This window comes from Kitasatospora sp. NPDC059722 (assembly GCF_042733235.1).
Taxonomy (GTDB): Bacteria; Actinomycetota; Actinomycetes; order Streptomycetales; family Streptomycetaceae; genus Kitasatospora.
Genome location: NZ_JBHWGD010000014.1, coordinates 1 through 53,656, shown reverse-complemented (window position 1 = coordinate 53,656; position 53,656 = coordinate 1). Strand labels below are relative to the sequence as shown.

The following is a 53,656-nucleotide window of genomic DNA, read 5'->3' as shown; positions in this document are numbered from 1 at the left end:
TCGAAAACGGACACCACGACGTCATCGAGATCGCCTACGACAACCCCGACCCTGCACACCCGGGGGTCGAGGTCCTGACCTTCGAGGCGCTGAAGCAGCGCCTGAAGAGCTCCGTCGCCCGCCGGCCGAGCCGGCTCGACTTCCACCAGCTGGTGCTCGTGCGCGGCGGCGAGGGCACCGCGATGGTCGATTTCGTCCCGCACCCGTGCACGCGCGGCACGCTCCTGCACCTGCGCCCCGGCCAGGTGCAGCGCCTGCCGTCCGGCGCCGACGGCCGCCCGGCGGCACTCGACGCCGTCCTGCTCCTCTTCACCGCCGACTTCCCACCGCCGCTGCCCGCGACGCACGCCGCGCTCGACGGCTTCGGCCCGGTCGCGTGGCAGCTGCCGCCCGGTGAGTTCGGCGCCTTCGACCGGGCGGCGGCGGAGCTGGAAGCCGAGTACGCGGCACTCCGAACCGGCGCGGCCCCCGCCGGCCTTTCGAGCGCGCTGCTGCGCCAGCTCCTCGGCGCGTTCCTCATCCGCATCGCCCGCCTCCCAGGCCCCACCGGCGAACCCTCCCCCGACCTCTACCTCGCCTTCCGGCGCGAACTGGAACGGTCCTTCGCCACCACCCGCTCCGTCGAGGAGTACGCCGCCCGCCTCGGCTACTCCCCCCGCACCCTCACCCGCGCCTGCCTGGCCGCCACCGGCCGCACCGCCAAACAACTCGCCGACGCCCGCGTCGCGTTGCAGGCCCAGCGCCTCCTCGCCCACACCGACCTCCCCGTCGCGACCATCGGCCGCACCCTCGGCTTCGGCGAGCCCACCAACTTCGGCAAGTTCTTCACCCGCGAGACCGGCCGCACCCCGCGCGCCTTCCGGCGCGCCCAGCGCTGATCCGGCGACAGGTCAGGCTGCTTCGCATCCGCTCCAACGGCCCCATCCCCGCACCCGTTCGAGCGGCCGGCCGCGCCGACACCTCTCCGGGCGCGACCAACCGACGAACCGTCGGGCGAACCTGGCCCCCCAGAGATGCTCTCCGAGTCGGCGCCCCGCGCCGACCGCTCGCCACGGGAGGCGCCCCCTTGAAGAACACCCTCCGGACCAACAGACCCCTGGCCGCCATCGCCGTCTCGGCCGCCGCGATGGCGGTCGTCGTCTCCCCGGCCGGGGCCGGCCAGGCCCTCGCGGCCCGCGCCTGCTTCGACCGCGCCAAGCAGCCCTACACCTCGGTGGTGGACAGCCACCTCCACTTCCGCCCCTTCGGCGGGCGGGCGATCCCCTTCGAGGAGATGACCGACTACCTGCGCAAGAGTGGCGTCCGCTACGCCAACATGTTCGGCATCGGACAGGTCCTGCCCGCCGACTCCGACTGCGTGTACTACCTCGACTGCCCCGGCACGCCGGTGCGGCCCAGCATCCGCAACGACATCGCCAACGCCGAGAACTTCCGCGAGCAGCACCCGGACGACCCGCACCTCACGCTGTCGATGACCTTCATGGACCTGCACCACCCGGAGACCGTCCCCGCCGGAATCGCGCTCTACGACCGCGAGTACCCGAAGATGTTCACCTGGGCCGGCGAGGTCAACGTCGTCAAGCAGGCGCTGTTCGCCAACCAGGCCGAGTCGGCCGACAGCGACGACATCGCCGACTGGGGCCCGTTCATGCAGGTGTACCGGGAGCGCGGCATCCCCGTCACGTTCCACTCCGACCTCGGCAACGACGCGGAGCCGACCAAGTACCTGCACCTGATGGAGGAGATCCTCGACCGGTACCCGGTCAACAAGATCGTGTGGGCCCACATGGGACTCTCGAAGGAGCTCGCCACCCTCGACCCCGACGAGCACATCCGCATCCTCGACCGCCTCCTCGACGCCCACCCGAACCTGACGCTCGACCTCAGCTGGCGCGTCCTGGAGGACCTCTACTTCAGCCGCCCGGGCGTCCGCGAGAAGTACGCGGCCTTCCTCGACCGCCACCCCACCCGGGCGATCACCGGGACGGACTTCGTGGCCGCCCGGAACAAGGACTACGCGGTCTACGAGCAGGAACTGGAGGTCACGAGCCGGATCAACCGCGCGCTCGGCAACGAGGCCTTCCGGGACATCGCCCTCGGCCAGAACTACTTCGCCCTCCTGGGACTCAAGGACGAGGCCCCGCGCATCTGCCGCACCCGTCCGCGTTCCGACGCCTGACGGTCGGAGCCCCCACAGGCCCTTGTGCATCAGGTCCGTGGGGGCCCACCGGGCTCAGCGCGCCGCGAGCAGGTACCCGAGGGCGGCGGCGGTCCCGGACGTGATCAGGCCGGACGCCAGGAGGTGGAGGCGGGCCGGCACCTCCAGCGTCAGGCGGATCCCTCCGACGCGGACGTCCAGGACCGGGCCGACGGGGTCGGGCCGGGTGAGGGACTCCGACGAGGCCTGAGCTGGGATCTGGTCGTGCGACATGGTCGCGTCTCCTGGCGGTGCGGTCGGGTCCGGCGGACCCGGTTCGTTTCGGGCATAGGTCGGGCGCACCGTCCGGACCCACGCGAGCGGCCCAAAAATCTTTTCCCGAAAGAATTGTGACGATGCGTGGGATCGCGCTCATCCGCGGGCCTACAACGCCGACAGGAGCAGCGTGGTGCTGGGCCGCAACGCGGGAGGGTCGATGGTGCAGGTCGAGAGGAGCGGCGCTTCGCCGTACCCGGCACCGGCCAGAGAGCCCGCCCGCGCCCCGGCCGACTCGCTCGCGCGCCGGAAGGCGGACCAGGACCTCGTCGACCGGCTCGCCGCCGGGGGCTGGACCGGGCCCGACTACGTGCTGTTCGAAACCGCGATGATAGCCACGGGCACGAAGGTGCTGCGGCACTGGATCGTCACGGAGCAGATCCACCACCGCTGTTTCACCGCCGGCCGGCCCCTGGACACGGATGCCGGGACGCGGCGGGTCCTCCGCGAGCGGGTGGACGAGCGGGAGTCGCTGATCGGCGAGACGGTCGCCCTCGCCTGGACGCGGTTCCGGGAGAAGGCCTTGATCGAGGGCGGCTGGAGCTGCGCCGGCGGTGCCACGCTCGCCTCCTACTTCGTGGGCGCGGTCCTGCTGGCCTTCCCCGGCGCCCACCGACGCTGGTGCCGGGAGTTCGGGGCGGGTGCCGCCGTCGAAGTCCCGCTCGGCGACGCGCTGCCCGACATCGTGGACGGCGGGGAAATGCAGCAGGACCGCGCCCACGACGACATCGTGCCCGACCTGGCGGCGTCCGAGACGGTGATCGCCGACCTCGGGCCGGACCTCACCCCCGAACAGTGCCGGATCCTCGCGGAGATCTTCCGCTGGCGCGCCCTGGGACTCACGGACAAGGAGATCGGGGCCCGCCTCGGACTCTCCGAGGGCGCGGTCTCCATGCGGGTCAAACGGCTTCGCGACCACCTCGGCCGCGGCCGGCAGCGCGGGCCCCGACAACCCGGCGAGCAGCAGGACCCCACCAACGAGGAACGGAGGAGGACGCACCCATGACCAATCCCATGCCCGAGGCCGTCACCGGCGACCTGATCCGTTGGGCCCTCACGACTCTCCGCACCGCGGGCACGAGCGACGCGGGCGTCTGGACGCGGGAGTTGGAGCGTGTCCGCCTGCCGTCGCGCGGAGGCGCGGAAGTGGACGTCGGCAGACTGAGCCCATCGCTGCGGGGCTTCCTGAGGACCCTGCGGGGATCCTCGATCGCACCCGAACTCGATCCGGAGTCCATCGAGCCGGTGCTGGACCGGAACGTCTACGACTGGGATGACGCCGAGGAGGAGAGCCCGGTGGAGGAGCCCGTCCGCCGCGTCGTCGTGGTCGTGGACTGCGAGCGGTCCGGCATCCGCAACCACCGTGACCAGGAGTTCCGGGACGCGTGGTTCCGCGCGGTGACGGAGGCCTGCTCGCGGGTCGTCGGCTGGCAGGACTGCAGGCTCGACCGGGATGACCGGGGTGACGGGGTGATGGCCCTGCTGCCGAGCGACGCGGACGGGGAGTCGATCGCCCGCTGGTTCCGCCTCGTGGCGGCCGGGCTGTCCCGGGAACACCGGCCGCGCTACCTGGCCGGCGTCCTGGGGACCCGGTCATCGGATCGACGCGTGCTCTGGGATCTGGGCCGGAAACTCGCCCTCCTCAGGTCGGTCCGGGACGAATTCCTGCACCGGAACGATCCCGGGCCGATCCTGGTGCTGCCCGAGTCCGTGTGGGAAGACCTGGCCGGACCGGACGGACGGGTGATGGGCATCCGTCGGTGGCAGCAGGTCACGCCGTCCGGTTCCACCGACCGGGCATGGGCCGCGCCCTGGTGGCCGACACCGGCCGGCAGGCCACCGGACGACGCCCTTCGGCGCGCAGCCCGTACCGCGCGGCAACTGGCCGGCGAGCTGACCCGGGCGCGGATCGGACACAAGACGAGGGCCGACCCGGCGTGGGAGCTGGACGAACTCGGGATGGCTGCCAAGCAGTTGTCGGCGGACCTGGCCAATCTGGCGCGCGCCGTGAGCGAGCCGGGCCAGAGGCCGCTCATGCAGGAGATCTTCCGCCAGGCCTCCCATGCCGCGACGAAGTTGACCATGATGGCCGCGTTCGGCCGACGCAGCCACGTGGGGAGCGCCGAGCGTCAGTTGTACATCGTGATGGTGCGCCTCTACGAGATCGTCGGGGACGACGACGAAGCGGAGCCGGTGCACGAACGCCCGCCCGGCCGGCCCGATCAGTGGCGGGTGCATCACCGGCGGCCGGACCTCCGGCTGTCGGCGGCCGTCCGGAGTGTCCACGAGGGCCACTGACCCACACGCCGTGTGGTCCCGCGCACCATCTCGATCGGGATCGAGCAACTCCCGATCCTGGGATCCACGAGAAGTGCCACGCATGATCGAAGTTGATCATTCCACCTTTGCTGCGCCGCCCCTCCCCCTAACGTCTCCCCCGGTACGACACACGAGGGAGCTTGCCATGCGGGACGTTGTGCGGGAGTCGGCGTCGGCCGGGCGGATGGTGGTGTGGGAGGAGTCCGCCCGGGACGGGGCGCAGGCGAAGACGTTGATGCCCGGTTCGTTCCGCGTGCGGCTGGCGTGTGCGCAGGGGGCGGTGTTCGGGGCGGACGGGCCCCGGCACGTCGTGTTCGCCGCGGGGTTCCCAGCCGTGTGCGCCGAGGAGTTCGAGGCGGTGCGGCAGGTGGCGGTGGAGGCGGAGGGGCGGGTGAGCGTCGCCGCCGTGTGCCGGGCGACGCCCGCCGACGTCCGGCAGGCCGTCGCCTCGGCGCGCGGGACCGTGCACGCCAGGGTGATGGCGGTCGTGCCCGCGTCCGAGGCGATGGCCCGGGTGATGGTCCACCAGGGCGCGCGGGAGGCGCTCGCACAGGGCGCGGACCTGGTCAAGGCCGCCCGCGACCTGGACGACGCGGTCGCGATCGACGTGTGCCTGGCCGACGCCTCCCGGGCGGAGCACGGGCTGATGGGCGACGCCGCAGGGGAGTTCACCGCCCTCGGCGCCGGCACGGTGATCCTCGCGGACACCGTCGGGCGGCAACTGCCCGTCGAGGCGGCCGAGATGTTCGCGGGAGTCCGCGCGGCGGCCGGGCCGGAGGCCGTCCTCGGCTCGCACCTCCACAACGACCTGGGCCTCGGGCTGGCGAACACCCTGGAGGCGCTCCGGGCGGGTGTGCGGGTGGTCTCGGCCTCGTGGCTCGGGCTCGCGGAGCGCTCCGGCATGGTGGCCACCGAGCAGGTGCTGTTCCTGCTCGCCCACGCGCCCGAGCGCGCCGCGCGGCTGCTCGGCCTGCCCGGCGACGGCTCCGGGCTGTGGTGGCGGGCGCCCGACCTGACCCGGCTGCCCGCCCTCGCCGCCATGGTCTCCGAGCAGACCGGCGTGCCGCTCACCGTGACCACCCCGGTGGTCGGTTCCGGGGTCGGCACCATCTCGACCGGCACGCCGTTCGTCGATCCCGAGCTGTTCCAGCCGTACGACCCGAGAGCCCTCCTCGGCATCGAACCGAGCATCGTGCTCACCCAGTTGGCCAGCGCCCGCGTCGTCACCGCGGTCGCCGCACGGCTGGGCCACCGGCTCGACGCCGCCGGGGCCAGGGCCGCCACGGCGTGGGTCAAGCGCCAGGCGTTCCGGGCCGGTCGCGCGGTCGTCGACGAGCACGCCTTCGCCGCGTACCTGGACGGCGCCGCCCACGTGGAGGTCCACCCGTGATGCTGTCCGACGCCACCGCCGTCCGCCGTGCCCTAGCCGAGGGCCGGGCGGTCGTCCTGCCCAATCCGGCGCCGCTCACCTGCGTGGTCACCGCGACCCGGCCGGAGGCCGTCAACCTCGCCAAGCGGCGGCCGGCCGGCCAGGCCGTCGCCCTGTGGGCCCACCACCCGGACACGCTCGGCCGGTTGGCCGGGCTCCTCGACCTCGGCCCGGACGCGCTCCGGCTCGCCCGCCGGCTGCTCGACGAGGAGCTCGTCACCCTCCTCGTCCCCGTCCGGGAGCCGGGGAGCGCGCCGCCGTGGCTCGCCCCGGCCACCCAGGACGGGTGGGCACTCCTCTTCGGTGCGCTGTGGAAGCCGCTGGCCGACCTCCTGGAGCCGTTCCCCGTGCTCTACGTGAGCAGTGCCAACCGCACCGGGCAGCTCCCCTCCCCCACGCCCGCCGACGCGGCCGTCGCCTTCGGCCCGGACGTCCCGGTGCTCGCCGATCCGGTTCCGGCCGACACCGCGGCCACCCGTCGCGCGACCACCACCGTCCGGCTAGATTCCGACGGACGCATGGACGTTCACCGCCACGGCGCCCAGGACGGCGGGCACGGCGGCGCCGAGGAGTACCTGGCCCATCTCGGCCGCACCTATGGGGCTGACAGCACGCCGCGAATCGTAACAGTACTTATATAAGTGCTGTTACGATCTGCGCCATGACCGAAGACCCCACCCTCCAGAGCCTCTGGCGCCCCCTCCGACTCCTCCAGGCGTCGATGGACGCGGACATCGGCCGGGTCTACGCCGACGCGCGGATCGACGGGCTCAAGCCGACCTTCGTCATGGAGCTCCTGCGGCTGCACACCCACGGGCCGATGACCATCACCGAGCTGGCCGAGTCGGTCGGGCGGACGCACTCGGCGCTCAGTCAGAAGGTCGCCGCGATGCGCGCGGCGGGCTGGGTGCGGACCGTCCCGGGCGATGACGCGCGCAGCAAGAAGGTGACGCTCACCGACGAGGCCCGCGCGATCACCGGTCGGCTGGCGGCGGAGTGGCGGGCCACCGAGGCGGCGCTGGCCGAGATCGAGGCCGAGATCCCGTACCCGCTGAGCCGGGTGGTCGCCGACGTCGAGCGGGCGCTGGAGCGCCGGAGCTTCCACGACCGGATCGCCGAGAAGCTCGCGGAGGACCCGGCATGGGACTGAGCGGCGCCCTGGTGGACATCGGCCCCTGACGGTCCTCGCCCGTCTTCCGGCGGATGTGGACGGGCAGTCGCCGTCCTCGGTCGACAGCCAGATGACGGTCGTCGGCGTGATGTTCCAGGTCTGGGAGTCGACGAGGGGCACCGGCCGGTTGCTCCCGCGGTGCCGAGGACGACCACCGCAGGCCGAGCGAGCCGGCGCACGGTTACCGGGTTTCGAGGATGCCCTTCAGGACGTCGAGGTTCTTCGCGACCGCGCGCTTGACCCGGGGGCCGGCGATCACGGCGACGGCCTTGAGGGCTCCCGGGGCGGCGAGGTGGGCGGTGTTTGGACTCACTGCGTGGTCACTCAGGCGCGCGACGGCGAAGCGTTCGACGCTCCGCGCCGGCGGATCGCCTCGCTCGGCGCGTCCGCACCCATGATCTCGTCCAGCAGGGCGCGGGCAGCGGCGAGCTCGTCCATCTGCCGGGTGATCCGGGCGCGTTCGCGGGCCAGGCCCTCCAGCAGTTCCGGGCAGGTCGGGCCGGGGCGGCGGCGGCCCGGGAGCGGCAGGCCCGGCAGGATCTCGGCGATCGCGGCGCTGTTGAGTCCGGCGGCGAGGAGGGTTCGGATGCCGTGGACGGCGTCCACGTCCCGTTCGCCGTACTCGCGGTAGCCGCTGGGGCGGCGCTCGGGGGTGAGCAGCCCCTGCTCCTCGTAGTAGCGCAGGGCGCGCGGCGTGACGCCGGTCCGCCGGGCGAGCTCTCCGATCCGCATCGCGGGCACCTCCTGAGGACGGGACGGGCGCCGCGTCCCGGCTTGACTCTGACGTCGGCGTGAAGGTCTAGCGTAACCGGCATGCCGAACGAACGATCTTCCTCAACCACCCCTGCCCGCACCGCCGTTGCCGTACTGGGCCTGGGCCCGATGGGCCGGGCCCTCGCCGGGGCGCTGCTGGCCGCCGGGCATCCGACCACCGTGTGGAACCGCACGCCGGGCCGGGACGCCGACCTGCTCGCCCGCGGTGCGCGGTCGGCCGCGAGCGCCGCCGAGGCGGTGGCCGGCTCACCGCTCGTCCTGCTCTGCGTCCGCGACCAGCCGGCCGCCCGGGCCGTCCTGGACACCACCGCGGCGGCGCTGCGCGGCCGGACCCTCGTCAACGCCACCTCGATCGCGCCCGACGACGCCCGCGCCAACGCCACCGACGCCCGTGACTACCGCCTGCTCGACGCCGCGATCCTCACGCCCACCCCGACGATCGGCAGCCCCCTGGGCACGATCCTGCTCAGTGGTGACCCCGAGGCCTTCACCGAACACCGGGAGACGCTCCGGGCCCTCGGCACCGTGCGCCACGTCGGCACGGACCCAGGACGGGCGGCGGCCTTCGACGCGGCCCTGCTGGACCTGTTCTGGACCACCGTGCACGGGTACGTCCACGCCCTCGCGCTCGCCCGCGCCGAGGGCATCAGCGGCGCCGAACTCGCGCCGTACGCCCAGGGGTTGCCACTCCTGCTGCCCCCGCTGATCGACGACTTCGCCCGGCGCGCCGACGACCGCCGGCACCCGGGCGACCGCAGCAGCGTGGCCTCCGCCGCGGCCGGTCTGGCGCACGTCGCCCACACGGCCCGCGCCCGGGGCCTGGACACTGCCGTCCTGGACGCCGCGCTCGCCCTCACCCGCCGGGCGGCGGAAGCGGGCCACGGGCCGGACGGGGTGTCCGCGCTGGTCGACCTGCTCGCCGCCTGAGGACCGGACGGAACGTCAGACGCGGCGGCCCCAGGCCGAGATCAGCGGGGCGGTGGCCAGGTCGAGCTTCCCGCTCTCGACGGCCGCGAGGTGCCGGTCGATCTCCTCGTCCGTCGCGAGGCCCTTCTCGACCAGGAGGCCCCGGACGTGCCGCACCGTCGAGGCCTCCAGCACGGCGCACGCGGGCGAGGTGATCGGGAAGTACGCGTCGGCCTGCACGTCGGCGAGCCCGGCCTCACGCAGCACGCGCGGCAGGGTGCGCCCGTAGGCGAGGTCGGCGCCGCGCGAGGCCATCAGCTCGCGGAAGCCGTTGCGCAGCCGGTTGGCGAGCCGCTGCTCGGGGCCGGACTCGTCGGGGCAGATCAGCGGCATGAGCGCGGGGTCGGCGTCCTCCAGGAGGAGCCGGCCGCCGGGGCGCAGCGCCCCGACCATGCGGCGCAGCGCCTCGGCACGGTCGGGGACGTGGACGAGGACGAGCCGAGCGTGCACGAGGTCGAACTCGCCGGGCGGCGGCGGGTCGGCGACGACGTCGTGGGTGAGCACCTCGATCGTGCCGTCGGCGATGCCGCTCGTCCACGAGGCGTCGATGTCGGTGGCGACCACCGTCCCGGTCGGGCCGACGCGCTCCGCCAGCCCGAGCGGGACGGACGGGCCGCCGGCGCCGACCTCCCAGACCCGCATGCCCGGGCCGAGGCCGATCCGGTCGACGTGCCCGAACGTCACCGGGTTGAAGATCTCGGCGAGGGCGTCGAAGCGGACGCCGGCCTCCGCCCGCCGGTTGTCGAGGAGGTAGCCGCGGTCTTCGTCGTGATCAGCCATGCGCCGATTCTCGCAGAGGACCGTCACAGGCCGCGGATGGCCTCCCCCAGGTCGGGGCCGTAGGAGGACCAGCAGGAGATCGAGCCGTCGGAGTCCAGGTCCCCCATGTACCAGTCGTCGCCGGCCTTCACGAGGCAGAGGCCGTGGAAGGAGATGATGATGCTCGGCCGGAGGGTCTCGTGGTCGGCGCGGCCGTGCACCTCGACGACGACGAGCCGGGCGAGGGAGAGCAGTTCGGCTTCGGAGTCCCCCGAGGCGGTGCGGATGCGCTCGATCGTCCAGCCCTCGGGCAGTCCTTCGTCGGAGCCGTCGTTCCCCACCGCGCGGTCGTACCGGGGTCTGCTCACGGCCGGCCGCCCGCGATGACGCCGAAGTGGCCGTCGAAGCGGCGGTAGAGGACGCGGCCGCGGCCGGTGACCGGGTCGGCGTAGAAGAGGAACGGCAGTTCGGCGGCCTCCGCACTCGCGACGGCCTCGTCGTCGGTGAGGCGGCGGGCGCCGCGCGGGTGGAGCGTCAGCGGCACGGCGCAGCGGTGCGGCGGGGCGGCGGCCGTCGTGCGGGCGAGGCGGTAGCCGGTCGGGCCGGTGCGGTAGACGACGGCGTCGGTCTCGGTGGCCGGGTCGGTGAACAGGTGGATGTCGTAGTCCATCGCGTCCAGGGTGCGCACCGCGGCGTCCGGCGAACACCACACCAGAGACGGGGACTTGACCCGGACGATCCGCCGGGAGCCGTCCGGGACGGACACCTCCTCGGACCCTCCCGGCGTCCACGCCCGCGGCTTCCACACCCCGCCGACCGCCGCGATCCGCCGCCGCAGCCGCTCGCCGATCCCGTCCACCGCCTCCGCGAAACCGGGCGCCGCCGTCTGCACCCGCACCCGGCGGCCGTCCACCTCGGCGTTCACCTGCGCCAGAACGCCCGCGCCGGTGGCCGACAGCCTGACCTTCAGCGCCTCGACGAGCGCGTTGGCCCCCTGCACCGCCGCCGCGACCCGGGCCCGGCCCTCGGCCAGCACCTCGCGCGACACCCCTCCGAAGGCCACCACCGCGATGTCCGTGCTCATCTCCGCCATCCTCCTGCCACTCGGTGGACCCCGCCCAACAGCACCCCCTACGCTGCGCGCCCGCCACTCCCACCACAAGAGGCCAACGGCCCCATCGCGGCGGAAAGGACCGATTTCCGTTGCACGACGGCGCCATCCGTCCCCATACTCGGGCGCGATGAAGGGGACGACGGACATCGAAGGGCTGCGGGCCGCGGCCGCGCGCCTCGTCGGCGGCGTGGTGGAGCAGGTGCGGGTGCCGCTCGACGGGGGCGGCCGGTTCGGGCTGCAGGTCCGGCTGACGCGGCTGCTGGACGACGGGAGGAGGCAGGTCCGGCGCCGGTGGCTGGCGGTCCACGCGCCGGCCGGACCGGTCCGGCCGGGTCCTCGGCTCTGACGGTGAATCCGTCGATCAGCCGCACGCCTCCAGCAGGATGACGCCGGTGACCAGCACCCAGAAGACCAGCAGCCCCCACACCGCCGGGCTCGGGCGGGTGGAGCGCAGGAGGGAGAGGGCGACGCCCACGGCGATCGTGAGCAGGCCGGCGGCCCCGATCGTCCAGGCCACCGGCACGAGTTCGGGGCGCTGGGCGTCCCGGGCGGCGAGGCGGACGGCCAGCGCGGGGACGGCCAGTATGGCGCCGACGTGGGCAACGAGGTCGGGGAGGGTGAGGAGGGGGTGCTCGGGTTCGGTCACGGCGGGTCCGTTCGGGGCGGGGCGCTGTCGCGCAGCAGGACGAGTCCGGCCGGGCCTGGCGCGTCGGGCAGGTGGACGGCACCGCGCAGCACGTGGGCGGTGCCCTCGTCGGTGAAGGGCTGGTCGAGCAGGCCGGCGTCGCCCGTGGCCCGGTCCAGCCAGTGCGGCCGGCCGAGCCGGCAGACGTCGCGGGTGGGAGAGGCCGGCCGCCGTCCGCAAGAGGGTGAGGGGTGTGCCATGGGGTGGTCGCAGCCTTGGATTTCAGGGCGGATGCCGGGTGGGGACCCTTGGAATCGGCACCGAATCCTAGAAAACGCACTCGGCGTTCTCCAGGCGACGAAGCACCCCGGGAGGCACGCTCCGGGCTCTTGACCGGGGCCGCCGGAGGCCCACGCGCAGCCGGGCGATCGCTACCCGGGGTCCGCACCGCGCCGGGTTCCGCCCGCGACTACCCCGTTTCGCCGCGCTCGGGCAAAGGGGAGCTCCAGTCCCCCGCTACCCCGCTACGTCGCGGCACGCGTCGAGGAGCGGTGTGACCGTGCGGGCGGGCGCGTCGGGCCGGACGGCGAGGTAGGTCGGCATGGCCGGGGCGTCCGGGCCGGCGAGGGGGCGGAAGACGGTGCGGATCGTCGGGAGCACCTCGGCCTGGGTCGCGTAGAAGACCGTCCAGTGGCCGCCGCCCGCGCCGATCGCGGCCAGGGTGTCCTGGTCGGTGGTGAACGCCGGGCCGAGCACCGGCTCGAACCCGGCGGCGCGGCACGCGTCGAGGACCAGGTCGACGAGGTGCGGGTTGGCCTCGCGCGGGGCGATCCGCAGCGGCATCCCGGCCAGGTCGGCGAGGCGGACGGTCTCGCGCGCGGCGAGCGCGTGCCCGGCCGGCAGCGCCACGACGAACCGTTCCCGCCAGACCGGCACCAGCTCCAGCCCGGGGCTGCGGGTCACCCCGCGGACGAACGCCGCGTCGAGCCCGCCGTCGCGCACGCGCTGGAGGCGGTCCGCCGGTGCGGCGCTGACGAGTTCGACGGCGAGGTCCGGCGCCCGGCGCTCCAGCGCCGCCAGCAGCCGTTCGAGCCGGGCGCCGAGGCCGACGTTGGTGCCGATGCGCAGCGCGGCGGCCCCGCCCGCGTTCTCGGCCCGGTGCGCCGCGATCGCGTCCAGCGCGGCCTGTTCGGCGGCGACGACGGCCCTGGCCCGGTCGACGAGGACGCTGCCGGCCGGGGTCAGGGTCACGCTCCGCGTCGTGCGGTCGAACAGGTCGACGCCCAACTCCCGCTCCAGGCGCCGGATCTGCTGGCTCACCGCGGACTGCACGATGTGCATGCGCTCGGCGGCGCGGCCGAAGTGCAGCTCCTCGGCGACCGCGAGGAAGTACCGGATCTGACGAAGTTCCACCCGAGAGCCCCCACCTCGACGACCACCCCGACGATCATCACGGCGAATCATCACCGCGATTCATCACGATCACCGATGAGTGTAGGCGCGGAACGCTCCTTGGTCGCGGCCGGCCCGGTTGGTGTGATGGTCCTGCGCCACCGCACCGGCGGTGGACCGGACTTGAGGAGCACATCATGCCGTTCGCGCGGATCAACGGGATCGAACTGCACTACGAGGACCACGGCACCGGCCGCCCGCTGCTGTTCCTGCACGGCTGGGGCTCAAGCGGCCGCGTCTGGGGCGCCCAGGTCGTCGGCCTGGCCGCGGACCACCGCACGGTGACCGTCGACTGGCGGGGCTGCGGCCGCTCGGACCACCCGGCCGAGGGCAACCACGTCGCCGGGAACGTCGCCGACGTGCTCGCCCTCGTCGACCACCTCGGCCTCGACCGGCCCGTGCTGGTCGGCAGTTCGATCGGCGCCACCTTCGCCCTGGAGGCCGCGCTGGCCGCGCCCGGGCTCATCGGGGGCGTCGTCTCGGTGGACGGCCCCGCCCACTGGCCCGGCCAGGGCATGGCCCCGCAGCTCAACGCCCTGCTGGCCGGCCTCGCCGAGGACCGCGCCGGCACCGTCGCCGCCTGGGTCCCCAACTGGTTCGGCCCGGCGAGCGGTCCGGCCGTCGCCGACTGGACGGTGCGCCAGCTCCTCGACTCGGGCGTCTTCATCGACGCCCTCTTCACCGAGGCCCTGACCTACGACCCGCGCCCGGCCCTCCGCGGCCTCGCCGTTCCCGCCGCGTTCGTCCACGGGCGCCTCGACACCGAGATCCCGGTCGAGGTGTCGCGGACCCTCGCCGACCTCGCCCCGCACGGCGAGCTCCACGTCATCGAGGACGCCGCCCACATGCCGCACCAGGAACGCCCGGGCGCCTTCAACGCGCTCCTGCGCAGCATCGTCGCCCGGATGGCGCCCGTCCCGGCGTGACGGGGACGGTCGGCCGCGCGCCGGCCCCGCAGGCAACGGTTGCTCCTCACCCGTCGGCGCGCTTTAATAAATGAACGAGCATTTATTAAAGAAGAGGAGTGCGCGATGGCCGGCCGCCCCCGGGGAGTCGACGACGCCGTGATCCTGCGGGCCGCCGCCGAGGTGATGGGGCGGGTGGGGCCGCCGGGGCTGACGCTGGCCGCCGTGGCGAGGGAGGTGGGCCTGGTGCCCGGCACCCTCGTCCAGCGATTCGGCTCCAAACGGGGGCTCCTGGTGGCGCTCGCGCGGCAGTCGGCGAACGACGTCGCCGAACTGCCCGCCCGGGTGCGGGAGCGGCACGACTCGGCGCTCGCCGCGCTGACCGCCCTGCTGGTGGAGTCGACGGCGCCGATGGCCGCGCCCGAGACCTTCGCCAACCACCTGGCGTTCCTGTGCCTGGACCTGACCGACCCGGAGCTCCACGAGCACGCCCTCGCCGTGCACCTGGCGCAGCGCCGGGCCATCGAGGCCCTGCTGGCGGAGGCAGCCGGAGCCGGCGAGCTCACCCCCGGGACGGACGTGTCCGCCCTCGCCGGATCGGTGCAGGCGCTCGCCGCCGGCACGGGCCTGAACTGGGCACTCGACCGCGAGGGGACGCTCCCCGAGCGGCTGCGGCAGGAAATCGACGCCATCCTGCTCCCGCACACGACAGCCCGCCGCACCCGAGTCACGGAGGAATCATGACGATCGACAGCCGGCCGCTGGCCGGACGCGTGGCCCTGGTCGCCGGCGGCACCCGAGGCGGGGGCCGGGGCATCGCCGTCGAGCTCGGCGCCGCCGGGGCGACGGTGTACGTCACCGGCCGCAGCACGACCGGCACCCGCTCGGACCTGGACCGCCCGGAGACCATCGAGGAGACCGCCGAACGCGTCACCGCGGCGGGCGGCCTGGGCGTCCCCGTCCGCACCGACCACAGCCGCCCGGACGAGGTCGCGGCCCTGGTCGAGCGGATCGCCGCCGAGCAGGACGGCCGGCTCGACGTCCTGGTCAACTCCGTCTGGGGCGGCGATCCGCTCGTCGACTGGGAACACCCGCTCTGGGAGCAGGACGTGGAGACGGGCCTGCGGCTGCTGCGCCAGGCCGTGGAGACCCACGTGATCACCAGCCGGTTCGCGCTCCCGCTGATGGTCGCGCGCAAGCGCGGCCTCGTCGTCGAGGTCACCGACGGCAACACCGCCCGCTACCGGGGCTCGTTCTTCTACGACCTCGCCAAGTCCGCGGTGATCCGGCTCGCCGTCGCCCAGGCCGCCGAGCTCAAGCCGCACGGCGTCGCGGCCGTGGCCCTCACCCCCGGGTTCCTGCGCTCGGAGGCCGTGCTGGACCACTTCGGCGTCACCGAGGCGACCTGGCGCGACGGCGTGGCGGCGGACCCGCACTTCGCCCGCTCCGAGACCCCGGCGTACCTCGGCCGGGCGGTGGCGGCCCTGGCCGCGGACCCGGACGTCATGGCCAAGTCCGGCCGGGCGCTGGCGACGTGGGGCCTGTACCGGGAGTACGGGTTCACCGACGCCGACGGCACGCAGCCGGACTGGGCGGCACACTGGGCCGCGAACCTGGAGGCCGAGCACGGGCCGCTCGGCGAGCCGCTCTGACAGCGGGCAACGCGGGCGCCGTCACTGCACCGCTGCCGTCACTGCATGGTTGCCGTCACTGCATGGCTGCCGTTACTGCGCGACCGCCGTTACTGCGCGGCCGCCGGGACGAGGCCGTCGGCGACGAGGCCCGCGAAGACCGCCTGCCCGAGCGCCTGAGCGGCCGACAGCGGACGGACCATCACCGTGAACTCCTTGATCCGGCCGTCCTCGGCGAAGTGCATCAGGTCGATGCCGTGGATCTGCTTGCCGCCGACCGTGGCCCGGAACAGCAGGACGGACGTGTCCGCCTCGGTGCCGTCGGCGCTGGTCTCCGCGGTGCCGGTGTGGTCGCCGACGTAGCGGAAGTCCTCGAGGGTGCGCAGCAGGACCCCGAACAGGCCCAGCACCATCGGCTTCCCCTCGAAGGGAACGAACTTGACCGGGCTGTAGAAGCGGATGTCGTCGGTGAACAGGTCGTCCAGAGCGGCGGCGTCGCGGTTCTCGACGGCGGCGCGGAAGCGGTCGGCGGTGGCGGCGGTGGCGGTCACGGTGCACTCTCCCGAGGACTGGCGGTACTCATGAATGTGAGTAGTCATTTTCATGAGTACCATGGGCGGCGGGTCCGGCAACAGGGGCGATCCGAAGGGAATCCGACCGATGGCACTACGGCACGCCGTCCTGGCCGCGCTGCTCGACGGCGAGGCCAGCGGCTACGAACTGGCGAAGACCTTCGACCTCGGCGTGGCGAACTTCTGGTACGCCCAGCCCCAGCAGCTCTACGCCGAGCTGACCCGCCTGGAGAAGGACGGCCTGATCAGCGGCCGCGAGATCATCCAGGACAACCGGCCCAACAAACGGGTCTTCCGCGTCACCGACGCTGGCCTCGCCGAACTCGACGACTTCGCCGCCACCTCCGCCAAGCCCTCCTTCGTCCGCGACGACCTCATGGTCAAGGTCCGCACCGTCGACCACGTCGACCCCGCGACCCTCATCGCCCGGCTGGCGGAGCGCGCGGCCTTCGCCCAGGCCAAGGTCGACCTGTTCGAACGCATGCTGCGCACCATGCGCGGCGACCTCCCGGAGGACGACTTCCTGCGCGAGGGCGAGCGCATCGGCCCCTACCTCACCTGCCTGCGCGGCCTCGCCTTCGAACGGGGCAACCGCGACTGGTGCCACACCACGATCGCCACCCTGCGCGCCCGCGAGGCCGCCCGCGCCCGCCGCTGACGGCCTCACCACGTCCCGCGCTCAGCGCCGCAGGAGGTCCCGTACGGCGGCGGTGACCCGGGCCGGGTCCTCCTCCGCCATGAAGTGGCCGCAGTCGACCGTGGTGTGGACGAGATTGGGGGCCCACGCGCGCCACAGGGCGGCGGCGTCGAAGCCGAGCGCCGCGCCCCAGTCCTGCTGGAGGACGCTCACGGGCATGCGCAGCCGGCTGCCCGCCGCCCGGTCGGCGGTGTCGTGGGCGACGTCGATCCCGGCCGAGGCGCGGTAGTCCGCCACGATCGACGGGACGGCCTCCCGGCAGGCCGCCAGGTACGCGGCCCGGACCTCCTCGGGAATGGCGGCGGGGTCGCGCGACCACACGTCGAGGAAGTGCCCGAAGAACGCATCGGCCGACGCGGCGATCATCCGCTCCGGCAGGCCCGGCTGCTGGGCCATCAGGTAGAGGTGGAAGCCCACGGCGGCGGAGGTGCCGCGCATGACGTCCCACGTGTCGAGCAGCGGCAGGACGTCCAGCGAGGCGAGGTGGGTGACGCGGTCCGGGTGGTCGAGGGCGGCGCGGAAGGCGACGAGCGCGCCGCGGTCGTGGCCGACGAGTGCGAACCGCTCGTGCCCGAGGGCCCGGGCGAGGGCCACCACGTCCGCGGCCATCGTGCGCTTGGCGTAGGCGCTGCCGTCCGGTGCCTCGGCGGGCTTGTCGCTGGCGCCGTAACCGCGCAGGTCGGGGCAGATCACGGTATGGCCGGCGGCCAGGTCCGCGGCCACGTGCCGCCACATGAGGTGGGTCTGCGGGAAGCCGTGCAGCAGCACGACGGGCGTGCCGGAACCGCCGACGGCCGCGAACAGGCGGACGTCCTCGGCGACCTCGACGCGGTGGTGCTCGAAGCCGGGAATGGTCTGCGTCATGAGAACTCGTCCTCTCGTGCGGTGACTGGGTACGGGACGAGCCTCCCGCGCCCGAATCAGCGGACGATCAGCACGCACCGGGCGGGTACCGTGGACCCCGGAATGGAAGACGTGACACGGGTGCGGTTCGGCGTCCTCGGGCCGCTGACGGCGCAGGACGCCGACGGTGCGCCGCTCGACCTCAAGGGCCCCCGCCACCGGGCCGTCCTCGCCCGGCTCATCGTCGCCCGGCGGCGCGTCGTGCCCGTCGCCCGGCTCGTCGACGACCTGTGGGACGAACCGCCCGCGGGCGCCGTCGGCGCCGTCCAGACCTTCGTCGGCGCGCTGCGCCGCGCCCTCGAACCCGGCCGGCCCCCGCGCGCGCCCGCCCGCCTCCTGGTGACCGACGGCCCCGGGTACGCGCTGCGGGCCGCGCCCGACGCGGTCGACGCGTGGCGCTTCGAGGCGACCGTGGAGAGGGCCCCGGCGCTGCCGCCGGCCGAGGCCGTGGCGCAGCTGGAGCAGGCGCTGGCGCTGTGGCGCGGCCCCGCGTACGCGGAGGCGGGCGGGGCGCAGGCGGGCGCGGTGCAGGCGGGCGGGGCGCTGGCGGGCGGGGCCGAGTGGGCCCGCGCCGACCGGGCCCGGCTCGCCGAGCTGCGGCTCCAGGCCGTCGAGCGGCGGGCCGGGGCGCTGCTCGCGCTCGGGCGGGCGGCGCGGGCCGTCCCCGACCTGCGGGCGCACCTCACCGACCACCCGTGGCGCGAGGAGGCCTGGCGGCTCCTCGCGCTCGCCCAGTACCGGGCGGGCAGCCAGGGGGACGCGCTGGAGGTGCTGCGGGACGCGCGGTCGGTGCTGGCCGGGCGCCTCGGGCTGGACCCGGGGGCGGGACTGCGGCGGCTGGAGGCGGACATCCTGGCGCAGGCGCCGGAGCTGGACGGGGGTGGCGAGCGCGACAGAGCCGGCACGGGCGGCACGACCAGCACTCCCGGCACCGCCACCCCCGTCGAAGCCGCCGCCCACGTCTGGGCGCGCGCCGCCGAGGCGTACGACCGTACGCTCGCCGCCACCGCGCGGGCGCGGCTGGAGGGCACCGTCGGACTGATGCGCAACCTGGCCGTCACCGGCGGGGAGGGGCTGCGGACGGCGGCACGGCACCGCGTGGAGGCGATCGCGGCGGCCGAGGAGTTCGGCGATCCGGAGCTGACGGCCCGCGTGATCGGCGCCTACGACGTGCCGGCCGTCTGGACCCGCAGTGACGAACCGCCGCTGGCCGCCCGGGTGGTCGCCGCGGCCGAACGCGCCCTGGCCGCCCTGCCCGCCGGCGCCGAGGCGGCGCGCTGCCGCCTGCTCGCCACGATCGCCCTGGAGATGCGCGGCACGCGCGAGGAGCGCGGGCCGGAGGCGGCCCGCGCGGCCGAGGACCTCGCCCGGCACCTCGGCGATCCGACGCTCCTCGCGTTCGCGCTCAATGGCCGCTTCATGCAGTCCTGCCGCCGGGCCGGGCAGGCACCCGAGCGCGACGCGATCGGCGCCGAGCTGGTGGGCCTGGCCGCCCGCCACGGGCTGGTGACCTTCGAGGTGCTCGGCCACCTCGTCCGCCTCCAGTCCGCCTGCGCGTCGGCCGACTTCACCGCCGCCGACGCCCATGCCGCCGCGGCCGACCGGCTCGCCGAGCGCCACGAGCTCCCGCTCGTCGGCGTGTTCACCGAGTGGTACGCGGCCCTGCGGCTCGCCGCTCACGGCCGCACCCGGGAGGCCGAATCCGCCTACCGCGCCGCCGCCGAACGCCTCGACGGCGCGGGCATGCCTGGCCTCCAACAGGGCCTCCTCCCCCTCGCCCTCCTCTGCCTGCGTCTCGCCGAAGGCGGCGCCGTCCCGCCCGTCGACCTCGCCGAGGACTGGGGCCCGTACCGCCCGTGGGCCGAGCCCTTCGCCCACCTCGCCACCGGCCACCGGGGCCGTGCCCGCGGCGCCCTCCGCGCCCTCCCCGAGCCGCCGGCCGACCTCCTCTACGAGGCGCTCTGCGGCCTGGAAGCCTTCCTCGCACAGGAGTTGGACGACCAGCCGGTCCTCTCCCGCGCACGCTCACGCCTCCGGCCCGCCGCCGGGGAACTCGCCGGGGCGGGCAGCGGACTGCTCACGCTCGGTCCGGTCACCCGCTATCTCGACGCGCCGACAGACCGGTAGAGGCACCGGCACCGACGACATCACGTCGTCATGCTCCGTCACATCGCATCGCGTTCCGTCAGGTTCTCCATCCGCCCAGATTTACGTGCGCGGCGCACGCAGTCTGTAGTACGGTGCATATGCGTGCTCAGCGCACGCACTTTTCCAGCGAATCGCGCACCCCGAGGGGACCGTCATGACCACCGCCAGCACCCGCACCGACGCACGCTCCGCCCTCACCGACCTGCTCCTCACCCCGGGACTCGACCTCGACGAGGCCGCCGACCGGCACTTCGCCCCCGACTACCGCCAGCGCACCGACGGAGAGTGGGCGGACCGCACCGAGTTCCTCGCCCACATCGCCCACCTGCGCACGGTCGTGGTCGGCGGCTCGGTCGACGTCCACGACGAGCTCATCTCCGGCGACCGCTACGCCGACCGCCACACCATGACCATCACCAAGACCGACGGTTCCACCGTCCGCATCGAGGTCTACCTCTTCGCCGAGTTCGCCCCCGACGGCCGCTTCCGCCGCATCGAGGAGACCACCCTCATGCTCGAAGGCGCCGACGCCGACCGGAACCTCGGCAGCGCCCGCTGAGCCGCAGCGCCCGCCCGACGCCACGACGCCGCCGCCGTCCCCGCCGCCGTCCTCACCGCCGCGGATCGGCCGCGGATCGGCCGCGGCCGTCATGGCGCACCGTCCCGAAACATCGTGCCGATTGTGAGAGGAAGTACTTGTCATGCTCGACGTGCTCATCGCCGGGGCCGGCCCGGTCGGGCTCTGGCTCGCCGCGGAGTTGCGCCTGCACGGGGTGGAGGTGGTCGTCGTGGAACGCCGGGCGGCACCGGACGGACGGTCGCGCGCGGTCGGCATGCAGGCCGGCACGCTGGACACCTTCGCCACCCGCGGCCTCGCGCAGCGGTTCATCGAACGCGGCACACCGGTGCCGACCGGCCACTTCGGCGCGGCGACCACCCGGCTGGACTTCTCCACGGTCGGGGCGGTGCGCCCCTTCATGCTGGCGCTCGGTCAGTCCGTCACCGAGCGGCTCCTGGAGGAGCACGCGGTCGCCGTGGGCGCCCGGGTGCTGCGCGGACAGGAGGTCGTCTCGCTCACCCAGGGGCCGGACGCCGTCGAGGCGGTGATCCGGGCCGACGGCACCCACCGGACCGTGCGGGCCCGCTGGGTGGTGGGCTGCGACGGCACCCGCAGCGCGGTGCGCCGGGCGGCCGGCATCGAATTCCCCGGTCAGGACACCACCATGACCGGGTGGCTCGCCGACGTCGAACTCGACGACCCGCCCGCCGCGCCGCTCGGCGCCACCGGGCCGGCCGGTTCGTTCCTGGCGGCCCCGATCGGCGACGGCGTCCACCGGCTGGCAGGACTGTCCACGGCCACCATGCACCTCGGCGCCGGCGAACCGCTGACCCTGGAGGAGGCGCGCGAGCAGACCCGCGCCCTGCTGGGGCGGGACCTCGGCATCCGCAACCCGCGGTGGCTCTCTCGCTACGGCAACGCCACCCGCCAGGCCGCGCGGTACCGGGCCGGACGGGTGCTGGTGGCCGGGGACGCGGCGCACATGTTCTTCCCGGCCGGCGGGCAGGGCATGAACCTCGGCATCCAGGACGCCACCAACCTGGGCTGGAAGCTGGCCGCCACCCTCCAGGGCCGGGCACCCGACGGACTGCTCGACAGCTACGACACGGAGCGCCGGCCGGCCGCCCGCGCCGTCATCGACAACACCCGCGCGCAGCTCGCCCTGTTCGCGGCGGCGAGCCCGGAACAGATCGCGCTGCGCGAGGTCTGGTCCGCCGCGCTCGCCGAACCCCGGACCAACCACCAGTGGGCCCGCCGGATCGCCGGCTTCGACGACCCGATCCCCGCCGGCACCGTGCCCGGCGCGCACCCGCTGACCGGCACCCGGCTGGCCGGCCTCGCCCTGGCGGCGGCCGACGCACCCACCGCCCACCCGCTGATGCACCACGGCCGACCGCTCCTGCTGGACCTCGACGGGACGCGGACACCATGTCCCGCGGACCGCCTGGAGCAGCGGGCCGCCACCGTCGACACCGAGGCGGCGCACCCGATCTGGCGGGACGTGAGCGCCGTCCTCATCCGTCCGGACGCCCGGATCGCCTGGGCCGGCACCGACGCCGACCCGCAGCGCCGGGCCGCGGAGTGCGTCACCGCCCTGCGCACCCTGTGCCGCTGAACGCCGCAAGACGGCAGCGGGCGCCGTGCACCCGCTGCCGCTCCGTACCGCTCGTCCGGGGTCAGGCGGTCCGCTCGGCCGCCGGGCGGACCAGCCGGCTCCGGACGGCCCACGCCACCGCGCCGAGGGCGAACCCGTAGACGGACACCAGTCCGTGGCCGTTCTCCTGGGCGAGCCACATCGCCATGCCCAGCGCCGGGACGCCGGCCGCCAGGGCGATCTCCTTCGGCACGCGGGTGCGGGTGAGGAAGGCGAGGGCCAGGGTGGCGCCGAGGAAGTAGGTGGCGCCGGAGCTGCCGGCGAAGTTGCGGGGGTCGGTGCTGGGGCCGTCGCCGAAGCCGAGCAGGTCGTCGATCCGACCGGGCAGCAGGATGCCGGCGAGGAAGAAGCCGAGGGTGAGCGTGCCACCCCAGTACCAGTGGGCGAGCGCGGCGACGGCGGCGAGGGTGACGAGGTTCCACAGGCCGCCGAACAGGCCGCCGTTCTGCATGAACACCGAGGTGAACTCGCGCCACCAGCCCGACTTGGCGGGGTCCGCGTCGAGCGCGTCCATGGCGCCCGACCAGACCAGCTGGAGCACGACGCCACCGACGGCGAGCGCGGTCAGGACGATCGCCGCCCACGGCAGCGGCCGCCCCCGCAGGGTGTCCCGGCCGACCACCCCGAGCCCGCAGTTGACCATCATGACCATCAGCGCGGCCGTGGTCACGTTGAACAGGATCGCCCCCATGCCCGCCCTCCCCCCGGTTCGGCGTTTTCCAACGCCGTTCGAAAACGTGATGGCGCAAAGTTAGCACAATTTTCGAACAGTGTTGGAAAACGCGGTACCGTGGAGCGCATGAAGCTCACCAAGGAGCGCATCGTCGACGCCGGCATGGCCGTGTTCGCCGAGGTCGGCTACCAGAACCTGTCCATGCGCCAGGTCGCCGACCGCCTCGACGCCCACGCCGGCAGCCTCTACTACCACGTCCGCGGCAAGGACGAACTGCTCGCCCTGATGGCCGACCGGGTCTGCCGAGCGGCCTACGACGCCGGCACCGAAGCCCTGGCCGCCCTCCCCGCCGACGCCACCTGGCAGGACCGCGTCGAGGCCCAGGCCGCCACGCTGCGCCGGAGCATCAAACAGCACCCCGGCGGCGCCCAACTGCTCGCCGAGAGCCCCGGCATGCTCAGCCCAGGCGCCCTCTCCCTGATGGAACGCCTGCTGCGCACCCTCCTCGACGCCGGCCTCCCCGCCGACCACTGCGCCACCGCCGCCGACACCCTCCTCAGCCACGCCACCGGCTTCGTCCTCCAGGAACAGAACCAGCCGGCGACGCCCCCGCCCGTCACCGCCGAGCTCTACGCCGACCTGTGCGAGCGGTTCCCCCTGGTCATGGGCCCGCTGATCCCGCGCATCAGCCAGGACGAGAAGTACACCCGGAGCATCCGGCTCCTGTGCACGGGCTTCGCGGCGCTCGCATAGCCGTCAGCGACCGATAGGCACCGAGCCAGTTTCGAACGGTGTTGGAAATTTCCCGGCGGACGGGAACGGGGCCCGCGCCGCGACCGTTTCAAACGGTGTTCGAATGGGTGGGGCGACCACGCACCACCCGTCATCTGGGAGGGGAAACGTGTCGAAGGACATGTACAAGGAGTTCTCGGAGAACGTCGACCGCGAGGTCACCAAGCTCGTGGACCGCACGCACCAGGAGGCCGCGCAGGTCGTCGACCGGGCGCTGGGCAGGACCGGGACGGGCGGGGCGTTCGACACCGACCACTGGCAGCGCCGGCTCGACGAGTTGCTCGCCGTCCACCGCATTCCCGGCGCCGTGCTGGCCGTCCTCACCGGCGGTGAGATCCACGAGGTGGCCGGCGGGATCCTGCACACCAGCACGGGGGTGGAGACCAGCACGGACTCGGTGTTCCAGATCGGTTCGGTCAGCAAGGGCTACACCGCCGCCCTCGTCCTGAGCCTCGCCGACGCCGGCAAGCTCGACCTGGACCGACCGGTCGCGGAGATCCTGCCGGACTTCGCCCTCGCCGACGCCGAAGCGGCCCGCACCATCACGCCGCGCCAGCTCCTCAACCACACCAGCGGGATCGAGGGCGACCACGTCGACGACACGGGCCGCGGCGACGACTGCCTGGCCCGCTACGTCGACGGCACGCGCGACGTCGGGCTCACCAACCCGCCCGGCGCCACCATGTCGTACTCCAGCACCGGCTACAACGTCCTCGGCCGGATCGTCGAGGTGATCACCGGCCTGACCTGGGACGAGGCGCTCAAGCAGCTCATCTGCGAGCCGCTCGGGCTCGAACACACCATGACGCTGCCCGAGGAGGTGCTGCGCTTCCGCGCCGCGATGGGACACATGGGCGAGCCCGGCGAGGACCCGGTGCCCACCCCGCTGTGGAACATGCTGCCGCGCTCCGCCGGACCGTACGGCGGCATCAGCGCCACCGCGGCCGACGTGGTCCGCTTCGCCCGGATGTTCGTCGACGGCGGCACCGCGCCGGACGGCACCCGGGTGCTCTCCGCCGCGGCCGTGGAGGCGATGCTCACGCGTGAGGTCGAGATGCCCGACCAGTGGTTCCTCGGCGCCCACTGGGGCCTCGGCTGGGGCCTGTTCGAGTGGGACGGCGCCCGCGGTTTCGGCCATGACGGCAGCACCTTCGGCCAGCTCGCCTACCTGCGGGCCATCCCGGAGAAGGGCCTCGCCATCGCCCTGCTCACCAACGGCGGGGGCGCCGCACCGAAGGTCCACGAGGCCCTGTGCCGCGAGCTGAGCGCGGAGTTCGCCGGGGTCGCCATGCCCGCGTTCGGCCCGGCCGACAACCCTCCGACCGTCGACACCGAGCCGTTCACGGGCCACTACTTGCGCGAGGGCTTCCTGATGACCATCACCGCCCACGAGAGCGACGGCGAGGGCGAGGGCGTGCTGGACCTGCGCTACGAAGGCCGGGGAGGCCTCGCCGGCACCTTCGACCCGCTCGTCTGGCACCTCACGCCCGTGTCCGACTCTCCCACCAAGACGGTCTTCGCGGGCCGCCGCAACGACAAGGACGCGTGGATCCCCGTCGTCTTCTACGCCCTCGCCGACGGCACCCGCTACGTCCACTTCGGCGTCCGCGCCACGGCCAAGTCCGCCTGACCGCAGACCTGCTGAGCTCAGGCCTCCTGGGCGCAGGCCTCCCGAGCGGCCGTTCGCCCCCGCCCGTTTTTACCCGAAGCGGCTGCGGGCGGGCGGCCGCTCTGGCATGCTCGCCCGGACGACATCGGGCTCCGGGTGACCGGCGGCTCACACAGGGTCAACATGCAGCCGGGGGCGGGCATTGCAGTACACGATCAGTGCGACGGTATTCCTCGCGATCCTCATCGTCGTCCGGCTCCGGCGCCGGACGGAGGCGCGCAGCCGGGTGGACGAGGCGGTCACCGTCTTCACCGCCGTCGTGTTCGGGGTCCTGATCGCGGCCACGGCCTGGGGGCGGGCGATCCTCCAGCTCGTCGGCGTCGCCGTCGACGCGACCCATTGAGACTCCCGGCCGACGAGGCCATCCCCCAGGAGAGGACACCGGTTTGACGAGGACGAACAACCTCGGAGCGCAGCTTGGCTAGCCGCAGGCCGCCCGTGCGGCGGCGCCGGCGCAGGCCCGTGCGGCGTGGTGATGGCACCTGGATCGTCTACGGGGTGGCCGGGCTATTCGCGTTCGGGCTGGTGGTGACCGTGGTGCGGTGGCTGGCGGCGAACTGGTGGGTGCTCGTGGTCGCCGCCGTCGTGGCGGGCGCGGCCGGGGCGGCCGTCATGCGCAGGCGTGCGCTCGCGGCCCGGCAACAGCAGCTGCACGCGGCACAGTTGCGGCTGGCGCTGAGCGGGCCGGGCGGGATCGACCACATGAAGCCGGACGCGTTCGAGTACGCGGTGCGCGATCTGCTGCAGCGCGACGGCTGCCGCGCGAGCAAGGTCGGGCGGGCCGGTGACCAGAGCGTGGACGTGCTGGCCGAGGATCCGATGGGCCGGCGCTGGGCCGTGCAGTGCAAGCACAAGCAGGATCCCGTCGGCGGCAAACCCGTCGGCGTCGGCGTGCTGTACGCCCTCGCCGGCACCTACCAGCGCGTGCACGGCGCGCACGGCGCCGTCGTCGTCACCAACGGCCGCTTCTCCCGGGATTCCCGCCACTGGGGCGCCGAGCAGGGGATCCTCCTGGTCGACCGCCCCACCCTGGCCCGCTGGGCCGCCGGAGGCCGGCCGCTCTGGGACGTCCTGCCGCGTGTGCCCGCTCCCCGCGACGGCCGCGGCAACTGACCCACGGAGAACGCCGTGGGGGCGGGAGCCGAAACCGGCTCCCGCCCCCACGAGTTGGAGCGCCGGGCCCGAATCGAACGAACCCTTCCCGCTGAAAGCGGGCGTGCTACCACTGCACCACCGACGCCTGACCGACCTGGCCCCGCTCGCTTCCGCGATCTGGTCCCGTCGACGGATAAGAAGTTACCAGTTCATGATCGGAAGAGGAAAATCGAGAGCCGACGGGGACAGGAGCCGAGGGAAGGAGCCGGGATTGACCGGGAGTGCGGGGACCGTGTTCCGGGGCGACGAACTGCCTGCGGAGGACCGTTTCGACTGCTGGCGGGAGCTGATCGGGCGGACCCGGGACAGTGAGATGACCAGTGCGCACGCCGACCACTTCGAGGCGGAGATGCGGCACCTGGAGCTGGGGCCGGTCACGCTCCTCAAGTCGTCGTTCCCGCCGGCCAGGTTCCGGCGGTCCGCACGGCGGGTGCGGCAGTCCGACCGGGAGGTGTGCCACCTGACGCTGGTGCTCGACGGGGCCCTGTCGCTGACCCGCGACCCCCGGGCCGGCATGACGGTGTTCCGGCCCGGCGAGCTGACCGTGCTCGACAGCTCGCACCCGTACGACGTGCGGGCGTTCGCCGGCCGCGCCACCGGGACCGCCGGACCGCAGGCACCCCGGACCGATGCCCTGGGCATCGACTTCCCCATGGCGATGCTGCCCCTGCCCCCGGACCGGGTGCGCGACCTGATGGGCCGGGGGTTCTCGGGGCGCCAGGGTACGAGTGCGCTGCTCTCCGACTTCCTGGTCGGGCTGGACCGCCAGGCCGCCCTCCTCGGCCCGGCCGAGGCGCCGCGGCTGGGAACGGTCGTGATCGACCTCGTCGCCGCCTGGCTGGCCCGGGAGCTGGACGCGGAGGCCGTGCTGCCGGACGACGCCCGGCAGCGGGCCCTGGTGGAGAACGTCCGGACGTTCATCGGCCGGAACCTGCACGATCCCGAGCTCTCGCCGCCCGTGATCGCCGCCGCGCACCACATCTCCGTCAGCTACCTGCACCGTGTCTTCACGCAGCAGTCGGAGGGTGAGACGGTCGCCGCGTGGATCCGCCGCCAACGGCTGGAGAAGGCCCGCCAGGACCTGGCCGATCCCGCGCTGCGCGCCCTGCCCGTCCAGGCCGTCGCCGTCCGCCGGGGCCTCCCCCGCGCCTCCGACTTCAGCCGGGCGTTCCGGGCCGCGTACGGGATCTCCCCGAGCGAGCACCGGCGCACCGCGTCCTCAGGGGGCGCGGGCGAGTAGACGCAGTGCGCAGGAACTGTCGACTCGGTGACAACACGGCAGGTCCGCGACCTGGCAGCCTCGTTCCCCGAGGAGAAGCGGCGCCCCACCGCCGTCCACTCCGGCGCCGGACCCAATCCACCCGGCGCAGCAGGACGGGCCGGCGGCCCGGCACGCCACAGGGGAGCGTGCCGGGCCGCCGTGCTGCGTCGTGTGGCGGGACGTCAGGCCGACGGCACCGCGCCGAGCGCGTGGACGCCCCGGCGGCCGCCCTGGTAGACGGCGGTGCCGGTGGCGGCCAGGTAGATGCCGGTGCGCTCGTTTCCGGTGCGCTTCGGTTCGTCCTGCCAGCGGAGGTGGCCCGTCGCGAGGTCGTGGGCGTAGACGCGGTCGTCGTTCGTCCCGACGTAGACGGTGTCGGCGGTGGCCGTGACGGCGTTGCCGCCGAGGCCGAGGCCGCTGGGGACGGCGGCGGTCCAGCGGGTCCGGCCGGTGTCCGCGTCCAGGGCGGTCAGTCGCGGCCCGCCGAGCAGGAGGACCGTGCCGTCGGTCACCGCGAGCGGGCAGCCCGGGACGTCCTGTTCGGCCTGCTGCCAGCGGACCCGGCCCGTGGCGGCGTCCAGGGCGTAGACGGTCGAGGACTTCGTCGCCTGGTCGAAGTCCGCGGTGTACAGGACGCCGGAGCGGACGACGGGACCGGTGAACTGCCGGCCGACGGCGTTCTGCTCCCAGCGCTGCTGGCCGCTGTTCGCGTCGTGGGCGCGCACGCCCGCCGATTTCCCGGCGGTGTACACGGTGTCCCCGGCGACGGCCGGAACGCCCGAGGTGTCCGGCGGGCCGCTCCAGCGCAGTTCGCCGGTGGCCGCGTCGTAGGAGCGCAGGGCTCCCCCGTACGCCGCGAACACCCGGCCGCCGGCGACGGCCGGACCGTCGCCCCACTCGGCCGTCATGCTGTCGGGTTCCTCCGCCTGCCAGCGCACGGCGCCGGTCGCCGCGTCGAGGACCTGGAGGCGGGTCAGGCTGGTGGCGCACACCAGTCCGTCCGCGACGGCCATCGGGCAGCCGTCCAGTGTGTCGGCGTGGCCGGGGGTGGTGATCTCGCTGCTCCAGCGGACGGTGCCGGTGTGCGGGTCGAGGGCGCTCACCCGGCCGTCGTAGCCGGAGACGTACAGGCCGTTCTGCGTGCCGGTGTTCAGGGCGACCCGGCCGCCGGCGGCCGTCGTGCTCCAGATCCGCGGGCCGCGGGCGTCGTCCCGACGGGCCCACCAGCCGACGGTCGCCGCGACCGCGAGGGCGCCGGCGCCTCCCGCGGCGCCCACCAGCAGCCTCCTGCGGCCGGGGCGGGGCCGGGGCGGATCGTTCTGCGTTTCGTTCGAATTCACACCAGACTCGACTTCGTACGCCGAGTTTTGGTTCCCGTGCCGGCACGTCGATTGACGGCGGATCAGGCGAAGTAGTGCCCCTGGTCGAGGTCCTCGACGAGGCCGGGCTCCACCGGGCGCCAGCCGAGCAGGTCGCGGGTCAGGGCGGCGGACGCCGACTGGTCGACGCCGAGGAGGGCGCCCAGGAAGCCGAACTCCTCGGGCGGGAGCGGGCCGGCGGGCAGGCCCAGCCGGCGGCCGATCAGCGTGGCGATCTCGCGGATCGGCACGCCCTCGTCGCCGATCGCGTGCAGGACCGATCCGGCCGGGGCCTCCTCCAGGGCGAGGCGGTAGAGGCGGGCGGCATCCCGGACGTGGACGGCGGGCCAGCGGGTGGAGCCGTCCCCGACGTACCCGGAGACGCCCTTCTCGCGGGCGAGCCGGATCAGGGTCGGGACGAAGGCCTGGTCGCCCTCGCCGTGCACGCTGCGCGGCAGCCGGACGACGGACGGGCGGACGCCCCGGGCCGCGAGGTCCAGCGCCGCGCGGGCGTTCGCGTCCCGGCCGGCCGCCGGGGTGCCGGGGGTGGCGCGGTCGCGCTCGGTCGCGGCGCGGCCGGGTGCTGCAGGCGTTCCGGAGCTGACGACGAAGGGCTTTCCGGTGCCCTCCAGCGCGGCGCCCAGCACGGCGATGGCGCGCCCGTCGACGCGGACCGACTCCTCGAAGCGGCTGAAGTCGTGGATGAAGGCCAGGTGGACGACCCCGTCGGCCGCCGCCGCGCCGGCGCTCAGGCTCCCGGGGTCGTCGAGCGCTCCGCGGTGCAGTCCGGCCCCGGCCGCCTCCAGCGCCGCCGCGGACCGGTCGGAGCGGGCGAGCCCGACGACCTCGTGGTCGGCGGCCAGCAGTTCGCGGACCACGGCACTGCCGATGAAGCCGGTGGCTCCGGTGACGAACACGCGCATGATGCATTCACTCCTCGTGGGTACGGCTCGGTGCCTCCAGCGTCGGCGGGTGGGGCGGCCGCCGTCCAAGTCCTGTTCCGGATCGCGCAATACGGATCAGGCATCACCACTGGTCGGAGTGCTGTTCGAAGGTGACCCCCAGGGAACCGGGCTTACGCTGGGGACATGGCCGACCCATCCCCGCCGGACCTCGACCTCCGCCTCGTGCGCTACTTCACCGTGGTCGCCGACCACCGCAACTTCGGCCGCGCCGCCGCCGAGCTGCGCGTCGCCCAGCCCTCGCTCAGCCGGCAGATCCGCCGCCTGGAGCAGCAGCTCGGCGCGCAGCTGCTCGACCGCACCCCGCAGGGCAGCCGACTGACCGAGGCGGGCGAGGTGTTCCTGCCCCGCGCCAGGGCGCTGCTGCGCTCGGCCGCGCAGGCCGCCGCCCACACCCGGGCCGCCGCCGAGCCGAGCCGGATCACCGTCGGCTACACGGCCAACCTCATCGTCACGCCGGCCGTGCGCGAGCTGCGCCGGCGCCACCCGGACGCCGACGTGCACACCCGGCACCTGGCCTGGAACGACGCCCGCCAGGCCCTCCTGGAGCACCGGGCCGACGCGGTCGTCACCCGCCTGCCGCTCAGGACGGACGGGCTGCACGTGACCGTCCTGCACGACGAGCCCCGGGCCCTCGTGGTGCCGGCCTGGCACCGCCTGGCCGGCCGGGCGTCCGTCACCCTCGACGACATCGCCGACGAGCCGCTCCCCCGGGTCTCCGACCCGGCCTGGGACGCCTTCTGGCGGATCGACCCCCGCCCGGACGGCCGCCGGGCGCCCGACGGGCCGCTCGTCGCGGCGAACGAGGACAAGTTCGAACTCGTCGCCGACGGCCGGGCGGTGGCCCTCGTCCCGATCGGCCCCGGGCGGTCCGCGCCGCGCCCGGACCTGGTCGTCGTCCCGATGGAGGGCGTCGAGCCGAGCCACGTCGTGCTGGCGGTGCGGGCCGGCGAGCGCGGCCGCCTGGTCGCCGCCTTCCGGAAGGCGGCGGAGGCGCTGCTGACGGGCGCGCCGGAGCCGCAGCGGGGGGTCACGGCGCGGAGGGGCGGCCTGGACTCATAGCCTGCGCGCAGATAATCTACGGACGGATTACCTCTTCCCCTCCCGGAGGCACCCCATGTGGACGTACGAGCACAGCGTCGAGACCGACGCCACCCCCGAGGCCGTCTGGCGCCTGTGGGCCGACGTCGACCACTGGGGGGCGTGGAACGCCGACATCGTGAGCGTCCGGATCGACGGCCCGTTCGAGGCCGGCACCGGCATCCTCATGACCCCCTGCGGGCAAGACCCCGTCCACCTGCGCATCGCCGAGGCCACCGCCGGCGAACTCTTCGTCGACGAGGCCAGGATCGACGGCCTCGTCCTGCGCACCACCCACCGGCTGGAACGCGGCGAGCGGCTGCGCACCCGGGTCACCTACCGGATGGAGATCACCGGCGACACCGTCGACCTGACGGGCCCGCAGCTCGGCCCGGCCGTCACCGCGGACTGGCCCGCGACCATGGCCGCCCTCGTCGCCCTGGCGCGCGGCTGATGGCGCCCGGCCCCGGCGACAGCCCCGGGTTCCTGCTCTGGCACGCCACGCTGCGCTGGCAGCGCGACATCGCCGCCGCGCTCGGCCCGCTCGGCCTCACCCACGTCCAGTTCGTCCTGCTCGCCTGCACCTGGTGGCTCAACTCCCAGGGCGAGCACCCCAACCAGCTCGCCCTCGCCCGCCAGGCCGGCACCGACGTCAAGATGACCTCCCAGGTGCTGCGCGCCCTCGAAACCAAGGGCCTGATCGAGCGCGAGGTCGACCCCGCCGACACCCGCGCCAAGCGCCTGCGCATCACCGACAACGGCGCCGAGCTGGCCCCGCGCGCGATCGCCGCCGTCGAGGCCGTCGACGCGGAGTTCTTCCGGCCGGTGCCCCGCGAGGACACGCTGACCCTGCTCCGCCGCCTGGCCGCCGCCCCGGAGGCGTGACTATCCGCCGAGGCCCTTCCGTTCGCGCTTCCGGAGGCGGCGCTCCTTGGCTGCCGGGAGCTCGCGCACGACGAACACGCTGCCGCACACGGCTACGCCGGTGACGGTGATCCGGTGGGCGGCCGGGCGGTGCGTCGTCGCGCGGTCCTGGTGGAAACCGCCCAGGACTCCGGTGCCCTCGACGCACACCTCGACGCCCTCGGGGACGACGACGTGGACCGTGCCGATCCACGCGTGCACGCGGATCGTCGTCTCCGGGCCGGTGAACCGGGCCCCCCGGAGGTCGACCACGCCCGTCGCGACGACCGCCGTGGCGCGGTACCGGGCGCCCACCAGCCAGGGACCGCGACGGGCGAAGTCGCTCAGCACGCCGACGTCCTCGGCCGCCGTCGGCCTGCCGCCCGGCGACCCGAGGTCCCGGACGGCGTCGGCCAGTTCACCCGTCGTCCGCGCGCCGTAGACGAGGTCCAGGCGCTCGTCCAGCTCCCCGGTGGCGAGCCGGCCGTCGGCCGTCGCCTCCCGCAGGACGGCGGCGGCGCGCTCGCGGTCGGCGTCGGAGACGCGCAGGGCCGGGGTGGCTTCGCGGGGCTCGTGCGTCACCGGGTCTCCTCGCCGGTCCCGGTGTCGGAGTGGGACGCGTCGAGCAACTCGCGCACGCGGTCGGCGACGACGCCCGGCTGCTCGGCCTGGATGAAGTGGCCCGAGTCCGCGCGCTCGAACCGGCCGTCGGGCAGCGCCTCGACCCAACGGCGCTGGTGCTCGACGAGTCCGGCGTGGTGCCGCGCCCGGCCCGGCTGCGGCCGGGAAGCCGATCGCAGGACGGTCGGGCACGCGGGCGGGGCGGGCGGCGCGGCACGGAAGCGCGGGATCGCCTCGGCCACGGCCTTGATCTCCTTCCTCGTCTGCGCGATGCCCGCCGGGACGAAGTCCTCGGCCAGCATGGTCTCGTACGCGTCCGCGGGGAACACCCGGCGGACGTTCCCGCTGGTCAGGCGGGCGAACCAGCGGAACCGGACGAGCGTCTGCAGCATGGCCAGGCTGCGGTCCACCTGGGTGACGGTCCGGTCGAACGTGTCGTAGACGGGCGCGGTCTCCGCCGTCGGGTCGAGCAGCAGCAGCCCGCGCAGCCGCGGCCCCAGCGCCTCCGCGGCGCGGCGCGCGACCAGGCCGCCCATGCTGTGCGCGACCAGCACGAAGCGGCCGGGCACGACCGCCTCGACCATCGCGACCAGGTCCGCGGCCATGTCGTCGATGCTCAGCCCGCCCTCCGTCCGGCCGCTGCGGCCGAAGCCGGCGCGGTCGTACGCCACGAGGCGCGCCCGGTCCAGCAGCAGCGGCCGCACCGGATCCCAGCAGGTGCGGCCCATTCCCCCGCCCGCCTCGAACACCACGTGGTCCGGTCCGGTGCCGGACTCCTCCACGTAGACGGACCGGCCGTTCACCGGCACCGCCCGTCCCCTCTGCTGGCGCATGTCCCCCTCCGATCACCGTCGATCACCGATGGATCGCCATCATTTCCAGTTTCGATAATAGTGCCAAGTGTGGAATCGTAAAGCCCATGGACACTACGGACGTGCTTCTCCACCCGGTGCGGCTGCGCGTCGTACACGCGTTCGCCGGGGACCGGGTCCTCACCACCTCCCAGCTGTGCGAGCGCATGCCCGAGGTGCCGAAGGTGACCATGTACCGGCACGTCGGCGTACTCGCCGAGGCGGGCTTCCTGGAGGTGGCCGACGAGCGGCGGGTGCGCGGCACCGTCGAGCGGTCCTACCGGCTGTGCCGGGACCGCCCCTCCGTCGGCACCGCCGACGCCGCGGCGATGACGCCCGACGACCACCGCCGGGGCTTCGCCGCCGCGATGGCCGTCCTCATCGCCGAGTTCAACGCCTACCTCGACCGCGAGGGCGCCGACCCGGTGGCCGACGGGGTCTCCTACCGGCAGGGCACGCTGTGGCTGAGCCCGGAGGAACTCGGGCGGATGACGGGCGACCTGCTCGCGGTCCTCGGCCCCTACCTGGCGAACGAACCGGCGCCCGGGCGCAGGCCCTACCTGCTCAGCCCGATCCGCTTCCCCACCGGCCCGGCGGCGGAGGCGGGCGACGAGGCGCGCTCCTGAGCAACCGGTCGGCCCGCTTACGGTCGCACCGGGGCCGTTCCGCGCCAGCGGGCGAACCGGTCCGCCCTCGCCGGCGGGTTGAGACGGCGGATCCACTCGGCCTCGCGCGCCGGGTCCAGGTCATCGGGGTCGGAGACGGCGAAGACCACCACGTGGTCGGTGCCCGGGCCGAAGGCACCTTCGGCGACGAGCGATTCGAGCGCGGCCACACACGCCTCGTACACGGTGTCCCGGAACGTCCGGAACCGCGCGTCGCCGGCGTCCGGCCTCTCGGCGCGCAGCCGTCGGCAGATCGACGCGAACTGCTCGGCGGCGACGCCCTCCATCGCCCACTCCGCCGGAGTCCACTCGTAGTAGTCCGCCTCGGTCGGGTCCTCGGCCCGCAGCCGGGCGAGGTGCGGGACGGTGTTGGCCGCACAGCACACGGTCATCGCGCCGGCATCGGAGTACAACGCGTACCCGCAGTAGTCCGCAGCGGGACGGGCGTCGAGCAGCCCCGCGAAGGCGGCCCGTGCCGCCCGCTCCACCTCCGCCCGCAGCCGGGCCCCGGCGTCAGGCACGACGGCACCGGTCGTCGAATTCGACGGAGACGACGAGCTGCCGCCGCCTGCCCGGCCCGTCGAGCCGGACCCGGACGGCGACGTGGCCGGGGTCGAGGACCTGGACCCTCCAGCGGTAGTCCCGTCCGTCGACCCGGATCCTGCGTGGTGGTCTCGGTGTCACACGATGACCATAAGGCCGTACCGACAGCGGCAGGCCCGGCAGTCGACATCACCCCCTCTCCCCCGGCCCCTCGCATTCCGCCAATTCCCGCCACACGCCTACAGGATGACTACCCGGGCGCCAGGATGGCCGAGGCACACGTGCCCAGGCGACCGATCGGAAGGGACGGACCCATGCGCAAGAACGCACGCCGACTCAGGGCGGCGGCGACCGTCTGCGCCGCACTCGTCGGCGCGGCCGCACTCCTCGCACCGGCCGCCCAGGCGCACGGCCCTGCCCCGACGCACGTGGCCGCGGCCGGGCTCCGGGCGCAGGACGCGACGCCTCCCGGCACCCAGGTGCAGTCCACCACGGTCACCCGCCCCGACGGCACGCGGGCCCAGGTCGCGATCTTCTCGACCAACTACGCGACCGGCCACACGATTTGGCACCGCTCGCAGAGCGCCCCCGGCGGCGCGTACGGCGGCTGGAGCCAGGTCAACGGCATGGCGCTCAACTTCCAGAACCTGGTGCTCACCGCGGCCGCGGACGCCGACGGGAGCCTGGAGGTGTTCACCATCGGCTACCAGTCGACCGTCCTGGTCCGGATGCACCAGTCCGGAGAGGGCGGGGCGTGGTCGGCGCCCGAGGCGTTCGGCCCGTCCTCGGCGAGCGTGCCGCGCTTCTTCGGCCCGCCGGTGGCCTTCACGAGGGCGGACGGGACGCTGGCGTTCTTCGAGGTCTACCAGGGCTCGGGTGCACCGCGGCTGTACGTCAACGAGCAGAGTGCGCCCGGCGTTTGGGCTTCCTGGACCGACCTCGGGGCCGGCCCGCTGCCGTCCTCCGTCGCCACGCCGTCCGCCGTCACGCAGGCCTCGGACGGGACACTCACGGTCGTCGCGCACATGTGGAACGCCCCGTCGATGTACGCCGAGGTCTCCGAGCGGACCCCGGGCGCCTGGGGCCCCTGGCAGACCTGCGCGACGGCCGGCTGCGCCAACGGCTGACGCTCCCTGGCCCCGAGGAGACTCTTTCGACTGGTCGTCGGATGGCAGGCGGGTGAACACCGCGCGGTTCTCCGCCCCGCCCGGCAGTCGATCGGCGATAACGGGAGGCACGACAACGGCGGGCACTTCGAGTCACCGCCACCCGCGCCTTCAGCCGAGAGGACGACACATGCCCCTGGTCAACTACGGTGTGCTCGCCGCCAAAGCCATCGAGAGCACGCGCGAGGCGGCGCAGGTCTCGACGCCGCACTACCAGATCCACGTACGCGACGACGGCGGCACCGACTACCGGATCGCCGTGAACGTCAGGTCGCAGACCACGCCGCCGAACCTGCTGTACGTCGCCATCGACGACTTCCACCACCCGCTGATCCAGCTGCTCCCGCCGGCCGGCAGCGGCTGGCACCCCGAGCCGTCCCGGCCCGGCACAGCCAGCCTGGACTTCATCCGCGGGAACCTCTTCGACCCGGCCACCATGCGCGTTCTGCCGGCCGACGTTCCCGGCCTCAACAACGACCTGGAGGACCTGCTCGACCACTACGTGCAGCGCGCCATCGCCGACCAGACCATCGGCCTCTACGTCTTCGGCCAGCGCTGGCCCACCGACGCCGGCGACAAGGTGTTCGGCTTCCAGCCCGGCAACGGTGTCCACGACATCCACATGAACCAGGGCAACGACGCGGGGCACGCCGGCGACGACGGGGTCTGGCAGGACGGCGGCCTGCTGCTGCACGTGGCCTCGGAGAACCGCTGGGTGGCGATCTTCCTGGCCTTCCAGTCCCAGGCGTGGCACACCGACGACACCACCGGCCACGCCCTGGCCCCCACCCGGCCCACCACCCCGCACCAGGAGCCGATGCGGATCTCGGCCGCCCTGGTCAACCCGGTCGCCCCGGCGCCCGAGACGGTCACCCTGGTCAACACCTCGGCCACGCCGATCAGCCTCCAGGGATGGCACCTCAGCGACCAGCAGCAGAACGTGCTCCCCCTGCCCGACACCGAGCTCCAGCCGGGCACCTCCACCACCTTCCCGGCCGCGAACGGCTTCCGACTGGGCGCCGACGGCGGCGCGATCACCCTCCTCGACCCGTCCGGCCTCAAGGTCCACGGCGTCGCCTACACCCGGAAACAGGCCTCCGTCCCCGGCCAGACCCTCACCTTCTGAGGGTTCGAGGGCCGCCCTGGCCTGGGAGCACGTCGCGGCGACAGCCTTACCAGGCGGGACGGCCCTCTGTCCGAGGGCCGGTGCCCGTCGGACGACATGCATGACTCCTTCGTCAGGTGGCGCTGCCGAGCGCCGAGACCTGCTGGTGCAGGGCTGAAGCCCAGCCGTCGGCCATGAGTGGAACGAGGCGCGCAGCGGAGTCACGACTCGCGCCGTCCGGGACGGTGAGAGGCGGGCCCTACACCCCCGCTACCCCGCTCGCGCGGAGCGCGGCGATCCGCTCGTCGGAGTAGCCGAGCCCGCGCAGGGCCGCGTCGGTGTGGGCGCCGAGGGCGGGGACGGGGCCCATGGGGAGTTCGATGCCGGCGAAGCCGAACGGCGGCAGCAGGCTGCGGACTTCGCCGACCGGGGTGGTCACCGAACGCCAGCGGTCGCGGGCGGCGAGCTGGGGGTGGTGCAGGAGGTCGGCGACGTCGTTCAGCCGGGCGGAGGCGATGGCGAGCGTGTCCAGGAGCTTGATCGCCTCGTCGGCCGTCATGGTCGCCGTCCGGCCGCCCACCAGGGCGTCGACCAGTCGGCGGCGGCGCACCCGGGCGACGTTGGTGGCCCACTCCGGGTCGTCGGCCAGGTCCGGGCGGTCCAGGAAGCCGGTGGCGAAGCGGGCCCACTCGCGGTCGTTCTGGATGCCGATCATGACCTCGCGGCCGTCGGCGGTCGGGTAGGCGTCGTACGGCGCGATGGCCGGGTGGGAGAGGCCCGCGCGGCCCGGCGAGCGGCCCGCGCCCTGGGTGTAGTGGAGTTGGTGGCCCAGCCACTCGGCCGTCGCCTCGAACATCGACACCTCGATCGCGGCACCCTGCCCCGTTGCGGCACGGCCGACCAGCGCGCCGAGCGTCGCCGTCAGCGCGTACATCCCGGCGGCGATGTCCGAGCTCGGCACCCCGGTCTTCGACGGCCGGTCGGGCGGGCCCGTCACCGAGGCGAGGCCGGACTCGCACTGGATCAGCATGTCGTAGGCGCGCTTGTCCTGGTAGGGGCCGCCGGAGCCGTAGCCGGAGAGGTCGACGGTGACCAACCGGGGGTGCCGGGCCCGCAGTTCGGCGGAGCCTAAGCCCAGGCGGGCGGCGGCGCCGGGCGCGAGGTTCTGCAGGAAGACGTCGGCGCCGGCCACCAGGTCGGCCAGCACGGCTCGGCCCTCCGGCGCCTTCAGGTCGAGGGCGACCGACTCCTTGCCGCGGTTCAGCCAGACGAAGTGGCTGGCCAACCCGTTGACGCTGTGGTCGTAGCCGCGGGCGAAGTCGCCGCCGTCCGGCCGCTCGATCTTGACCACCCTCGCTCCGAGGTCGGCCAGGTGCCTGCTCGCCAGCGGCGCGGCCACCGCCTGCTCCAACGCGATCACCGTGACACCCGCCAGCGGCAGCGACACCTCGACTCCCTCCCTCGTGAACGGATCGTGACCTACCCGCGGGCGGGCCAGTTCAGTCCGTCTCGCCCTCTGCCGGACGCCCCGTCATCGGCCCCCGGCCGGGCCTCCCTCCGGTCGCGGGCCGGCACCGGACGTGGCAGGTGCAGCAGGCCCGTGGGCCAGGCATACGTCGGGTAGCCGTCGATCGAGGCAACCGCTGAACGCTCCGGCTCCAACCGACACCCGTCAGCGGACGGCGGGCACGATGTTCCGCAGGTGGTAGCCGTCGCCGTAGCGGATCAGGCCGCGGAGTTCGGCCAGCGGGTTGAACGCCTGGGCGTTGCGACGGTGCGGCTGGTGGGTGAAGGGGATGCCGGACCACGGGTTGTCGGGGTGGTGGTGGCTGCCGGGCTCGGCGGCGGGGTCGACGGGCCAGTGGAGCCAGACGGAGTCGCACCGCAGGCAGACGACCTGGCCGAGGTACCAGACCGCGCCGGCCAGGAACGGGCCGCCCGGGAACGGCCCGCCCGGCTCCGCGTCGAACGCTCCCGCCCCGGCACACCGGGCCCGCACCTCCCGTTCCAGCGCGTCGAGGCTGGCCAGGGAGAAGTCGTACGCGTCCCGGCCTCCCCGCAGTTGCCCCGCCCATGCCCCGAACGCGGCCCGGCGCTCGCGCAGCCAGTCGGCCAGTTCCGGGTCGTCGGGCTGCGGACCGACCGGGTCCAGCGGTGAAGCCTCCTTCTCGGGCGCCCAGTCGGACTCGACGGCGCGGACCGCGGCAACAGCGGCCAGCAGCCGCTCGTACTCCCGGCCGAACACCTCGCCGCTGCGCTCCGCGAGCGCCACGTCGACCAGCAGGCCGACCGACAGCGGTGGCAGGCCCAGCGCCGGGTCGGGGAGCACGGCCGGCCCGGCCTCCACGGCCCACCGCCCGCCGCAAACGCCCATCAGCACCTCTCCCGCGTACCCGGCCGCCGCGCGCGCGAAGTCCTCGTCCGGTCCGCCGGGTTCGTCGAGCAGCGCCCGCTCCAGGGCGGCCAGCGAGTCCGTGCCGTAGTCGAGGACGAAGCCGTCCGGTACGTGCACCTGCTCCAGGCGTGCGACCAGGAGCGGCAGGTCCTCCAGCCAGTCCTCCAGCAACCGCTCCCCCGCCCCGCCGTGATCATCGCTCATGCCCGTCAGCCTAAGGCCTGTGCCGACAACTCCCGTGACTTCAGCCAAAATTGTGGCTTCTGTGGGCGATCTGTAAAGCCGTCGAATCCCCGCCGTGCCGCGGCTAGGGTGGCGCCGCCGGGGACGTGTCGACGGGGGCCGCACGCCACCGGCCGCATGTCCGACCCTCGGCCCCCGCAGGGGGATCGCCACACCGTGCGACAACCGTTACGCACCAGGGGACTGCTGGCGGCGCAGGCCACGGCCGTCGTCCTCGGGATCACCGCGCTCGTGTTCGCCGGCCTGCCCGGCCTGCAGGAGCACGCCGAGGCGGCGCCGTCCATCACGCGCTGCCAGGACAAGTACGGCACCACGCCGACGCCGCCGGACCAGTCCACGCTCCCCGGCTATCGGCCCACCGGCTCCGGCCAGTGGGCCACCCCGGACGCCGAGCAGCGGCTCTACCCGTACGACCTGCCGCCCAAGGGTTTCGACGGCCTGACCGATCCGTCCCAGGTCCCGCTGCCCCAGGGGTCGGACCCGAAGAAGTACGAATGGGGCAGCATCGAGAACGCGGTCGCGACCTGGATGCAGAAGCAGGCCGGCAACAAGCCGTACAAGGGCAGCTTCAACAGCTGGCTGAACAGCGTCTACACCCGGAACGTGGGCAACAACAAGCGCGGCGACGCCTACGAACGCGAGGTCGTGCGCTACTTCAACCTCGGCGGGGTCGACTGGATCTGCCAGGGCAGCCTCAAGGACCTCGACGAGAAGCTCTACCAGGAGCTGAAGGACGAGCTCGGCGACCGGTTCCCCAAGGGCAACCGGCTCTTCGACGCCGTCAACATGCGGACCAGGACGATCTACGAGATCAAGTCCGGCATCGGCTACGACAAGGCCCAGCTGCCGGTGGACGAGGCCCTGGTCAAGCGCGGCTGGAAGGTCGTCTACATCAACGGCCAGCAGCCGAACGCCAGGACGATCGCCAAGTACAAGAGCGCCGGAGTGGACTATTACCGGCACTCGGCCACCCCGGAGCCGCAGTTCAGGCAGACCCCGTACATGCGCCAGGCCCCCGGCACGATGACCGTGGACCCGGCCAAGCCGTCCGTCGGCGCGGGCACCGACATGGTGGAGGGCTCGGCCCCGACACCGGAGGAGGCGGAGCAGGAGGCCCAGCGGACGAACGGCCTGATCGAGGAGCCCGAGCAGGACATCCGCCGACCCGGCGGCATCGACTTCTCCACCCTCGACCTCTCCTACATCGGCCAGACCAAGGCCGGGGACCTCAAGTACGCCTTCAGCGCGAGCAACACCGACGAGGAGGAGCACCCCGGCTTCGGCGGACAGGAGAAGGCGCAGCTCGTCTCGGACGCCTTCTTCACCTGGCTCGCGCTCACCCCGGACCACTTCTGGGTCAACCTCAACCCCGACGACCCGAACACGATCATGCAGTCGCCGTTCGACGGGACGGACGCCGGGCGGGTGCTGCTGGAGGCCGACCTCGCGATGAAGCGCGACTTCGGCCGCGCCGAGGACCCGAAGACGGACGCCGGGAACAAGTTCTGGTACGGCATCTCCCGGATCGACGGACTGCCGTGCATGAACTCCACCCGCAACTGGATCGTGCCCAAGCAGGCCAAGGTGCGCGTCCAGGACGACGGCGTCTACATCCTCGACAGCCCGCTCGAGGTCAAGACGGTGGCCCAGGACTACACCAGCTCGGGCCCCGGCACGGGCTGCAACCTGACCAAGGAGCAGATCGACCACAACATGGACGTCTACCGCTCCACGATCCTGCCGATCGTGGAGAAGGAGGTGAACGAGGACCCCAGGTACGCGGACCTGCGCCGCGTCTACAAGGCCCGCATCGGCGCGGAGTACGTCCGCCAGACGGTCGCGAAGGACCCGACGGCCTTCGGCGGGGCGTTCACCAAGGTCATCGACAGCAACGACGTGTCGAAGTGGCCGCTGCGCGGCACGAACGCCGGCTGGGACAAGATGACCGTGTGGCGCGAGATGCGCAAGTCGTTCACCGAGGGCGACTTCACGTACCAGCTCCCGCTCGGGGGAACGGTCTACACCTACATCGTCGGCGGGGTCGACTTCCAGCAGCAGCCGCAGCAGAAGATCGACCAGGCCGCTTTCCAGGCCGCGAAGCCGAACCTGGACGATGTCACGCAGCACGCGAAGAGCGAGGCGCTGTCGTACAAGGACGACGGGATCACCGTCATGGGCGGCGACAACAGCGGTCAGGCCGGCACCAGCGGCGACCCGACGCCCACGCCCACTCCGACCCCGACGCCCACGCCTACCCCGACGCCTACGCCGACCCCGACCGGGACCGGGACGCCGACGGGGACTCCGGCACCGACGCAGACCCCGACGGGCGAACCGACCACCAGCCCGACACCGACGCCCACTGGGCCCCCGGCACCGACCCCGAGCGGCAGCACGGGCGGAACCGGTGGAGCCGGTGACGGCGGTGACGGCGGTGTCGGCGGAACCACCCCGCCGCCCGCCGGAACCGGCAGTGGCGGTGGTGGCGGCAGCCTCGCCTCCACCGGCCTCCGGATCACCGGCGTCGCCGGAACCGCCGCCGCCCTCACGGCAGCCGGGACGGCCCTGGTCTGGCTCCGCCGACGCCGCAACACCACCGGCTGACCAGCACGCCGCACGCCCCCACGCCCTGGCCGTCCAGGGCGTGGGGGCGTCTGCTCTCACCGCTCGCGGTCGTCGATCGGATCGTCTCCGACGGGCCCGACCGGCACGATTCACCCCTGCTCGGCCCCACTCCGGACGCGGCACAGGCACAGGTCGGCGCGATGCCGGAGACCGTCAACGTCGACCTCGACCGCGGCTACGACAGCGCCAAGTCCCGTCTGCCGCCGCACCACCCGACGTCTCAAGTGATCCATTTGCCAGTCCGTTTCAGCCGCCGTTCTGCAGCTGCTGGAGCAGGTCGGCGTCGCCCTCCATCCGCAGCGAGTCGTTCGGGATACGCATGTACATGAGCAGGGCCATCTCGCTCGCCGTGCCGTGGATGGCGGCGGTGGGCTTGCTCTCGGCGGCCTCCGCCGCGGTGAGGCGGGTGAAGCGGGACCCGGCGGCGTCCACCGTCTGGCGCCAGGAGCCGGCCCCGGCTGCGTGGTAGTCCATGGTGGCGGGCTCGTGCGGCCACGGGACCGTGACGGTGCAGACGGTGGCGAGGAACTCCTCGATGGCGTCGACCGCCTCGGTCGTCGGCAGCTCCTGCGGCGTACCGGAGGCCAGCTGGGCGTCGTAGGTGTGGATCAGCGACTCGTGGACGCGGCGGCGGGCCACGGCGGCCCCCGTGTGCGGCGAGGCCAGCGGCTCCCACCAGGCCCAGCAGGTCCGGTCCGGGCCGGCCTCGCGCAGAGCGGCAAGCAGCTGTTCCGTCGAGTCGGCCAGCCAGGTTATGAGGGCCTCGCGCTCCCTGGGCGCCGCCAGCCCGTCCTTGCTCGGCCGCTCGTCGCCCGGCGCGGTGTTCAGCACGATGTAGGCCCAGAAGCGGTCCCCCTCACTGAGGTGGTTCGCCAGGTCGTACAGCGTCCAGCCCGGGCAGGACGGGACGTCGGCGTCGAGGCTGGGGGCCGCGGCGACGGCGGCGCGGAACGCGGCGGAACGCTCGTCAATCATCCGCAGCAGGGTGGGGAAGGAGAATTGCTCAGTCACGCAAACCTTGTATCACCCGGACCGGAACTCTCGCACTCGATTAACAACCCGCGCAGACAGGCGTTGGGGCTTCCCCGTACTGCGAGACGTTTGTGCGGGGCCCGGTCAACGGCGGGCCAACACCGCGACCTCCCAGCCGAAGCCCACCACCAACCGACCGTCCGGCACCACGGCCACCGCGCAGACCGGCAGCGGGAACACCAGCTCCGGCCCGACCTGGTCGCCGGCGGTCAGGTCCCAGACCCGCACCGTGCCGTCGTCGCCGCCGGTCACCGCCAGGGGGCGGCCGTCGACCACGGCCGTCGTCACCGCGTTCACCTCGTCGGTGTGGCCGGTGAGGGGTTGGCCGATCTGCTCGCGCGTGGCCAGGTCCCAGACCCACACGGTGCCGTCGGCGCCGCCGCTGACCGCCAGGGTGCGGCCCTCGACCACCGCCACCGCCACCGCTTGCACCCCCTCCTCGTCGCTGGTGAGCGGCTCGCCGATCTGCTCGCGCGTGCTCAGGTCCCATACCCGGACGTTGCTGCCGGTGACCGCGACGGGGCAGCCGTCGACCACCGCCGTCGCCACCGCCGACACCCAGTCGTCCTGGCCGGTGAGGGGTTGGCCAATCTGCCGACCGGCGGTCAGGTCCCAGACCCGCACCGTGCCGTCGGCGCCGCCCGTGACCGCCAGGGGGCGGCCGTCGAGCACCGCCGTCGCCACCGCGTTCACCTCGCCGGTGTGGCCCGTCGGGGGCTCTCCCACCTGGCCGGCCGTGGTCAGGTCCCACACCCGCACCATCCCGTCCTGGCTGCCGGCGATCACGTGGGGACGGCCGTCCAGCACTGCCGTCGTCATCGCCCGGACCTTGTCGGTATGGCCGTTCACCGGCTCGCCGACCTGCTCGCCCGTGGCCAGGTCCCACACCTGGAGCGTCCAGTCCTCGCCTCCGCTGACGATGCAGGGGCGGCCTTCGATCGTTGTCGTGACCACCGACAACACCCAGCCGTCGTGACCGGTGAGGGGTCGGCCGATCTGCCGGCCGGTGGTCAGATCCCATACCCGCACCGTCTCGTCCTCGCTGGCGGTGACTGCCACGGGGCGGCCGTCGACCACCCCCGTCGCCAGCGCTCGCACCGCAGCTGTGTGGCCGGTGAGGGGTTCGCCGATCTGTTCACGCGTGGTCAGGTCCCAGACCCGCACGGTCTTGTCGTGGCCGCCGGTGACGCCGACGGGACGGCCGTCGAGCACCGCCGTCGCCACGGCGCACACACCATGGGTGTGGCCGATGAGCGGCTCGCCGATCTGCTCGCGCGTGGTCAAGTCCCAGACCCGCACGGTCCGGTCACCACTGCCGGTGACCGCCACAGGGCGGCCGTCGACCACCGCCGTCGCCACAGCCGCCACCGCAGCTGTGTGGCCGGTGAGCGGCTCGCCGATCTGCTCGCGCGTGGCCAGGTCCCAGACCCGCACGGTCCGGTCACCACTGCCGGAGAGCGCCACAGGGCGGCCGTCGACCACCGCCGCCGCCACCGCGCACACCTCGCCGGTGTGACCGGTGAGGGGTTCGCCGATCTGCTGGTCGGTGGTCAGGTCCCAGACCCGCACGGTCCGCTCGGAACCGCCGCCGACCGCCATGGAGCTGCCGGTGACGGCGACGGGGCGGCCGTCGAGCACGGCCGTCGCCACCGCCAGCAACGCATCGGTGCTGTGGGGGGTCGGAATGCGACGCACGGACCGGTCGAGCTGGGAGCCGGTGGCCCACTCGACGCCCCACGGTGCGGCGGGTTCGCCCTCCACCGGTACTGCGGTGATCCGCGCCGACAGCTCCCGGTCCCCGTAACGGGCCGCGTCCAGCGCCAGCAGCTGCCGGCGTACCCCCGCGGTCACGTCACGATGCAACTCTGCCGAGGCCCGGTACACCGACGCGGCCAATCGCGCCGCCGGACCCGACGCCGCATCCAGCAATGCCGTCACCGCCCCCGGGTCCGCGTTCACCAGGAACCCGGGATCGGCCAACCGCTGGGCGGCCACGGCGGATTCAGCACACGGGCGGATGTCCCGCAGATCATCGGACATGACCGGCACAGTAGCCGTACCCGGAGCACCGCAGATAGCACGACCGCCAGACCCTCGCCTGCGCATGGGCAGGGCGCCGCCAGGACGCGAGCGCAGGCACGCGAAGACGAAGTGTCACCATCGCACATGGCGCAGGCCCCTGCCTGGACCCCGCCGGCATCCCGCTTCCGCCAATCCGCGCGGGTTCCAAGCCCGCGGTCATGGTCAGGGTTTCGAGCATGAGCGGCTTGGCATCGAAGTCGAGCGGCCGGTGGGACGGGTGCCGATCAGGAGGCCGCGCAGGGCGTCGACCTGGTAGCTGAGGGGATTGGCCTTGCTGACCGCTTGCAGCCAGCCGGGCATCAGGTCGACGGGGTAGAGGGCGTTGGAGCCGAAGAAGAGCGGCATCGTGATGGCCTGGGTCAAGTCTTCTTCACAACCTATTTCTGCCGCCTGCGGGCGGGCCGGCGGCCGTTCATCAGGCTACCTGTCGGTGGCGGGCGACGATCGGGCGAGCGGCTGCCCACGAGGGGGCGGGAAGCTTTGGGCGGTGTCCTGCCGGTGGTGGGGTCGGGCATGTCCGGGGGGCCGTAAGCTGGCGCGACTCGGTCAGGGCTCTTGGGCCTGACCGCAATTTGGCCGAGTGGCCCCCCGGGCTTGCCCGACTCGGGTTCCGCCAGTGGGAGGTGCGTAAAGCTTCCCGCCCCCGGCCTCCACCGTCGCGCGGCAGCCGATCTGCGCAGTAGACACAACGCAGCCCCCTGCCTCTGACAGGGGGCTGCGTCTGCTCAGCTCAAAGAGCTCCGAACTCTCCGGCACGGACAGCGGAGACGAAGGCAGACCACCCGGCGGCGCTGATCTCCAGCTCGGGGCCGCTCCGGTCCTTCGAGTCCCGCACGGGCACAACGCCATCAACCGTGGCGAGATTCAGGGCAGCCTCAATGCAGTTGCCGCCGTCCCCCTCGCTGTAAGTGCTCTTCTTCCAGTTGGCGTGGCGGGTAGCGTAGAACGTCGGCACGGGACTGCTGGTCATGTTCCTAAGCCCTCTCATGACGGAGTGGATCAAGCGGGCGGAGTCGGAGGCAGACAGAGACTCTGCACGAAGCCGATCATAGGCCCGGAAGCGTTCAGCCACGGCGGCGGCATTGTTGATCATGTGGCCGCTTCCCAGGCTCTCCGCGTAGGCCCATCGCTCGCCATCCGTCAGCTCTATGAGCGTGATGGTTCCTGTAGCCCCGGTTCGCTCGCCCAACGAGAACGGGGCGACATGGATGTTGATGTTCGAATACTGCTGCGGGAGGTCCAGCAGGTGTTGCAGTTGTTCGTGCATTACCTCCGGGCCCCCGACGACTTGCCGGATGACACCTTCGTTGAGCACTGACACGAGAGGCGGCCCGTCCGGGTCAAGGAAGCGTTCTTGCCGTGCCAATCGAGCACGCACGGTTTTCTCAACGCTGACGGGGTCGGCGGCCGGACCTTTGAAGTAGCGCACGAGGGCGCGAGCGTACGACGCTGTTTGCAGAAGTCCCCAAATTCGCCCGATGTCGTAGCCCCGCACCCCCACCGACTTGGCTTCGAGACCGGCGTAGAGATCAAACCAGTCGGGGTGCTGGATCTCTCGTTTCCAGTCCACTCGGTCCCATGCGGCGGTCAGCTGTCCGGCGGCGCCCAGGGCGGCATCACAGGCCTCAGCGAACCCCCTTACGGGTCCGCGCTCTAGGCCTTCAACCTTCGTGACGTAGCTGGAGCTGTACCTGACCCTCCGGCCTAGCTCCGCACACGAGATTCCTGCACGCTCACGAGTGTCGCTCAGCAGCCAAGCCCATACAGCCGGGCTGAGGGTGACCTTGCGGGGCTTTGCACGTCGACCGGCCAACGCCAACCTCCAATCGGGACAGCTCGTTTGTCCTCATGCCAGGTATACACGACCCCCTACCCCATGCAGTTGTCTGGTTACCGCGCAGCAGTGACCGAAGGGCGGCGGCATGGACCTCTTCACGCCCCATGGTGGGCAACTCGTCTTTGATCGGCGCAGCCGGCGGACCGGTGTCTACATGGACACCGTTGGCGGTCAGCGCTACCTCCGTCCGGCGGCCGGCGGATGCGAGTGGACGGCAGATCCGATCGACGTCCGACCCGTGCCCCCGGATCTGGAGTACGCCGATCCGGCCGGAGCGCCCCGCCAGACGGACTCGTGAGACCGCCCCAGGTCTGCGCGGCGCTAGTCAGCATGACCGTAGTAGCCGGACTGGTCGCCGGACTGGTGGCGGACTCAGCGATACGCGGACAGTCGTACGCGGTTCGAGCGCTCGTAGTCGTGCTGACGTTCGGCGCGGTCTTCAACTCGGCCGTGGTCGTCGCCGAGTCCCTGCTCCAACAAGGTCAACTCCCACGTAGAAAGGCGCGTCGAATGAGTGACCAGCCGCCGGACAGATGCGACTGCGGCGAGGTGATCCGGCCCGACCCCCCGGGACCGGACGGCACCCCCACGTGGTCGTGCGATTGCCGACGCTTCGGATACCTGCTGCCTCCGGACTACCTCCGCGCGCACCCCGAGGAGTTCGCCGTTCAGGTCTGCGGCCGGAAGCGCCGGAGCGAGACGGCGCCGGTTGCCGCGTGAACCCCTACGGTCGTCCGGCACGCCTCGGACGCTGGCTGCAACTCCTTTGGCGCGACCCGAGGATGGGCATCCACGTGCTCTGGCACGGCGTCTTTCAGTGGAGCCGACCTGTGCTCCTGCTGAGTCCGAGTCGTCGCAGGGCTGTGGAATTCGCCGATTCCGAACTCCGGGTCATCGCTCGTCGGCACGCGCTTGACCGACGTCGCCGGTCGTCGGCACCGCCCCCCCGAGTAGCACCTTCAGACTTCCGTTCCGCTCGTCGACCCCCTCCGTGACAGTCGCCGGCCGGGACGGGATCCAACCCCCGCACCTCCGCCCGGGGCTGTTCCGGGCGGACGGCCCGGTGCGGGATGCGATCCCGCCTGCACATGCATCCCCCGTCGTGGACGGGCGGGACCGCGCACTCCAACCTCCATCTGTTCAAGGGAAGTCCGTGATGCACAACAAGGTTCAGCAGCAGCCCGCCCGCCGGATCGGCGCTCTGGTCCTGATCAGGGACGGCAAGAAGCGCATCCTCCTGGAGGAAACCACCTATCGGAAGGGATTGCAGCTCCCCGGCGGCGCCGTACACAAGGGCGAGCAGGTAGCGGACGCTGCCGCGCGTGAGCTCGCCGAGGAGACCGGCATGCGCCGGGTCATCGCCTTCCACCTTGGCGTCGACCAGATTCCGGCCAACCCCAACACCGGCTCCCCGGAGGGTTTCAACTTCATCTGCGACGGCGGCTTCGCCTCGCACGCGGAGGTGGCCGGACTGAGCATCTCCGTTGGCGCATCCGAGGAGATCCGGGCGCTCGCGTGGGTGCACCCGGACGAGTTGGACAACCATGTAGAGCCGTACATGGCGGCACGTATCCGGATCGCCGTCGACCACGCGGATAGCGGGCTGAGGCAGCCGCTTCTCTACATCGGACAGCCCGCCGACCAGCGCCACGGCGCATGAACGCCAGTTCGGGTCCGGGGAGACCTGCCGAGGTATGGCGTGCCGTCTACTACTTCCAGGGGCAACCGGGATTGCCCGGCGTGCCGGGCCGGTCTGACGTCCATGGGTCGACGAGTGCCGACTCGTTCGAGCGGTTGGCCGCACATCTCATCGCGGACGCCGGCCGACGGTGGTGGGACATCGAGGTGCCCGTGCAGGTGAGGAACTTCGGCGAAATCCTGCTCCGGCACGCACGGCCGATTGCCGAGGCTCAAGGACGGTGGACGTACAAGCCGATCGGCCGCCAAGACTGGGCTCACGTCATGGTGACCTACGACCCCGACGGGCGGTAACCCGGTGACTCGACAGAAGCCCGATCCGGGACCCTCCTACGAGTCGGAAGCCCAAGTCCTAACGGTGGTCGACACCGGCGACTGCGAGTGCCCCCAACCTGACAGGTGCGCGGAACGGCTCGAACTCCCGCCGATTCAGGGGAGTTTCCGAGACAAGCACGGCCGCCTTTGGGTCGTCCTCGGTCGCCGGAGACTCGCAGACCCCCTGACCGGACGAGTGCGCTACACGGAAGTGTGCATCCGCCGATTCGAGAGAGCCCGCCCGGTCTACATGACCATTCGATGCGCCGGTCCGCCGGCCATGGAAAACCCGTACGAGAAGCGCCGTCCGGGACGTCCGCCCCGGGCCGAACGACTCCCGTTCGAACCGGCGACCCCCGGTGACGGACGGCTCCCCAAGGCCTGACACCTTATAAGACTCCCTCTCGCGCTGACGGCATTAGGCACACCGGCACGCGGGAGGGCGGGCGCCAACCACCGCGTCGGGGGTAGTTGGCGCCACGGATCCGCCCGGCGTCAGCGTGTGCTTTCCCGTGACGAGGCGAGGGGGCGGAGTTGACCGGGGCCATTGTCGAGCAGGCCGAGAAGGTAGTCGCCGTAGCCGCTCTTGCGCAGTGGCTCGGCCAGCTCGCGCAGCTGGGCGGCGTCGATCAGGCCGGCCCGCCAGGCCGATTCCTCGACGCAGCCGATCTTGAGGCCCTGGCGTTCCTCGATGACCCGCACCCACCCGGCCGCCTGGTCCAGGTCCTCGGCCGTGCGGACCGACATCCAGGCGGTGCCCCGGTACAGAAGAGTCTCGGCAAGCTGCCCGGCCCGCATGTAGTGGGCGTTGACCCGGTTGAGGCCCGTCGCGTGGCGCTGGGAGGGGATCAGGGAGCGGGCGATGGCAGCGGCCTGGCCGTCGAACAGGTACAGCCCAGCGGCCACGGAGCTGCGATGGTCGGGGGCGGCCACGCGGTGCGTGAAGATCTGCGCGCCCGTGGGATCGGCGGCGAAGTCGGAGATGAGGGCGGCGACGGATACATGGTCGTCCCCGTGGAAGATGCCGTCCCCGGCGACAACGGCCACCGGCTCGGTGCCGATGAAGTCGGCGGCGGTGACGAGGGCCTGGTCGACGTCGCCGGGATCGGGCTGGGCGGCGTATTCGAGCCGCATGCCGATCTGGTCCCCGTCGCCAAGGGAACGCCGCAGGTGCGGCAGATCCTCGCGAGCGGCGATGACCATAACCTCCCGGATGCCGGCCTGAATGAGGCCAGCCATCGGGTAGTAGACCATCGGCTTATCGAAGACCGGAAGCAGCAGCTTGCAGACGACCTGGGTGATGGGCCCCAGGTCATCATCGGTGCCGGTGAGGATGATTCCGCGCATGAGATCAGCCTACGCCTGCCAGGACAAGGGAGTTGACGGCGAGTGAGGTGGCTCATCACGGGTTCGGGGGGTCTGCTCGGCCGAGAAGTCGTAGAGGTCCTCGCTGGTGAAGAGGTCAGCGCAATGACCCACCAGGCACTGGACATCTCCGACCCGGTCGCGGTGGCGAAGGCGGTCAACGGCCACGACACAGTGATCAATTGCGCCGGATACACGAAAGTGGACTTAGCCGAGGCCAACGAGGCCGAGGCGACGGCGGTCAACGGCCACGGCGTCTGGAACCTCGCGCGGGCCTGCGCCCACACCGGAGCCACCCTGCTTCACGTCTCCAGCGACTACGTCTTCTCCGGCACCTCCCGCACCCCCTACCGCGAAGACGCGGCCCCCGGCCCGCTCAACGCCTACGGACGTAGCAAGCTGGTCGGCGAGATGGCCGTGCTACACCTGCTGCCCCGCACCGGGTACGTGGTGCGTACTGCCTGGCTGTACGGCACGGGCGGCCCGTGCTTCGTGGCGACGATGCTGCGCCTGGCCACCGAGCGAGAGACGGTGAGCGTGGTGGACGACCAGTTCGGGCAGCCAACGTGGGCGCGTGATCTGGCCGGGCAGTTGGTGGCGCTTGGGCGCTGCCGTGATGCGCCGCCGGGGATCTACCACGGCACCTCTGGAGGCTCTACGACGTGGTTCGGCCTGGCCAAGGAGCTGTTCCGCTTGTCCGGCCTGGCTCCGGAACGGGTGCTGCCGATCCCTGCTGTCCGCTTCCCGCTGCCCGCGCAGCGCCCCGTGTACACCGTGCTGGGCCACGAGCGGTGGCAGACAACGGGGATCCGGGAACTCGGCCCCTGGCACGACCGCCTCAGGCTGGCTCTGGAAGAATCCAACTTCAATCGGTAGGCCAGTCTGAAACGGGAAAAGGCCGCTAGAAACCGCCGTTCGCTTGGGGGCTACCGCATTCCCGAGGTCGGCCGCTGGTCGGCCGGGACGACCATCGAGCCCTTGCCCCATCGGGTGGTGATGAGTCCCTGTTCGCGAAGCACATCGAGGGCCCGGCGAATGGTCATCCGCGCCATGCCGAAGCGTGCAACAAGATCGCCTTCCGACGGGAAGGGGTCCGAGTCATAGACGCCTTCGCCGATCTCGCGGATCAGCTCGGCGGCTACGGCCTGGTACGGCGGAAGCCGCTTCGGGCGCGGCGCGGGACTCTCGGACATGCAGGCAGGGTAAGCACTTGCTGATCTTTGGACAACTTAGACAAGTAGATGTGTAGACAACTTAGACAGGTCGGGCTACCGTCGAATCGCAACCAAAAACACAGAACCCCGGCGACCGCGCCAACGGTCCCGGGGCATGGCCGACGCTTTCGAGGAGCGACGACATGGCCAAGCTTATCGTTCTCGTGTTCCTGTGGATTCTGCGCCTGGCCTTGCCGGCGCGCGGGGAACACCGGCCATTCCGATCCACCCGGAGTACCGGGAGGCGCCCGCCATCTGCGGGTGGCACCGTCCGATCCCGGCTCACCTGCTGGCCCGCACGATGCCCCTGGGACCGGCTCCGCTCGTTCCCCGGTACCTGGAAGCCTGGGAGCAGACTCCCCCCGCCGAGAAGGCCACGGTGTTGAAGCACCAGGCGGACGCACATGCGGGCCAGTGGGAGAAGATCCGGCAGCGGCGAGCGGCTGCGTTCGCGGCGCAACTCGACCTTCCCGACCCCCTTCACTGGCTCGATGACGCGACCGACGGCCAGGGGGTCCTCGCCGGGCGGCGTGCCTGATGTCGCGGGCATTCATCAAGGCACTGGCGGACGGAACTCGCCGGGGGAACACGCGGGGACTACGGCAGCGCCTCCGGGAGGGGTGGACCATCTTGGGTGGCGCCTACTGCTCAGTGGAGTACTCGCCGCGGGCGAAGAACGATCCGCGGCCATGGTCGGACGGGGTCCTGCGGTACCGGGCTCTGAACTGTTGGGCAGTCCCACCGATCGTGACCGAAACCCTGGCGACGTTCGGCACTGAGCGTTAACCCTCCGGTCGTAGACAACAGGCCCGCTAGCGCTCCTGCCAGCCGTTACACTCGTCAGCCCCCGGCCTCTCCGGTCGGGGGCTGACGGTTTGCTCGTGACGGTCTGCACAGGGGAAGAGCACATGCCGGAGTGGGAAGGCGAGGGGCGGCCCGATGAAGACGGTGAGATCTTCCTCGGCGGGGGCCCGAAGCTGGAAGGTGTCGACTACGAAGGACCCTGGCTGGAAGCGCGTGCTACCGCCGAACATCTGAACGCCATTCTTACCGCCTTGGGCCTTCAAGGACCCGATCTCGTGCGGGCGCAGGCCGGGTGGTCCGACGACGGTCACGGCGTGGTGTTCCTGAAGGGGACCGCGTCCGGGGCCCGGCGGCTTGGGGAAGTACTAAACCGCATGGCGGGCCGGGACAAGGACGAGTGCGCGTGCGGCGAGTGAGCCCGGCCTGACCCTGCAGGCTTTCGTCTCAGAGGGCGTTCGATACTGATTTAGGCTTCCGCAGGCGATTTCGGGCGGAGGTATTGCCCGACTTTGTCGGGGCTGGCGGTCAGGCGAGTGGTCATGGAGTTGACCATGGCCCAGTGGATCATCGAGCGTGACCGGTCCGGCAGTTCCTCGTAGTCGCGATGGAGCCGCCGGTACCGGGACATGATCCCGAAGGTCTGCTCGACCCGCCAGCGGATCGGCTGGACGACGAAGCCCTTCTGCTCCTTGTCACGGGCGACGACCTCGACGTCGATGGACAGAGCGGCACCATGCCTGACGACGGCGTTGTTGTAGCCGGCGTCCACCCACGCCTTGGTCACCGTGGGCCACCTGGAGGCGAGGGTGTCCAGGACCTGTTTGCCGCCGGCGGAGTCCTGGACACCGGCGGCGGTGACGATCAGCACCAGGAGCAGGCCCAGGGTGTCGGTGGCGATGTGGCGCTTGCGGCCCTTGACCCGTTTCCCGCCGTCGTAGCCCTGGCTGTCGGCCGGGGCGTTCGGCGAGGCCTTCACCGACTGGGCGTCGATGACCGCGGCGCTCGGCAGGATCCGACGGCCCTTCTTCGCCCGCAACTGGTCACGGAGCGTGTCGTGGATCTGCTCGGTGGTGCCGTCACGCTCCCACTCC

Annotated in this window: 58 protein-coding genes, 1 tRNA gene and 3 pseudogenes (1 of these 62 cut by a window edge); 33 read left to right on the top strand and 29 right to left on the bottom strand. The window is 72.8% G+C overall.

Features of this window, described 5'->3' with window-relative positions; all coding sequences use genetic code 11:
• On the top strand, positions 1 to 878 hold the 3' portion of the coding sequence (locus tag ACFV4F_RS11945) for a helix-turn-helix domain-containing protein (protein WP_380501846.1). It extends 4 nt beyond the left edge of the window; 878 of the gene's 882 nt are visible here — the last part of the coding sequence; its start codon lies off the left edge, out of view; its stop codon occupies positions 876 to 878.
• A gap of 188 nt (positions 879 to 1,066) precedes the next feature.
• Positions 1,067 to 2,179, top strand: a complete 1,113-nt coding sequence (locus tag ACFV4F_RS11940) for an amidohydrolase family protein (protein WP_380501844.1) — start codon at positions 1,067 to 1,069, stop codon at positions 2,177 to 2,179.
• Between the two features lie 54 nt (positions 2,180 to 2,233).
• Here ACFV4F_RS11940 and ACFV4F_RS11935 read toward each other — a convergent pair whose 3' ends face one another.
• Positions 2,234 to 2,431, bottom strand: a complete 198-nt coding sequence (locus tag ACFV4F_RS11935) for a hypothetical protein (RefSeq protein ID WP_380438290.1) — start codon at positions 2,429 to 2,431, stop codon at positions 2,234 to 2,236.
• 202 nt (positions 2,432 to 2,633) lie between these two features.
• Between ACFV4F_RS11935 and ACFV4F_RS11930 the strand changes: the two genes are divergently transcribed.
• The 5 genes from ACFV4F_RS11930 (at position 2,634) to ACFV4F_RS11910 (ending at position 7,371) form a co-directional block, all read left to right on the top strand.
• Complete coding sequence (locus tag ACFV4F_RS11930) at positions 2,634 to 3,479, top strand: hypothetical protein (protein ID WP_380501842.1); 846 nt, start codon at positions 2,634 to 2,636, stop codon at positions 3,477 to 3,479.
• Positions 3,476 to 4,771: a hypothetical protein gene (locus ACFV4F_RS11925; RefSeq protein WP_380501840.1), complete on the top strand. Its 1,296-nt coding sequence runs from the start codon at positions 3,476 to 3,478 to the stop codon at positions 4,769 to 4,771. Before ACFV4F_RS11930 ends, ACFV4F_RS11925 begins: the two co-directional genes overlap by 4 nt.
• Before the next feature lie 166 nt (positions 4,772 to 4,937).
• Positions 4,938 to 6,182, top strand: coding sequence for a 2-isopropylmalate synthase (locus ACFV4F_RS11920; protein WP_380501838.1), 1,245 nt, complete (start codon positions 4,938 to 4,940; stop codon positions 6,180 to 6,182).
• A complete protein-coding gene (locus tag ACFV4F_RS11915) occupies positions 6,182 to 6,862 on the top strand; it encodes a hypothetical protein (protein WP_380501965.1) in 681 nt (226 codons plus the stop codon). The genes ACFV4F_RS11920 and ACFV4F_RS11915 overlap by 1 nt, the downstream gene beginning before the upstream one ends.
• A gap of 20 nt (positions 6,863 to 6,882) precedes the next feature.
• Positions 6,883 to 7,371 carry a MarR family winged helix-turn-helix transcriptional regulator gene (locus ACFV4F_RS11910; RefSeq protein ID WP_380448169.1) on the top strand — a complete coding sequence of 163 codons (489 nt, stop codon included), beginning with the start codon at positions 6,883 to 6,885 and terminating at the stop codon, positions 7,369 to 7,371.
• Between the two features lie 202 nt (positions 7,372 to 7,573).
• On the opposite strand, the gene ACFV4F_RS11905 is transcribed toward ACFV4F_RS11910, so the two are convergent.
• Positions 7,574 to 7,705 carry a hypothetical protein gene (locus tag ACFV4F_RS11905; protein ID WP_380501837.1) on the bottom strand — a complete coding sequence of 44 codons (132 nt, stop codon included), beginning with the start codon at positions 7,703 to 7,705 and terminating at the stop codon, positions 7,574 to 7,576.
• Positions 7,706 to 7,716: 11 nt separating this feature from the next.
• Positions 7,717 to 8,124: a MerR family transcriptional regulator gene (locus ACFV4F_RS11900; protein ID WP_380501835.1), complete on the bottom strand. Its 408-nt coding sequence runs from the start codon at positions 8,122 to 8,124 to the stop codon at positions 7,717 to 7,719.
• 81 nt (positions 8,125 to 8,205) lie between these two features.
• On the opposite strand from ACFV4F_RS11900, the gene ACFV4F_RS11895 reads away from it, so the two are divergent.
• Positions 8,206 to 9,093, top strand: a complete 888-nt coding sequence (locus tag ACFV4F_RS11895; RefSeq protein ID WP_380501833.1) for an NAD(P)-binding domain-containing protein — start codon at positions 8,206 to 8,208, stop codon at positions 9,091 to 9,093.
• Positions 9,094 to 9,108: 15 nt separating this feature from the next.
• Here the strand turns inward: ACFV4F_RS11895 and ACFV4F_RS11890 are convergent, their stop codons facing one another.
• From ACFV4F_RS11890 to ACFV4F_RS11880, 3 genes are read right to left on the bottom strand one after another with little or no spacing between them, the layout of a single operon-like run.
• A complete protein-coding gene (locus tag ACFV4F_RS11890; RefSeq protein ID WP_380448177.1) occupies positions 9,109 to 9,912 on the bottom strand; it encodes a class I SAM-dependent methyltransferase in 804 nt (267 codons plus the stop codon).
• Positions 9,913 to 9,935: 23 nt separating this feature from the next.
• Positions 9,936 to 10,259, bottom strand: coding sequence for a hypothetical protein (locus tag ACFV4F_RS11885; RefSeq protein ID WP_380448179.1), 324 nt, complete (start codon positions 10,257 to 10,259; stop codon positions 9,936 to 9,938).
• Entirely contained in the window at positions 10,256 to 10,975 is a 720-nt protein-coding gene (locus tag ACFV4F_RS11880) for a sigma 54 modulation/S30EA ribosomal C-terminal domain-containing protein (RefSeq protein ID WP_380501831.1), read from the bottom strand. The genes ACFV4F_RS11885 and ACFV4F_RS11880 overlap by 4 nt, the downstream gene beginning before the upstream one ends.
• Before the next feature lie 157 nt (positions 10,976 to 11,132).
• On the opposite strand from ACFV4F_RS11880, the gene ACFV4F_RS11875 reads away from it, so the two are divergent.
• Complete coding sequence (locus ACFV4F_RS11875) at positions 11,133 to 11,351, top strand: hypothetical protein (RefSeq protein ID WP_380501829.1); 219 nt, start codon at positions 11,133 to 11,135, stop codon at positions 11,349 to 11,351.
• Positions 11,352 to 11,366: 15 nt separating this feature from the next.
• Here ACFV4F_RS11875 and ACFV4F_RS11870 read toward each other — a convergent pair whose 3' ends face one another.
• The 3 genes from ACFV4F_RS11870 to ACFV4F_RS11860 form a co-directional block, all read right to left on the bottom strand.
• Positions 11,367 to 11,651: a hypothetical protein gene (locus ACFV4F_RS11870; protein ID WP_380501827.1), complete on the bottom strand. Its 285-nt coding sequence runs from the start codon at positions 11,649 to 11,651 to the stop codon at positions 11,367 to 11,369.
• Complete coding sequence (locus ACFV4F_RS11865) at positions 11,648 to 11,890, bottom strand: hypothetical protein (protein ID WP_380501825.1); 243 nt, start codon at positions 11,888 to 11,890, stop codon at positions 11,648 to 11,650. Before ACFV4F_RS11865 ends, ACFV4F_RS11870 begins: the two co-directional genes overlap by 4 nt.
• A 256-nt stretch (positions 11,891 to 12,146) precedes the next feature.
• Complete coding sequence (locus ACFV4F_RS11860; RefSeq protein ID WP_380501823.1) at positions 12,147 to 13,043, bottom strand: LysR substrate-binding domain-containing protein; 897 nt, start codon at positions 13,041 to 13,043, stop codon at positions 12,147 to 12,149.
• A gap of 176 nt (positions 13,044 to 13,219) precedes the next feature.
• Here ACFV4F_RS11860 and ACFV4F_RS11855 point away from each other — a divergent pair, with 176 nt between their 5' ends.
• Genes ACFV4F_RS11855 through ACFV4F_RS11845 form a run of 3 tightly spaced genes read left to right on the top strand, consistent with a single transcriptional unit; the run spans position 13,220 to position 15,639 of the window.
• A complete protein-coding gene (locus tag ACFV4F_RS11855) occupies positions 13,220 to 14,008 on the top strand; it encodes an alpha/beta fold hydrolase (RefSeq protein WP_380501821.1) in 789 nt (262 codons plus the stop codon).
• 39 nt (positions 14,009 to 14,047) lie between these two features.
• The gene (locus ACFV4F_RS11850; RefSeq protein ID WP_380501819.1) at positions 14,048 to 14,731 is read left to right on the top strand and encodes a helix-turn-helix domain-containing protein; all 684 of its coding nucleotides are present in this window, start codon (positions 14,048 to 14,050) and stop codon (positions 14,729 to 14,731) included.
• Positions 14,728 to 15,639 carry an SDR family oxidoreductase gene (locus ACFV4F_RS11845; RefSeq protein ID WP_380448193.1) on the top strand — a complete coding sequence of 304 codons (912 nt, stop codon included), beginning with the start codon at positions 14,728 to 14,730 and terminating at the stop codon, positions 15,637 to 15,639. Before ACFV4F_RS11850 ends, ACFV4F_RS11845 begins: the two co-directional genes overlap by 4 nt.
• Positions 15,640 to 15,728: 89 nt before the next feature.
• On the opposite strand, the gene ACFV4F_RS11840 is transcribed toward ACFV4F_RS11845, so the two are convergent.
• The gene (locus ACFV4F_RS11840; protein ID WP_380448195.1) at positions 15,729 to 16,169 is read right to left on the bottom strand and encodes a nuclear transport factor 2 family protein; all 441 of its coding nucleotides are present in this window, start codon (positions 16,167 to 16,169) and stop codon (positions 15,729 to 15,731) included.
• A 109-nt stretch (positions 16,170 to 16,278) separates the two neighbouring features.
• Between ACFV4F_RS11840 and ACFV4F_RS11835 the strand changes: the two genes are divergently transcribed.
• Positions 16,279 to 16,848, top strand: a complete 570-nt coding sequence (locus ACFV4F_RS11835) for a PadR family transcriptional regulator (RefSeq protein ID WP_380501817.1) — start codon at positions 16,279 to 16,281, stop codon at positions 16,846 to 16,848.
• Between the two features lie 21 nt (positions 16,849 to 16,869).
• Here the strand turns inward: ACFV4F_RS11835 and ACFV4F_RS11830 are convergent, their stop codons facing one another.
• A complete protein-coding gene (locus tag ACFV4F_RS11830; RefSeq protein WP_380501815.1) occupies positions 16,870 to 17,751 on the bottom strand; it encodes an alpha/beta fold hydrolase in 882 nt (293 codons plus the stop codon).
• Between the two features lie 102 nt (positions 17,752 to 17,853).
• On the opposite strand from ACFV4F_RS11830, the gene ACFV4F_RS11825 reads away from it, so the two are divergent.
• The 3 genes from ACFV4F_RS11825 (at position 17,854) to ACFV4F_RS11815 (ending at position 22,112) form a co-directional block, all read left to right on the top strand.
• On the top strand, positions 17,854 to 19,917 hold the full coding sequence (locus ACFV4F_RS11825) for a BTAD domain-containing putative transcriptional regulator (RefSeq protein ID WP_380501813.1): 2,064 nt from the start codon (positions 17,854 to 17,856) through the stop codon (positions 19,915 to 19,917).
• A 175-nt stretch (positions 19,918 to 20,092) separates the two neighbouring features.
• The gene (locus tag ACFV4F_RS11820; RefSeq protein ID WP_380501811.1) at positions 20,093 to 20,497 is read left to right on the top strand and encodes a nuclear transport factor 2 family protein; all 405 of its coding nucleotides are present in this window, start codon (positions 20,093 to 20,095) and stop codon (positions 20,495 to 20,497) included.
• 142 nt (positions 20,498 to 20,639) lie between these two features.
• Positions 20,640 to 22,112: an FAD-dependent monooxygenase gene (locus tag ACFV4F_RS11815; protein WP_380501810.1), complete on the top strand. Its 1,473-nt coding sequence runs from the start codon at positions 20,640 to 20,642 to the stop codon at positions 22,110 to 22,112.
• Between the two features lie 61 nt (positions 22,113 to 22,173).
• Here ACFV4F_RS11815 and ACFV4F_RS11810 read toward each other — a convergent pair whose 3' ends face one another.
• On the bottom strand, positions 22,174 to 22,842 hold the full coding sequence (locus ACFV4F_RS11810) for a hypothetical protein (RefSeq protein ID WP_380501808.1): 669 nt from the start codon (positions 22,840 to 22,842) through the stop codon (positions 22,174 to 22,176).
• 108 nt (positions 22,843 to 22,950) lie between these two features.
• Here ACFV4F_RS11810 and ACFV4F_RS11805 point away from each other — a divergent pair, with 108 nt between their 5' ends.
• From ACFV4F_RS11805 to ACFV4F_RS11790, 4 genes are all read left to right on the top strand, one after another.
• Positions 22,951 to 23,577, top strand: a complete 627-nt coding sequence (locus ACFV4F_RS11805; protein ID WP_380501806.1) for a TetR/AcrR family transcriptional regulator — start codon at positions 22,951 to 22,953, stop codon at positions 23,575 to 23,577.
• Between the two features lie 148 nt (positions 23,578 to 23,725).
• Complete coding sequence (locus tag ACFV4F_RS11800) at positions 23,726 to 25,246, top strand: serine hydrolase domain-containing protein (RefSeq protein ID WP_380501804.1); 1,521 nt, start codon at positions 23,726 to 23,728, stop codon at positions 25,244 to 25,246.
• Between the two features lie 181 nt (positions 25,247 to 25,427).
• The gene (locus ACFV4F_RS11795; RefSeq protein WP_380501802.1) at positions 25,428 to 25,628 is read left to right on the top strand and encodes a hypothetical protein; all 201 of its coding nucleotides are present in this window, start codon (positions 25,428 to 25,430) and stop codon (positions 25,626 to 25,628) included.
• 155 nt (positions 25,629 to 25,783) lie between these two features.
• On the top strand, positions 25,784 to 26,398 hold the full coding sequence (locus tag ACFV4F_RS11790; protein WP_380501801.1) for a restriction endonuclease: 615 nt from the start codon (positions 25,784 to 25,786) through the stop codon (positions 26,396 to 26,398).
• 55 nt (positions 26,399 to 26,453) lie between these two features.
• On the opposite strand, the gene ACFV4F_RS11785 is transcribed toward ACFV4F_RS11790, so the two are convergent.
• Positions 26,454 to 26,525: transfer RNA gene (locus tag ACFV4F_RS11785), tRNA-Glu, on the bottom strand.
• Positions 26,526 to 26,651: 126 nt separating this feature from the next.
• Between ACFV4F_RS11785 and ACFV4F_RS11780 the strand changes: the two genes are divergently transcribed.
• Positions 26,652 to 27,680 carry an AraC family transcriptional regulator gene (locus ACFV4F_RS11780; protein ID WP_380501799.1) on the top strand — a complete coding sequence of 343 codons (1,029 nt, stop codon included), beginning with the start codon at positions 26,652 to 26,654 and terminating at the stop codon, positions 27,678 to 27,680.
• A 203-nt stretch (positions 27,681 to 27,883) separates the two neighbouring features.
• On the opposite strand, the gene ACFV4F_RS11775 is transcribed toward ACFV4F_RS11780, so the two are convergent.
• Positions 27,884 to 28,978 carry a PQQ-binding-like beta-propeller repeat protein gene (locus tag ACFV4F_RS11775; RefSeq protein WP_380501797.1) on the bottom strand — a complete coding sequence of 365 codons (1,095 nt, stop codon included), beginning with the start codon at positions 28,976 to 28,978 and terminating at the stop codon, positions 27,884 to 27,886.
• Between the two features lie 125 nt (positions 28,979 to 29,103).
• A complete protein-coding gene (locus tag ACFV4F_RS11770; protein ID WP_380501795.1) occupies positions 29,104 to 29,982 on the bottom strand; it encodes an SDR family oxidoreductase in 879 nt (292 codons plus the stop codon).
• A 165-nt stretch (positions 29,983 to 30,147) separates the two neighbouring features.
• On the opposite strand from ACFV4F_RS11770, the gene ACFV4F_RS11765 reads away from it, so the two are divergent.
• Genes ACFV4F_RS11765 through ACFV4F_RS11755 form a run of 3 tightly spaced genes read left to right on the top strand, consistent with a single transcriptional unit; the run spans position 30,148 to position 31,986 of the window.
• Positions 30,148 to 31,083 (top strand): LysR family transcriptional regulator, encoded by a 936-nt coding sequence (locus tag ACFV4F_RS11765; RefSeq protein WP_380490396.1) that lies wholly within the window; start codon positions 30,148 to 30,150, stop codon positions 31,081 to 31,083.
• 55 nt (positions 31,084 to 31,138) lie between these two features.
• Positions 31,139 to 31,555, top strand: a complete 417-nt coding sequence (locus ACFV4F_RS11760) for an SRPBCC family protein (protein ID WP_380501793.1) — start codon at positions 31,139 to 31,141, stop codon at positions 31,553 to 31,555.
• Positions 31,555 to 31,986 carry a MarR family winged helix-turn-helix transcriptional regulator gene (locus tag ACFV4F_RS11755; RefSeq protein ID WP_380501791.1) on the top strand — a complete coding sequence of 144 codons (432 nt, stop codon included), beginning with the start codon at positions 31,555 to 31,557 and terminating at the stop codon, positions 31,984 to 31,986. Before ACFV4F_RS11760 ends, ACFV4F_RS11755 begins: the two co-directional genes overlap by 1 nt.
• Here the strand turns inward: ACFV4F_RS11755 and ACFV4F_RS11750 are convergent, their stop codons facing one another.
• Together ACFV4F_RS11750 and ACFV4F_RS11745 are read right to left on the bottom strand one after the other, a co-directional pair.
• A complete protein-coding gene (locus ACFV4F_RS11750; RefSeq protein WP_380501789.1) occupies positions 31,987 to 32,586 on the bottom strand; it encodes a DUF1707 domain-containing protein in 600 nt (199 codons plus the stop codon).
• Positions 32,583 to 33,458: an alpha/beta fold hydrolase gene (locus ACFV4F_RS11745; protein WP_380501787.1), complete on the bottom strand. Its 876-nt coding sequence runs from the start codon at positions 33,456 to 33,458 to the stop codon at positions 32,583 to 32,585. The genes ACFV4F_RS11750 and ACFV4F_RS11745 overlap by 4 nt, the downstream gene beginning before the upstream one ends.
• Positions 33,459 to 33,544: 86 nt before the next feature.
• On the opposite strand from ACFV4F_RS11745, the gene ACFV4F_RS11740 reads away from it, so the two are divergent.
• Entirely contained in the window at positions 33,545 to 34,102 is a 558-nt protein-coding gene (locus tag ACFV4F_RS11740; RefSeq protein ID WP_380501785.1) for a helix-turn-helix domain-containing protein, read from the top strand.
• Between the two features lie 17 nt (positions 34,103 to 34,119).
• Here the strand turns inward: ACFV4F_RS11740 and ACFV4F_RS11735 are convergent, their stop codons facing one another.
• Both ACFV4F_RS11735 and ACFV4F_RS11730 read right to left on the bottom strand, forming a co-directional pair.
• On the bottom strand, positions 34,120 to 34,662 hold the full coding sequence (locus ACFV4F_RS11735) for a DUF4303 domain-containing protein (protein ID WP_380501783.1): 543 nt from the start codon (positions 34,660 to 34,662) through the stop codon (positions 34,120 to 34,122).
• A complete protein-coding gene (locus ACFV4F_RS11730) occupies positions 34,655 to 34,825 on the bottom strand; it encodes a hypothetical protein (protein ID WP_380501781.1) in 171 nt (56 codons plus the stop codon). Before ACFV4F_RS11730 ends, ACFV4F_RS11735 begins: the two co-directional genes overlap by 8 nt.
• Before the next feature lie 173 nt (positions 34,826 to 34,998).
• On the opposite strand from ACFV4F_RS11730, the gene ACFV4F_RS11725 reads away from it, so the two are divergent.
• Together ACFV4F_RS11725 and ACFV4F_RS11720 are read left to right on the top strand one after the other, a co-directional pair.
• The gene (locus ACFV4F_RS11725) at positions 34,999 to 35,811 is read left to right on the top strand and encodes a hypothetical protein (RefSeq protein ID WP_380501779.1); all 813 of its coding nucleotides are present in this window, start codon (positions 34,999 to 35,001) and stop codon (positions 35,809 to 35,811) included.
• Positions 35,812 to 35,980: 169 nt separating this feature from the next.
• Positions 35,981 to 36,976, top strand: a complete 996-nt coding sequence (locus ACFV4F_RS11720; protein WP_380501777.1) for a DUF2278 family protein — start codon at positions 35,981 to 35,983, stop codon at positions 36,974 to 36,976.
• A 238-nt stretch (positions 36,977 to 37,214) separates the two neighbouring features.
• On the opposite strand, the gene ACFV4F_RS11715 is transcribed toward ACFV4F_RS11720, so the two are convergent.
• Both ACFV4F_RS11715 and ACFV4F_RS11710 read right to left on the bottom strand, forming a co-directional pair.
• The gene (locus ACFV4F_RS11715) at positions 37,215 to 38,402 is read right to left on the bottom strand and encodes a CaiB/BaiF CoA transferase family protein (RefSeq protein WP_380501775.1); all 1,188 of its coding nucleotides are present in this window, start codon (positions 38,400 to 38,402) and stop codon (positions 37,215 to 37,217) included.
• Between the two features lie 225 nt (positions 38,403 to 38,627).
• Positions 38,628 to 39,554, bottom strand: a complete 927-nt coding sequence (locus tag ACFV4F_RS11710) for a hypothetical protein (protein WP_380501773.1) — start codon at positions 39,552 to 39,554, stop codon at positions 38,628 to 38,630.
• Positions 39,555 to 39,749: 195 nt separating this feature from the next.
• Here ACFV4F_RS11710 and ACFV4F_RS11705 point away from each other — a divergent pair, with 195 nt between their 5' ends.
• Both ACFV4F_RS11705 and ACFV4F_RS11700 read left to right on the top strand, forming a co-directional pair.
• Entirely contained in the window at positions 39,750 to 42,197 is a 2,448-nt protein-coding gene (locus ACFV4F_RS11705) for a hypothetical protein (protein ID WP_380501771.1), read from the top strand.
• Positions 42,198 to 42,277: 80 nt separating this feature from the next.
• A pseudogene (locus ACFV4F_RS11700) lies at positions 42,278 to 42,415 on the top strand (IS5/IS1182 family transposase); the annotation flags it as partial.
• A 49-nt stretch (positions 42,416 to 42,464) separates the two neighbouring features.
• Here the strand turns inward: ACFV4F_RS11700 and ACFV4F_RS11695 are convergent.
• The 5 genes and pseudogenes from ACFV4F_RS11695 to ACFV4F_RS11675 all read right to left on the bottom strand — a co-directional run.
• Complete coding sequence (locus ACFV4F_RS11695) at positions 42,465 to 43,229, bottom strand: maleylpyruvate isomerase family mycothiol-dependent enzyme (protein WP_380501769.1); 765 nt, start codon at positions 43,227 to 43,229, stop codon at positions 42,465 to 42,467.
• 105 nt (positions 43,230 to 43,334) lie between these two features.
• Complete coding sequence (locus ACFV4F_RS11690) at positions 43,335 to 45,101, bottom strand: WD40 repeat domain-containing protein (RefSeq protein ID WP_380501767.1); 1,767 nt, start codon at positions 45,099 to 45,101, stop codon at positions 43,335 to 43,337.
• Positions 45,102 to 45,548: 447 nt separating this feature from the next.
• Positions 45,549 to 45,689: pseudogene (locus tag ACFV4F_RS11685) on the bottom strand (ABC transporter permease); the annotation flags it as partial.
• A 373-nt stretch (positions 45,690 to 46,062) separates the two neighbouring features.
• On the bottom strand, positions 46,063 to 46,902 hold the full coding sequence (locus tag ACFV4F_RS11680; RefSeq protein ID WP_380501963.1) for a DUF397 domain-containing protein: 840 nt from the start codon (positions 46,900 to 46,902) through the stop codon (positions 46,063 to 46,065).
• A gap of 18 nt (positions 46,903 to 46,920) precedes the next feature.
• Positions 46,921 to 47,145: pseudogene (locus ACFV4F_RS11675) on the bottom strand (helix-turn-helix domain-containing protein); the annotation flags it as partial.
• A gap of 1,180 nt (positions 47,146 to 48,325) precedes the next feature.
• Here ACFV4F_RS11675 and ACFV4F_RS11670 point away from each other — a divergent pair.
• On the top strand, positions 48,326 to 48,829 hold the full coding sequence (locus tag ACFV4F_RS11670; RefSeq protein WP_380501961.1) for an NUDIX domain-containing protein: 504 nt from the start codon (positions 48,326 to 48,328) through the stop codon (positions 48,827 to 48,829).
• Between the two features lie 848 nt (positions 48,830 to 49,677).
• On the opposite strand, the gene ACFV4F_RS11665 is transcribed toward ACFV4F_RS11670, so the two are convergent.
• Positions 49,678 to 50,529 (bottom strand): sugar nucleotidyltransferase, encoded by an 852-nt coding sequence (locus ACFV4F_RS11665; protein ID WP_380446035.1) that lies wholly within the window; start codon positions 50,527 to 50,529, stop codon positions 49,678 to 49,680.
• A 42-nt stretch (positions 50,530 to 50,571) separates the two neighbouring features.
• Here ACFV4F_RS11665 and rfbD point away from each other — a divergent pair, with 42 nt between their 5' ends.
• Positions 50,572 to 51,423, top strand: a complete 852-nt coding sequence (rfbD, locus tag ACFV4F_RS11660; RefSeq protein WP_380501765.1) for a dTDP-4-dehydrorhamnose reductase — start codon at positions 50,572 to 50,574, stop codon at positions 51,421 to 51,423.
• Between the two features lie 50 nt (positions 51,424 to 51,473).
• Here rfbD and ACFV4F_RS11655 read toward each other — a convergent pair whose 3' ends face one another.
• Positions 51,474 to 51,740, bottom strand: a complete 267-nt coding sequence (locus tag ACFV4F_RS11655; protein ID WP_380446033.1) for a GntR family transcriptional regulator — start codon at positions 51,738 to 51,740, stop codon at positions 51,474 to 51,476.
• 136 nt (positions 51,741 to 51,876) lie between these two features.
• Here ACFV4F_RS11655 and ACFV4F_RS11650 point away from each other — a divergent pair, with 136 nt between their 5' ends.
• Together ACFV4F_RS11650 and ACFV4F_RS11645 are read left to right on the top strand one after the other, a co-directional pair.
• Entirely contained in the window at positions 51,877 to 52,299 is a 423-nt protein-coding gene (locus ACFV4F_RS11650; RefSeq protein WP_380501763.1) for a hypothetical protein, read from the top strand.
• 370 nt (positions 52,300 to 52,669) lie between these two features.
• Positions 52,670 to 52,981 (top strand): hypothetical protein, encoded by a 312-nt coding sequence (locus tag ACFV4F_RS11645; RefSeq protein WP_380446031.1) that lies wholly within the window; start codon positions 52,670 to 52,672, stop codon positions 52,979 to 52,981.
• Between the two features lie 50 nt (positions 52,982 to 53,031).
• On the opposite strand, the gene ACFV4F_RS11640 is transcribed toward ACFV4F_RS11645, so the two are convergent.
• Positions 53,032 to 53,656 (bottom strand): IS5 family transposase (locus tag ACFV4F_RS11640; protein WP_380501761.1); only part of this gene is annotated, 625 nt, incomplete at its 5' end.

Excerpts from the sequence above, each read along its gene's own strand:
- ACFV4F_RS11880 (WP_380501831.1), bottom strand. The coding sequence starts at position 10,975 with ATGAGCACGGACATCGCGGTGGTGGCCTTCGGAGGGGTGTCGCGCGAG.
- ACFV4F_RS11875 (WP_380501829.1), top strand. The coding sequence starts at position 11,133 with ATGAAGGGGACGACGGACATCGAAGGGCTGCGGGCCGCGGCCGCGCGC.
- ACFV4F_RS11755 (WP_380501791.1), top strand. The coding sequence starts at position 31,555 with ATGGCGCCCGGCCCCGGCGACAGCCCCGGGTTCCTGCTCTGGCACGCC.
- ACFV4F_RS11935 (WP_380438290.1), bottom strand. The coding sequence starts at position 2,431 with ATGTCGCACGACCAGATCCCAGCTCAGGCCTCGTCGGAGTCCCTCACC.
- ACFV4F_RS11920 (WP_380501838.1), top strand. The coding sequence starts at position 4,938 with ATGCGGGACGTTGTGCGGGAGTCGGCGTCGGCCGGGCGGATGGTGGTG.
- ACFV4F_RS11820 (WP_380501811.1), top strand. The coding sequence starts at position 20,093 with ATGACCACCGCCAGCACCCGCACCGACGCACGCTCCGCCCTCACCGAC.
- ACFV4F_RS11745 (WP_380501787.1), bottom strand. The coding sequence starts at position 33,458 with ATGCGCCAGCAGAGGGGACGGGCGGTGCCGGTGAACGGCCGGTCCGTC.
- ACFV4F_RS11845 (WP_380448193.1), top strand. The coding sequence starts at position 14,728 with ATGACGATCGACAGCCGGCCGCTGGCCGGACGCGTGGCCCTGGTCGCC.
- ACFV4F_RS11740 (WP_380501785.1), top strand. The coding sequence starts at position 33,545 with ATGGACACTACGGACGTGCTTCTCCACCCGGTGCGGCTGCGCGTCGTA.
- ACFV4F_RS11655 (WP_380446033.1), bottom strand. The coding sequence starts at position 51,740 with ATGTCCGAGAGTCCCGCGCCGCGCCCGAAGCGGCTTCCGCCGTACCAG.
- ACFV4F_RS11810 (WP_380501808.1), bottom strand. The coding sequence starts at position 22,842 with ATGGGGGCGATCCTGTTCAACGTGACCACGGCCGCGCTGATGGTCATG.
- ACFV4F_RS11930 (WP_380501842.1), top strand. The coding sequence starts at position 2,634 with ATGGTGCAGGTCGAGAGGAGCGGCGCTTCGCCGTACCCGGCACCGGCC.
- ACFV4F_RS11865 (WP_380501825.1), bottom strand. The coding sequence starts at position 11,890 with ATGGCACACCCCTCACCCTCTTGCGGACGGCGGCCGGCCTCTCCCACC.
- ACFV4F_RS11895 (WP_380501833.1), top strand. The coding sequence starts at position 8,206 with ATGCCGAACGAACGATCTTCCTCAACCACCCCTGCCCGCACCGCCGTT.
- ACFV4F_RS11815 (WP_380501810.1), top strand. The coding sequence starts at position 20,640 with ATGCTCGACGTGCTCATCGCCGGGGCCGGCCCGGTCGGGCTCTGGCTC.
- ACFV4F_RS11835 (WP_380501817.1), top strand. The coding sequence starts at position 16,279 with ATGGCACTACGGCACGCCGTCCTGGCCGCGCTGCTCGACGGCGAGGCC.
- ACFV4F_RS11910 (WP_380448169.1), top strand. The coding sequence starts at position 6,883 with ATGACCGAAGACCCCACCCTCCAGAGCCTCTGGCGCCCCCTCCGACTC.
- ACFV4F_RS11760 (WP_380501793.1), top strand. The coding sequence starts at position 31,139 with ATGTGGACGTACGAGCACAGCGTCGAGACCGACGCCACCCCCGAGGCC.
- ACFV4F_RS11645 (WP_380446031.1), top strand. The coding sequence starts at position 52,670 with ATGCCGGAGTGGGAAGGCGAGGGGCGGCCCGATGAAGACGGTGAGATC.
- ACFV4F_RS11670 (WP_380501961.1), top strand. The coding sequence starts at position 48,326 with ATGCACAACAAGGTTCAGCAGCAGCCCGCCCGCCGGATCGGCGCTCTG.
- ACFV4F_RS11830 (WP_380501815.1), bottom strand. The coding sequence starts at position 17,751 with ATGACGCAGACCATTCCCGGCTTCGAGCACCACCGCGTCGAGGTCGCC.
- ACFV4F_RS11825 (WP_380501813.1), top strand. The coding sequence starts at position 17,854 with ATGGAAGACGTGACACGGGTGCGGTTCGGCGTCCTCGGGCCGCTGACG.
- ACFV4F_RS11890 (WP_380448177.1), bottom strand. The coding sequence starts at position 9,912 with ATGGCTGATCACGACGAAGACCGCGGCTACCTCCTCGACAACCGGCGG.
- ACFV4F_RS11770 (WP_380501795.1), bottom strand. The coding sequence starts at position 29,982 with ATGCGCGTGTTCGTCACCGGAGCCACCGGCTTCATCGGCAGTGCCGTG.
- ACFV4F_RS11720 (WP_380501777.1), top strand. The coding sequence starts at position 35,981 with ATGCCCCTGGTCAACTACGGTGTGCTCGCCGCCAAAGCCATCGAGAGC.
- ACFV4F_RS11710 (WP_380501773.1), bottom strand. The coding sequence starts at position 39,554 with ATGAGCGATGATCACGGCGGGGCGGGGGAGCGGTTGCTGGAGGACTGG.
- ACFV4F_RS11805 (WP_380501806.1), top strand. The coding sequence starts at position 22,951 with ATGAAGCTCACCAAGGAGCGCATCGTCGACGCCGGCATGGCCGTGTTC.
- ACFV4F_RS11665 (WP_380446035.1), bottom strand. The coding sequence starts at position 50,529 with ATGCGCGGAATCATCCTCACCGGCACCGATGATGACCTGGGGCCCATC.
- ACFV4F_RS11725 (WP_380501779.1), top strand. The coding sequence starts at position 34,999 with ATGCGCAAGAACGCACGCCGACTCAGGGCGGCGGCGACCGTCTGCGCC.
- ACFV4F_RS11855 (WP_380501821.1), top strand. The coding sequence starts at position 13,220 with ATGCCGTTCGCGCGGATCAACGGGATCGAACTGCACTACGAGGACCAC.
- ACFV4F_RS11900 (WP_380501835.1), bottom strand. The coding sequence starts at position 8,124 with ATGCGGATCGGAGAGCTCGCCCGGCGGACCGGCGTCACGCCGCGCGCC.
- ACFV4F_RS11765 (WP_380490396.1), top strand. The coding sequence starts at position 30,148 with ATGGCCGACCCATCCCCGCCGGACCTCGACCTCCGCCTCGTGCGCTAC.
- ACFV4F_RS11925 (WP_380501840.1), top strand. The coding sequence starts at position 3,476 with ATGACCAATCCCATGCCCGAGGCCGTCACCGGCGACCTGATCCGTTGG.
- ACFV4F_RS11915 (WP_380501965.1), top strand. The coding sequence starts at position 6,182 with ATGCTGTCCGACGCCACCGCCGTCCGCCGTGCCCTAGCCGAGGGCCGG.
- ACFV4F_RS11650 (WP_380501763.1), top strand. The coding sequence starts at position 51,877 with ATGGCCGACGCTTTCGAGGAGCGACGACATGGCCAAGCTTATCGTTCT.